This window comes from Bacillus cereus group sp. BfR-BA-01381 (genome assembly GCF_022663555.1).
Classification (GTDB): Bacteria; Bacillota; Bacilli; order Bacillales; family Bacillaceae_G; genus Bacillus_A; species Bacillus_A pacificus.
Genome location: NZ_JAKUFR010000009.1, coordinates 1 through 57,671 on the forward strand (window position 1 = coordinate 1; position 57,671 = coordinate 57,671).

Below are 57,671 nucleotides of genomic sequence, written 5' to 3' on the forward strand. Positions count from 1 at the left end.
AAATATAACATTTTTGCAAGCAGCTAATAAAAATGAACCAGAAGATAATGTTTTAAAGTAACTAATTCAAAAAAGCCTTGTAACATATTACAAGACTTTTTGAATTGGTATATACATTATAGATGGATAATTTTATTTTATTAAAATCAAGACCAAACCCATTGCTCTTCATTTGTATTCTGTTTAATTTTATCGTTAATTTTCTGGATATGGTCATACGTTGTTTTATCGATTCCATGGAAATTAGATCCATCATGAAAATCTACTCGAACCATATCACCTATATTAAAATGTTGACCTTGTGTTAAATCCACATAAACAACATCATTTTTCCCATTTTTAGAAGGGTACTTGACAGCTACATAATCAGTATAATCTTTGTCTAATTTTGTAATTTCTCCGATTACAAAATTAGGTTGACCATCTTCTTTTTCATACATTCCTGGTTTCAATGTTGTACCTTCTTTTTCTAAAGACTTAGTACTAGTACTATAATCATTAATTTGCGTTTTAACTTTTTCTACTTTTGCATTTACAGCTATAGGTGGTATGGATCTCGCCCAAAAATCACTTTCTACTTTCACTAAGTTATTAACTTTAAAGTTATGAGTTTTTTTTAGAGGTACACAAAGATCCTCTGAATTTCCGTTATTATCTATATATGTAACTAATAACTCATTAGAAGAAACTTCACTTACATGCCCTACTGTATATTTCTCATAGTTTCCAGGAGCTAATTCAAAATGCTCAACAGAATTAGCCGTTAAGCTTGTAGTAAATGCGTTTTGAAGTAATAGACCATTACTATTTACTTTTACATATTCACCTGGTTTTGCATTTGCTTGAAAATAAGTATAAATAGTTACACTTTCATTTAATTCTTTACTTTCAATGATAAAATAATTTGACTGTACTTCTATTACTTTCCCCTCAACTGTAGTGTTGAACTCTTGTACAGCTGCACTTGCTGTTAGTGAATCTAATCCTGGTATATTGCTTCCTGTAAATGCTGCAATTCCTAATGCACCAGCTAAAATGACTTTTTTCATATACTAAAAACATCTCCAATCACATCTATTCACCAACTGATTCTCATTATCAATTAGATTGTAATCATTATAGTTACAGATTTTAAAGAACGTCAGCAAAAAGATCATTACACTTTTGTAAGGTAATAAGGTTAATAATATAGCAAGTAACTTTTTCACGAAGTAAATTTTTTTATCTAGAGAGCCCTCTCATTACATAGGATTAAAAACAAGTTTATTATCTTCAATAATTAATTGATAACGACCAACATACATATAATTAAACCTGTTGCACCATTTGGTAAGAGGCCACCGTGACTGTTTAAATTTAAAAACCCCGCAGTATGATGACCAAATAATACAAATAATAATAGAAGTCCAACGAAAATAAAAACCACAATAAATAACTGGTAAATAACGCTAAACATCCCTCTTTATTTAATCTATCCTTATAGTTATTATAATGAGTAATTATTCACCTTATATAATAATTACTTACTATATTATTAACATGGTTATCTTACAAAAATGTAATTCTTTTTTAATTGACACTCATATATATAAGTAACTACACTGGTTACACAAGCTTGGTAAATATATTAAATATTCCCTTACTACAAGTGTATGTCTGTGAATTCTTTTCGAAATAATAGTTTTAATCAACCATATATTATTTACCTGTAATATAGTGAAAATATCAACCCAATCTATTAAACTAGGTCATATTACTTATGAGTTTAACTATAAATGATAGATTTACCAAGCTGTAATAATTTTTAGGAGTGTTACATTTTGAAATACAAATTAATTGCTACAGGAATTCTTGCTGGAAGTCTACTATCCTACTCATCTAGTGCATTTGCAAATACTCATAAATTTCCAGATGTCCCAAATTGGGCAAGCCCTTCTGTAAATTACCTAGTTGAAAAAGGCGCATTACATGGAAAACCCGATGGTACTTTTGCTCCTGCTGAAACAATTGACCGCGGTTCAGCTGCCAAAATAATGGCTATAATGCTTGGATTAGAAATTAATAAGAATGCTAAACCATCTTTCCGAGATGCTCAAAACCACTGGGCAGCACCTTACATTGCAGCTGTTGAAAAAGCAGGTGTTATTAAAGGAGATGGAAATGGTAACTTCCTTCCAACAGGTTTGATTAATCGTGCATCCATGGCTTCAATGGTGGCAAATGCTTATAAATTAGAAAATAAAGTTACTAAAAATAGCGTAACTACATTTGAGGATTTAAAAGGGCATTGGGGAGAAAGATATGCCAATATTTTAATACAAACAGAAATTTCTAAGGGCACTGAAGATGGAGAAAACTGGTCCCCTAATAGACCAATTACCCGTGCAGAGGCTGCACAATTTATTGCAAAGTCTGATCAAATCGACCACCAAACAAAGAAAGAAGAAAATGCTGTAGTTGGTGTAATAAATGATGCAGATTCTTATTATGTGACTGTTGCATATAAAAATGCTAATGGAAATAATCAAGAAGTTACTATAGACTTCCCGAATGGTAGTAACTCTAATTTTAAAAACGGAGACAAAGTTAAAGTTGCTAACAAAGATCAATGGAAACATCAAAAAATCTATGGACAAACTGTATTTTACACTGATGTAAGTTCTATTTCTAAAATAAACGAAGAATCTAACAAACAACAAGAAAACCATGTAATGAGTAAAGATAAAGAACAAAAACTCTTAGCACAACTAAAAAAACGTTCTGGTACAGTGACAAAAAAATCCGAAGATAGCTTAGAAATTTCAAGTGAAAATCAAGCCATTCTTGCCCATGTTAATCCAAAAGTATTACCAAACATTCAGATAGGCGATACAGTAAATGTTTATGCTCAAGCATTTGAAATGGCCCCTATTCTTCTAATGGACTTACCTTTCGATGCAAGAAACGCGATTATTCAAAAAGGAAATGAACAAAATATTTTAGAGAATCAATACAAAAAAATCAAAGGAAATGTTACAGGGAAATCTGATAATTCAATCTTAGTTTCAAGTAACAACATAACTTATGAAGTTGAAACTTCAACTGAAGTATTACAAGATATTATAATCGGTGATACGGTGAACGTTTATGCTGCATCTTTTGAGTTTAGCCCTATTTTACTTGCTGGTGTTCCTGCGAAGGCTATTTCTCCTATTGTTGAAAAAACAAACTAATATTCAACATTCTATAAATTTGTTGACTTCATCCGAAAAGAACTCCTAAGTAACATAGGAGTTCTTTTTATGAAGTTATATATTTTTTATCGTACTCGTAATACCTAGTATATTAATCGTGATTTACTATCTGTCCAACAGTAACTATCTTATTTTTATTTCTATAAGTTTTTATCAAGAGACAGGGCTTTATTTCCCCATCTTTCTTTGAACTCCCCCACTCTCACTTCTAAATAAAGTGAACGTGTGTAATTCAACTGTTTTAAAAAAATCAAATTTTATTGCTCAAGGCACCTTCGAACTTTAGAAGGAACAAAAAAAGAAGAGAGATTTCCTCCCTCTTCACCAATAAAATCAAACATATTTACAATTAAGGAAGGGTATACATTCATCAGGGGATGAATGTAATAATAATATTTCACTTAGTGAATTATAACACAAATCCACTTCCATTAATAGATAATTTTAACATTTATGGATTATATGTGACAGAACTGTTAAACATCTTAATATTAAAAGGTTTTATATGATAGAACTAGAAAATTGCTAGTGTAGGGATAAAATATAAGGGGGATATGTATTATGTTTACAAAAAAACAAAAATTAGTAACAACCGTAACAGCTTTAACATTAGGATGTGGATTTACTTTCGGATTAACACCGGCATTTGCAGATTCTAATAAGGCGTCTGTAAGCACTGCACCTATTTATTCTATTCATAAACAAGAACAAGATCCTTTTACTGGATATGTCATTTCAGTAGAAAACAATTATTTAGTGGTTGCTTCAACATCTACAAAAGATGAAGCTCTCGCTTACCAAAATGATTGGTGGGAGTTAGTAAATCAAAATAAGATTTTAAGGGTTCCTATTTCAGATGGTGAAAATTACACTATAGGTGAACAGTTAAATGTTTATGCTGCTGCATGGACCAAATCTTTACCACCAATTGCTGTAATGCCTAAAATTGAAAAAGTAATTCAATAGATTATGCAAAAATAACAGGGCATCATTCTAATTAAAATGATGCCCTATTATTTAGTAAAAAACCTAATACGTAATATTTATATTCTGTTACGTTGCTCTCTGATTCCATCATATATTAACCTAATACCTATCATTCTGCACCTGACGCAAGATCCTACATCTCACATTACTGTAAAGATATTACTCGCCATCTTTCATCTCTAAAATAGTAGTATCGTTTACAATCCCATGACATACCCTTTAAGAGCATTAAGAAATACCTTATTTCATAACCCTATCTTTTACAACCTTACTGCTATCGCAAACCAATTTAATTCTTCAATTCTATTTTCACAGATTCATATATTCTTCTAAAGTCAATTTTTCCTTATATATACTTTCAGCAATATCCCCTACATAGCGAATATGCCACGGTTCATAAGCGTATCCAGTAATACTCTCTTTACCTTTTGGGTAACGAATGATAAATCCTGCACGATGCGCATTTTCTTTCAGCCATTTTCCTTCTTTCGTATTCGCAAAGACTAGCTCTAGCTCATTATTTGCACTTTTAGAAGAAACATCCATCGTTAATCCTGTTTGATGTTCACTATGTCCAGGCTTTGCCGAGAAGCGATCTGTATGCTCTTGTCCTTTTCTTTTCACGTTTTTTGCATACAGTTTTTTTTGATAATCATAGGAGCGAAACCCTGAAACAGCATTCAACTGGATTCCTTCTTTCTTTGCTAAATCAAATAACCTTTCTAGTGCTTCTGCTGCCTCTTTACGAAGGTAACTCTTTTCTAGCGTTCCACTGAATGAGAATGGTACATTTGGTACAACTAAATCTTCCGGTTTATAGTCTTCAGGCAATCCAGATTCTTTATTAACTACAGCTTGTACACTAGCAAAAGAACTCGCTATGTTATTTGAAGTACCTTTTTTCTCTTTATTTATGGAGTTTTCATGGGTTTCATAGTTTGTTGTTTTTTGTTCTTTACCAATAGATTGATTGGTATAAACGATAAAGATACCAAGTATCACAATCATACAAGTAAAAATCCCTACTAATTTAATTCTCATTATTCATTTCCTTCCTGCCACTCTTAATGTTTCTCGTTCATAATACTACAACCATATCAAATTCATATTAATTTGAAGTGAACTTTTGTTCTTAACATATTTCTTAACAGAAAGACAGTATATCCTCCTATTCGTTTGACACACTAAAGATACTAACACGTAGAAACCAATTCTATTCCTACATATGGAAATTTAATCTAAAAATTTGTATAATAAGATTAGAAGTGTAGCATTCTATTATAGAAAGGTCTTGGTATAATGCTAGGTATTGATGTAAAAAAAACAAAAGAAGAGTTAATAATTTCATGGCAATTGGCGAAGATTACGATTCCATTACGTGATGTAATTGAGGTTACTGAAGATGCTACCTATGCGGGTATTGAAGATACTAGTGCAATCCGTATTGGCACTGCATATGGAACAACGGATCGTATTGTAATCAAAACGGTAAAACAAAATTATGTATTATTTACAACAAATAAAGTTTCAATTTTAAATGCAATAAACGCTTAAAAATGAACATATTAACGGGCTTAAACAAAGTCCAAGTTAAATAAAAAGGTGCGAAGCCATAGAATTTGACTTTACACCTTTTTTAAATACTCTAAATGAATGTAAATCCCCTTTAACACTTCAGTAAGATCTTTATCACTTCTATCACACTTCACTACTCTATATCCCATTTCTCTAAGCAAAGTAGAACGCTACCCCATTCTCGGTATTAGTTACACCATACTTCGCGCCATGTAAGTCAAATATGTTTTTTACAATTGAAAAAACAAAGCCCGTACTGCAGCTTGGCAAATTATTCGAGATATACAAGGTTTTTATGCCTGAATACAGCATAAAAAAAGCCTTGGCGACCAAAACAAGACTTTTTATGACCTTACGACCTATCAATCACCAAGAATCAGAACCACCCGACTTCTTGTTCATTATAATCTAGCATACACCCTCAATTTACTATACATTTTTTATATTCCTAAAAATTTACATTCCTTTTACACAACATTCATACTTTTCAATTCTGAAAGTCCCCTTATTCTACCTCTGCCATATAAATCTCCATTCTAATACAGTTTGTACATCGTTATCATTCTACCTTCATCATAATCAAATACACTATATTAGTAATTTTTGCTGTGTCTATTGATAAATATAATAAGACTGCCAAGTACACTTAATGAAAGCACAAAATATAATAATAAATCAGGTAGAAATTCTAAAGAAATTATTTCTACTGATTGAAAAATAAAAATGGCAATGATACCTACAGATAAGATATTGTACAACACATTATTTGTTTTATATTGAATTTCTCTCCCTCTTTCGTCTTTTGCTTCATCACTGGACTGAAATTGTATTACGTACATCTGACTAATGAATATTACAACTAAAAATAAAATTTTTAACCACAACATATGACTCACTCCTCCTGATAATCAAACACGTCAGTTATCGGCTTTTCAAATACATTTGCGATTTTAAAGGCAAGAATTAGAGAAGGATTATATTTATTCTTTTCAAGAGTAGCGATAGTTTGTCGACTAACACCAACCCTTTTTGCCAATTCTTCTTGAGTCCAACCTTTTTCTGCTCGACAAACTACAATTCTATTATGTAACAATAGGAACACCTCTCAGAAAAATTGTAATTTATTTTTTACAATTCGTAAAGTATTTTTTACAAACCTTTCAACACTTAAAATAAATTTAGATCAAAAGATCATGAGTTATAACCCCAAAAATTCCCCCCTTTATAAAATAAAGCTCTTTACTTTAAAGTATATAAATTTCCCTAACCAAAACTAAGAAAGTATAAAATCATATTTGATTAAGTAAAAGTTTCGTTTGATACATCTGTATACTCTCATTATGATAATTACTTAGCGGAATTATAAACCTACATTTTATGAAAAGTTACGCTTCCTATGATACTTATCAAAAACCTACGCTCCCTCTCATAAGAAGTATTTAATAGAAAACTGTAAAAAAATCAAAAAATACATTAACGAAACTTGTACTACCTTACCTATACTTTTCAAATTTAAAAGTATGGACAACTTATAAATTCAGAATATTCTGTATATTCATTAAAAAAATCGTGATTAAATTTAATTTATCGAATTCCTGTTATTATCAGAATAAGCCTTTACAGAGAAATGGGGGATATTATGACTGTTCAAGAAAAAAGTAATAAACAATTGATGGAATTATTACATGAATGGTATGAAGAAATTCGTTTATATCATGTAGTAGAAGCAAAACAAACATATCTAAAAGTAAAAGAAAGTTTAAAAGGAATAGAAACAGACCAATATGTATTATTCTATTATTCCCTACTGAATTTTAGATATAAAGTTTTGGTAGATGGAATGAGTATTACAAAAGATTCTTTTAATCAAATAGAAAAACTACCTCATATTAAAGAGGAATTTTCATTTTTAGCTTACTATTATTATTTCTTTAAGGCAATCCACTCTACGATTATAGCAAATTATACTGAGGCAAAAGCACACTATGAAAAGGCGGAAGGACTTTTAAAAGATATACCTGACGAAATAGAAAAAGCTGAGTTTGAGTATAGATTTTCAACATACTGTTATCAATCTTATCAACCATTTGAAGCGATTCAACATGCAGTAAAAGCCAAAGAAATATATTTAAATCATGTAGGCTATAAAATTAATATCGCTTTGTGCGACAATGTATATGGACTGGCTTGTATAGATCTAAGAGAATTTGAAAGAGCGGAAGAATGTCTCAATATGGTCATTGATGTTTTTAAGAAGTATGATGAAGAACAATTATTATTACGAGTACGATCCAATTTAGGCTGGTTATATAATATTCAAGATTTATATCCATTAGCGATTAGACAGAGTTCTGAAATTATAAATACCATACCGAACCATTTTAAAGCATTATTTGTCTTAGCAAGAGCATATATCGAGCAAGGAATGAAATATTCAAATGAGTCAGGAAATGAAGAATATAAACACCGTTTCGCAGTTTTAAATGAACTAATCACAGAACTGCCTAGAATTAAACTAGAAAAAGTAGTTACTGATGCCATTTCTTATTTTGAAAAAGAGGAAATGTGGGATTGTGTAAAAGAATATGCAGAGATTTTAGCACTACAATTTTACGAGGCAAATAATCATGTTAAAGCGAGCAAGTATTTCTATATTAGCAATCATGCTGATAAGAAACATTTAAGAAAAGGAGCGTTAAAGTAATGAAAAAAATAAAAAAAGTGTTATTCAGTACGATAATAGTAAGTACATTAGCTTGTAGTATGATTAGTTTAAATGTATCACAACAATCTTCATTTAATGGTGGAGATACGCCAGCACCAACAAAACTGAGTGTCTCTGGTGGAGTATCTATTAAATAAAGTAATCCAGTTTTCTTACCTAGAAAAAACAGAAAATTCTAACTATAAATATAAAAACGTTGAATAAAGTGGATAAAATATTGAACCCTCAGTCCGAAACAGATTTGTTTCGGACTATTCACGTTACTATAATTGTGTGTAGGATGACAGTCTAAAAGTAGACAAGTTTTTCTATACATAAATAGAAAACGAGCACCCTATCGCCATGTATGGGGATAGGGTGCTCGTTTATATATATTTACAATTCCAGTTAAAAATTTAAATCTACTACTTAGAAAAATCACTATTTTATATTTAAATTTTTTTGCACCAGAGTCATTTTTCTTATATTTTTTTCACACTTTTACTAAGTTTTTTGTAAAATTCACCTTTCGTTTTTATATGCTTAAACTGATTTGGATTAATATTTGCTTTTTGTGAGAGTGCTACAATCTCTTCTTTTGTAATTGAATCTTTAGTATTTATAGAGGCTATATTTGTATATTTTCCATCTTCAGTTTTTGGAATTTCTAATATCCCTTTATTCACTAGATCCACTACAGCCTTATGCTCTGAAGAATGTGTATTCACACCAGTAATTTTCCAATTATGCATAACTTTTGGTGTGTAAACACCGTTCTTTACCTCTTTTAAATATGTAATAGCAAGGTTACGAATGGTTCCACCAGTTTCCCCGAATGCATTCTCTTGTTTAGATGACCAAATTTGTTCAAACTTACGCCCCTCTAAAGCTCCACCTTTTGCCTGAAGAGCCTCCATTCTATATGCATTCATTCCCAACGTCATAACATCGTTCGTTTTGATTGGTTTATTTGTACGAATAGAACGTAAATTTGTTATTCTACTTCCATATGGTTTTGTTAAGTCAATTTCGTATTTTACGCCTCCAAAGAAATCGTTCGTACTGTATTTAGATGCACGACGGGTTTTATCAAAACTAACTGTTACATCTCCAGGACGAGATGAGTTAAAGTACCCCGCTGCCCATTCCATATAGTCTTTTAAGTCTTTCCCAGTTACCTTATATACCGTAATTTCACCCAAAGCATATTGATAATTATATGCAATATCTTTTTTCTTAATAGGACCTACATCCAAACGGGCATTATCGTTATCAATTTGATGGGCGACTACATCTGCTTTGCTGTAGTAGAGCATGACTTCATGAAAGAAATCCGATAAAGGTGTCTCTTGAATCTGCACACTTGGAATACCCTTTATTTCATTTTCAGGAACAAGGTTTCTGCCCTTTAATTGAGCGACTACAACATTTGCATCACCCCTCGCATACTCGTGAAAAGGTGTCAGTGTGTCTTCAAGTGTAGGATCAGATACTACTGTTGTTCCATCATTATTTTTTACAGGTATAGCGGTAGCAGTTTTATCTTTTAGAACCAGCTTTCCATCTTGCTTTGTAAAAGTAAGGTCAATACGTGAGATATGTGTTCCATATTTATCTGGTTCTGTAATAATGACACCATTTACAACTTCTTTTTTAACAAGTTTATGCATATGAGCTGCAAAAATAGCGCTTAGTTCCGGACAAGCATTCGCAATATCTTGAACCCCAGTACCAGGGATTCCATTCTCATTTTCTAATCCCATATGCATAACGCCTACCATTACATCTACTTTACCTTCTAACTCTTTAATGGCCTTCTTTGTCTCTTCTACTGGATTTTTCACCACTAAACCATCCAGATGATTTGTCCCTTTTTCAAAATCACTAATCATTGGTGTATTCATACCAATAATCCCGACTTTAATTCCACCTTTTTCAACAATTGTATATGCAGGAAGAAAGCGTTCTCCATTTTCCTTGTAAATATTTCCTGCTAATGTCTTTCCCTTATATTGTTCACTAACTTTTTTCAATGTATCTAGGCCAAAGTTAAATTCATGATTTCCAAATGCCCAAGCATCATATCCCATGGCATTCATCGCTACCATCATTGGCGATTGTGGTTGATCATTGAATAATTCTACTGAGTTTCCTTGAATTGTATCCCCAGCATCTACTAATATGGTATTTGGATTTTCCTGACGTACCTTCTTTATAACTGTATAGAGTTGCGTTAAACTTCCACTCGTATTTGCACCATCAAGCGCATAATCCCAGGGCATAAATCTACCATGAATATCTGCAGTACCTAACAGTGTAATATTAACACCAGATTCCTCAGCTTTTGAAGTAGATGGTTTGACTGTTACCGCTGTTCCAAGAAGTATAAGAATAACAAAATAACATAAATAGTTCTTCCATTTCATTTTTTGCATAATAACAATATTTCTCCCCTTTTGTACTGTCATATAGTTGCTTGAACTTTAAAAATGTAACTTATTATTCGGAAAACTTCAACTGCAAAAAGTAATTTTGCGGGGGATTCTGTATGAAAAACAAAAAAAGATATAGAAAAAGCACTGCCGAATTGTTCAGCAATGCTTTTCTATTAAACGTACTATAACAATGAGTGTCTACTTTCTCTTATTCATGAGTACTATAGGTTCATATATGTTCACTTTAATTTTAAGATACGTTCTATTTCCTCTACACTCAACTTACTTGCTTTTGCAATAGTTTCAAGCGGTACACCTATTTCATGCATCCCTCGGATCATTTGCATCTTACCTTGTTCAATTCCTTTTTCTATGCCCTCTTGTTCAGCATGCGCTAGCTTAGCTTGTTCATCTAAAAGCAATTTCTCGCGAGCTTCATATGCTGTTCTGAAAGAAGAATCATGGCTCATATTTTCCCATTTACTTATTTCCTTTTTTAAAATTGGATCTTGATTCATATCAATCCCCTCCAATACAATGTTTGAGTTAAATGTTCATCTCTATGCGCTGGTAGTAATAACATCCAACAAACAAATGAATTTTCTCAAGGGTTTACTTTTTCTTCACGCCATTGTTTTACTAATTTCGGTATCTCTACAAGATGGATTTCAATATCGTTGCTTAATAGTTGTTGCATTTTTGTATTCCATAATTGTCCGATAGTATGAAATTCATCATCCTGAGAAATTAAACTCCCCCCACTTTCACTTCTTTTATTTTAATAATTAGAGCAATAAAAAAGTAGTGAATTTACACTACTTTTTGGTATAAAAATTATTTGAATTCTTTTTTATATAATTTAATAGCATACATTTCTCTAAAAATAGACAATGATTTTTACTTTCCAACTTCACAAAGTAATTTTATCTCCTTAATTTGTTCTATATGGCGCTGTTCATGCAAATAAATCAGTTCTATCCACTGATCAAGAAGTAATTCTCCAAGAGCTGGATGCATCACTGATTTTTTCTCTAATATAGATTCATCTTCTATTGTACTTAGGAAACGCATTAATTCTTTTCTAGCGTCGTTTAACAAATCGACCATTTGCTGCACTTCAAATGGCTTTATGTTTGGTTGAATCATTTCTGGGGCTATAAATTTTATAGATCTATCTAATAATATAGATTGAATTTCTTTACGCTCATTTTGTGTACTATCCATCTTTTTTAATCCAGATGAAATGACCTTTATAACCCTTTCATCTAATAACACTAAGTGATGACATACTTGTGCTATACTCCATTTATCCTTATCTGGTTTCTTATTAAATTGAGTATCACTTAACAAAGTAATTTCCTCAAATAAATGATTTCGTGTATCATAAAACTTATCATTAACAAGTGTATTCATGAGAATTCCCCTTTCATCTAAAAGCAAAATAGATTAATTCCTACTCTAGCATTATTCTCTATGAAAAAATATTATCCTTCACTACCTATTGGTTATCATATCTGTTGTTGCTTGTGCCAGTTTAACAACAAAACTTGTAACGAAACAAAATGTAAACCAAAACAAGAAACGAATAAAAGCAATCTTTGCAATATAAGTTTGTTTATAATTCCATTCAAAGGCTCAAAATATCGAAGTGTCTATTCATAATTCCATTGTTTTTAATCTCATCTCAAAAAGGAGCTGTATTATATGGATAAAGAAAAGCTAGTAAACAAACAGATGAATCGTGTCCCATCGGATGCTCTGAACACCCCTAGTAAGGAACAAGAACAAATGCTAGAAACATCATCTCAAGTGGAACATAATCCAAACATTAGCAATAAAGTTATTAACCAAGACCTATATGGCACAGACTTACCCATTTCAGATGTAGATAGAACAACAAACAAAAAAATAAATAACTAACAATTCAAAAACACAGACCAAAATAAAAGATTTATTTTACATAATTTCTGAAAGAATTCTCCTTCTTTAAATGTTCGCAGGACAATAATCCGGCGATAACAGTAAGAAGAATTTTCCTTTCCACACACAAATAAAAAAACGAGCACCTTATCACTATGAATAGGATTGCTCGTTTTTATTTTCGTCTATTCCTTTTCTGGCCAAATTTTCGCGTTTGGTTCTAATAACCACTTGTGGTCTTCCTCCATGATACGATCATTCCATGGATTATTCTCAAGATGTCGAATCATCCAACAAAAATACATGGCATATCCAGGCGCCGTTGCTTGTGGATGGTCTAGCTCACCTGGAATTGTAATAAAACTATTATGTACAACGCGATAAGCATCCTCACCAACCATTGCACATCCAAATCCCTGTGGCTTGTTAAAGCGATAATAATATACCTCCGGTTGATCATGGTGATGAGGTGGATAACTGGACCATCGCCCTGGATAAGAAATAACTTCTCCTACTACCATATTAGAATATACTGCATTGTTATAGTCAAAAATCGTACGAATGACACGCTGTGCAGTGCCCTCCCATACTCCTTCTCCAGCCACAACACTTTGACACTCATTTGGAGTATATAACTTAGAAGCAAATTCTTGATCATTATCTGTTTTTTGAACAAGCACTTCACTATCTGAAAGAGCAGTAATGGTAACCTTCACATTTTTAGCCACATGTAAGCACCAAGGGTTTTCTTCAAACACAGACTGTCTTTGAATAACTTGTTCCATTCCTTCCCACTCTAAACGTATTGCCCCTTCTAGTAAAAGAACTGCTGTTTCATTCTTTTTATCAAATAGCAACTCTTCTTTTCCATTAGACATCTTATATATGCCTATATCCATTAACATATCACTGCATTGACCGTTCATTTCTGTTAATACATTATATCCTTCATTTAATTCACCTAATTTTCCTAACATGGCTTTCTCCTCCTTTTAATTAATGGCTTCACTAGCATTCTCCACTTTTGTCAGCTAACTACATTCCGAATTTCTTCTAACTAGTAATGAAGAAATTTTTTCTGATTATGCTCTGTTTTCACTTCCGAATATTTGCATATGACTTTTAACGTTTTCATATGCGGCCTCAATAACATCCTGGTGATACGTAAAATAATCTGAATACGGCGTGTTTAGGACGGTATTGTTAACCGCAGTAATTACATTCTGAAATGTGGCTGTTGCTACATTAATTTTACGAACACCATGTTGAATACATTGCTTGAAATCCTCTGGACTAATGCCAGATCCACCATGTAAAACGAGTGGGATATGGACTACCTCATTAATCTCTTGTAAGCGGTCTAATCGTAAATTAGGATCGCCATTGTACATACCATGCGCATTTCCAATTGCAACAGCTAACGCATCTACCTCTGTTTCTTCTGCAAATCGTTTTGCTTCTGTAGTGCTTGTCAACAACATTTCAATATCTTCTGATCCGTCCTCACTACCACCAACTCTGCCAATCTCAGCCTCTACCGTCGCACCGTACTGTTTCGCAAGTTCTACAATTTCTTTTGTCTTTTGTATATTTTCTTCTAACGGATAGTGAGAGCCATCAAACATAACCGAACTAAAACCAATTTCTAACGTCTCTTTAATCTTTTCAAATGTCATACCGTGATCAAAGTGAACCGCTACTGGAACAATTGCTTTTTTCGCTGCAGCTACCATCAACGGACCAATCATATGAATTGGAGAATGATTCAAACGAACTTCCGCAATTTGTAGAATAAGCGGCGAATTTAACTCTTCAGCTGCTTTGATAGCTCCCATGACCATTTCCATATTCGCAACACTGAAAGCCCCAACCCCATAATTCTCTTGATTTGCTTTTAATAAAATATCTTTCATTTGAACTAATGGCATTACATATTCACCTATTTCAAAATTATTTATTAAATGTAGAATTAACCGTCTCGTCTTTTTACTCCATTTGTAAGAGGAAATGTTGATTGCACAATCATCAACTTAGAGATAGTCTCAAAATGCGGAAATTACAGACCTGCTTTTTCTTGTATAAATTTTCGGGCTTTTAATGCGTATTCAAAAGGATTCGCTAAAGCTGGGTCTTGCTCTGCTTCTACCACAAACCACCCTTGATAATCAGAGTTTGCAAGGATAGTAAACACTTCATCAAATCCAATTACGCCATCCCCAGGGACTGTAAATGCCCCATTCTTCACTGCCTGTAAGAAGCTTAATCCGTTTTCCTTTACAGCTTCTACTACTTCTTGACGAATATCTTTTAAATGTACGTGTTTAATCCGAGGTAAATATTTCTTCAAAATATAAAGAGGCTCTTCTCCTGAAAAAACAAGATGACCTGTATCAAAAAGCAAAGATACAAGCGCTGGATCAGTCATGTCCATTAACTTTTCAATTTCTGCCGTTGTTTGAACACCCGTCCCCATATGGTGATGGTATACAATATGTAGCCCCTTTTCCTGAGCTAATTTACCGAGGTGATGTAATCCATCTGCAAGCTTTTTCCACTCTTCTTCTGTAAAAACAGGCTTATTTTTAAATAGTGGTACATCCATTAACCCCTGAATACTATGCCCTTGCTCTGAAACAACGATGACTTTTGCACCCATGTCATGCAAGAAATCCCTATGCTTAATAAATCCTTCTACCGTCTCTTCAAGCGGCTTCGTTGTTAAAAACGTACTAAACCATGCACTAGCAATCTCCAAGTTTCGTAATTCCAAAGATTTTTTTAATACAACTGTATTTCTCGGATATTTATTCCCTACTTCACTTCCATTAAATCCAGCTAGTGCCATCTCACTAATACATTGTTCAAACGTATTTTCTGCCCCTAGCTCCGGCATATCATCATTTGTCCAAGCAATTGGTGCAATTCCAAGCTTAATCGTATTCTCTTTAAACATCCCCTTGTCTCTCCTCTTTTTAAAATGTGATAGAATTTCGCCCACTTCTCTTATCTATTTGTTAAAAAGAGAGCTTCCTTAACAATATGCATGTAGATAAAAAGCTCTCTTTGTGTCCTACTCTAATAAGATCTTGCCTGTTGCAAGTTACTTACTTTACTGTCGTACGCAGCTTGTACACTTTGACTTTTAGATACTTCTGCAACACCTACATGCCACCATGACTCGTATCCATTTGTCATTGTTTTTGGTAATACTTTAATATCAATTAATGTAGAAACTGTTTGTTTTTTCGCATCTATAAGCGCTTCTTGTAATTGTTCTAGTGATGTAACATGATATGTTTTCACACCATATCCAGCTGCGCTAGCTGCAAAATCAATTTTCATAATTCCCCCGTCTAATTTACGAGTTTCCTGGTTTCGGTAGCGAAACTCTGTTCCAAAGCTTCCCATTCCATTACTCATTTGTAAGTTATTAATGCAGCCAAATCCGGAGTTATCAAACAATAAGACGTTAATTTTTTTGTTTTCTTGAAGACTTGTGACAAGTTCAGAATGAAGCATCTGGTAACTACCATCCCCTACCATTGCATAAACTTCCTTCGATGGTTCAGCTAGCTTTACACCTAGTGCGCCCGCAACCTCATAGCCCATGCAAGAGTATCCATACTCCATGTGATATGTATTTGTTTTTCTTGATGCCCACATTCTTTGTAAATCACCTGGAAGACTTCCTGCCGCTCCAACGATAATTGCATCTTCATCAAGTAATGTATTGATTTGTCCAATGACTGCAGTCTGTGTTAATTGTGTACCAAGTGCGTCTACATACTCATTTAAATTTTCATCAAAATGGCCTTCTACTTCTGGTGTGAAATCTTGACCTGTAAAGCGAATATTATGTAGACGTGATAATTCTGTTTCCCAAGCCTCTTTTGCATCAGCAATTTCTACTGTATAACTAGATCGATAATCAATTTCTTGCAGTTCATCTATTAGAGCAAGAAGCGCTTCTTTCGCGTCTGCTATAACCTTTAATGCATCCAGTTTATTCGCATGGAATTCTGAAATATTAATGTTTAAAAACTCAACTTCCTCATTTTGAAATAATTGTTTCGATGCCGTTGTAAAATCCGTAAACCTCGTCCCGATCCCAATAACAAGATCCGCTTCCTTTGCAATTGTATTAGCTGCTATATTTCCCGTTACCCCAATGCCACCTAGATTATATCGATGACTACTTTCAATTGCACTTTTTCCGGCCTGTGTTTCTCCAAATGGAATGTGGAATGTTTCAGCAAACTGTTTGAGTTCTTCTGCCGCTTCTGCGTATCTTACACCACCACCGCAAATCATAACTGGCTTTTTCTTTCTCTTAATCATTTCCACTGCATCCGCTAAGCTGGCTTTTGTAGGTATACGGCGTTCAATACGATGAACACGCTTTTGGAAGAAGTAACTTGGAAAATCCCATGCTTCTCCTTGGACATCTTGTGGTAAACAAATTGTTACAGCTCCTGTATCTGCTGGATTCGTTAAAACCCGCATCGCTTGAATCATAGCTGTCATCAATTGTTCAGGACGATTCACCCGGTCCCAATACTTACTTACTGCACGAAAAGCATCATTTGTAGAAATAGATAAGTCATGTGTTTGTTCAATTTGTTGAAGAACAGGATCAGGTTGTCTCGTTGCAAATACATCTCCTGGAAGTAATAAAACGGGAATATTATTTGCAGAAGCTGTTGCTGCAGAGGTAATCATGTTTGCTGATCCAGGACCAACGGAAGAAGTACATGCCATAATTTGTTTTCTATGTTTTTGTTTCGCAAAAGCCATCGCAGCATTTGCCATTCCTTGCTCATTTCTCCCTTGATATACTTCTAATTCCCCTGCGTCTTCTTCTAAAGCTTGACCTAGGCCTACTACATTGCCATGACCAAAAATCGTTAAGATTCCCTTAACAAACTTTTGTTGCTTTCCATCAAACTCTACATATTGCTGATTTAAAAACTTTACCAATGCTTGCGCCGTCGTCATTTTAACCGTTTGCATATGATTTGCTCCTTTCTATCTCTAACAGTCATTCTGCATATGAAAAAGGAGTATTAGGAATATGATAGACTCCTAATACTTCCTTCTTATGTTTTACTACTTGCATTACTTTCGCTTCCAAGCAACTAGACAGATTCTACTTCTCTCTTAATGATTACTTTTCCCAACGAGATGTAAGCATTTTCTTTCTTGTATAAAACTCAACGCCGTCAGTACCGTTCGCATGAAGATCACCGTAGAAAGAGTCTTTCCAGCCAGAGAATGGGAAGAATGCCATTGGAGCCGGAACCCCAACATTCACACCTAACATGCCTGATTCAATTGTTTCACGGAATTGACGTACACTTGCCCCGCTATCGGTATAAATGCAAGCTCCATTTGCAAAACGAGACTCATTCGCAATTTCAATTGCTTCATCCAATGATTTCACACGAACAATAGATAAAACAGGAGCAAAAATCTCATCTTGCCAGATTTTCATTTCTTTTGTAACATGGTCAAAAATTGTTGGTCCAACGAAGTAACCAGCTCCTTTTACAGCTGTATCTTCACTTCCATCACGAACTAACGTAGCGCCCTGTTCTACACCTGAATCGATATAACCAATTGTGCGCTCTTTATGGTTATCACGAATAACTGGTCCTAAAAATACATCTTCATCAAGACCATTGCCAATTACAATTTTATTCGCTTCTGCTACTAGTCTTTCAACTAATTGATCTGCAATTTCTTCTTCTACTGTTACAACAGAAGCAGCCATACAACGCTCACCAGCTGAACCGAATGCAGCGCTAATAATTTGCTTTGTAGCTAGTTCTAGATTCGCATCATTTAATACAATGGAATGGTTTTTCGCACCCGCTAGTGCTTGCACGCGTTTTAAGTTTTCTGTTCCTTTTTTGTATACATATTCTGCGACAGGCTGAGAACCTACAAATGAAATTGCCTTCACTAATTTATGTTCCAGAAGACCGTTTACTACATCGTGAGCGCCATTTACGATATTTAATACACCTTTTGGTAAGCCTGCTTCTTCAGCTAATTCTGCTAATCTTGCTGCTAGAAGTGGTGTACGCTCTGAAGGTTTTAATACAAATGTATTACCACAAGCAATTGCAAGTGGAAACATCCAGCATGGAACCATCATTGGGAAGTTAAATGGTGTAATCCCACCAATAACACCAATTGGGTAACGATACATACCAGACTCAATACCTGTTGCAATATCAGGTAGCTGTTTTCCCATCATTAATGTAGGAGCACCCGCTGCAAACTCCACGCACTCAATACCACGAAGAACTTCACCGTAAGCCTCGTTATAGCTTTTTCCGTTTTCAATCGTAATGAGTTTCGCTAACTCTTCCCAGTTATCTACTAGTAGTTGTTGATATTTAAATAGAATACGAGCGCGTTTTGGTACAGCCGTTTTAGACCAAGATTTGAATGCTTCATTTGCTACTAATACAGCTTGGTCAACGTCTACTTTTGTTGAAAGTGGTACTTGAGCGATTACTTCTCCTGTTGCAGGATTATATACAGCTTCCATCTTAGTTGAAATGGATTCTACCCATTCGCCGCCAATGTAGTTTTTTACAATTTGTGCTGTTTGTACTGTCATATTCATTCTCTCCCTTTTATGTAATGTAGAAGCGTCCAATAGGATACGCCCTTACTTGATTATTGATTCATAACGTTTCTATACCAATTCCTCAGCCGTCTCCATGAATGCAGAAATCTCTTCACGTGTTGGCATTGCATCAGAACAGCTATGTTTAGAAATAACGATTGAAGCAGAAGCACCACCTAATCGCATCGCTTGAGGAATCTCAAGCCCTTGCATTAGTCCATAAATAAACGCAGAAGCATACGAGTCGCCAGCGCCAAACGTCTTTAACACCTTTGTTTTAAAGATACCGCCTCGGTGAGATTGACCGTCTCTCGTATAAGCGATTGAACCATCCCCGCCATGTTTAATTACAACGATTTTCGCATGATGAGAAAACCATCTTTCAGCCGTAACTTGGTCATTAGACTGTTCATAGTTTAATAGTTTTTCCATCATATCGAATTCTTCACGCGTTCCAATAATGACATCAGATTTTTCAGCCGCTAGATTATAATACACAGCCGTTTCAGCTTCTGACTGCCATGTATAAGGGCGGTAATCCACATCAAAAAATACAACTACATCATGCTTACGCGCATATTCTAGTGCTAAAAATACCGCCTCGCGAGAAGGACTTTTCGCTAAAGCTGTTCCTGAAATTAAGAGTGCTTTTGATTGTTTAATATAGTCCTCAGATACTTCTGTTGGATCAAGATTTAAATCTGCGACATTGTCTCGGTACATTAAAATACTACAATCCTCAGGGCTTTTAATTTCTGTAAATGCTAGACCTGTCACTGCACCTGTACGGTCGATACATATCTGATTTGTATTAATCTTATTGTCCTTGAGGTACCCTGTAATAAAACGGCCCATTTGATCATCAGACACTTTACCGATAAATCCTGTTTGTAAGCCAAGACGTGCCGCACCAATCGCAATATTCGCAGGAGAACCTCCCACATACTTAGTAAATGTTCTTGTTTCTTCCATAGGACGTTGTGTTTCATTAGCATTTAAATCAACGCATAAACGTCCAACTGCAATTAGGTCTAATGGACAATCTTCTTTAAAAATAAGTGGATTCATTGTTACTACCTCCCATGCTTTATTGATTTAATGCAGGCTGTTTATGTTCAATTTGTACAGGTTTTCCTGTTAGTAAAGATTCCTTCGCAGCCTTCGCAATTCGCTCTGCTTGTAATCCATCATTACCACTGCAAATAACAGCTTGTCCTTCAATAATTGACTTTGTAAATTGTGTTACTTCCTCAATGTAAGCCTGCGTGTAGCGCTCTAGGAAGAAATAAAGCGGTTTATCTTTTACAACACCTTCTGTTTTAGAAACTTGTACTGTTGTCGGACAGCAATTATCCGCAGCAACCGCGCCTTTTTCACCAAACACTTCCACACGCTGGTCATATCCATAAACAGCTTGGCGGCTATTATCAATTACCCCTAAAGCTCCATTCGCAAATTTTAATGTGACAATTGCTGTATCAACATCATTTACTTCCTGAATGGATGGATCAATTAATGTTGTTCCATATGCAAATACTTCAACGACTTCACTATTCATCACATAACGAGCCATATCAAAATCATGAATCATCATATCCATAAACAATCCGCCTGAAGAGCGAACATACTCTATACTTGGCGGTTGTGGATCGCGTGACGTAATTTTTAAAATATGTGGCTGTCCCACTTCTCCTTGTTGAATCAGATCATACACTTTCCTGAAGTTCGGATCAAAACGACGATTAAAACCTACTTGAAGTGATACCCCCTGTTCTTTCACCACTTCTAATGCTTCTAATGTTTCTTCTACCGAGAAACTAACAGGCTTTTCGCAGAAAATATGTTTTTTCGCAAGAGCTGCTTCTTTTATAATTTGCGCATGTGTATTTGTTGGTGAACAAATAAAGACAGCATCAATTTCTGAATCTGATAATAAATCCTGATAGTTTGTAGTCAGAGTGGAAATCCCTTTATCTTGAGCCCACTTTTCTAGATGATTAATTACTACATCTGAAACCGCTTTAATTTTCACTTGTGGCATAAGCTGCAAATTATCAACATGTAGTTTCCCAATTCGTCCAGCACCAATAATCCCAATCTTTAAAACGTTCATATGATTTCTCCCTCTATATTAAAATTTAAGAAACGAAATGAAAGTCTATAGGGTTTAGCGTATTAAATTAAGTTAAGCGCTTTCCCTATTTTTCTTCATTATACACACTTGATTCTAAATTGGAAACATTTTTATTTTTTTGAACACTCCTCTTTTCATCCGAATTTTGCATTCCCTCAATATACGTATTACATAAAAATAAAAATTAATAATTAGAAATAAAAACTCTAAAAAGCTACAAATATACTCTTTTAAAATACTGATATAACAAAGAAAACCAAGCCTTTAAATAGAAATCCCACATCTATGAGGGATTTCTTTCTTTTCATACTCACCATTATTTTATTCTCCAATAAGTAAATAGAATGTTCTATAAAAGAAAGTTGTAAATTGTCAAAAATTTAATTGACGACCTCATAATGTAAGCGTATACTTTTTTTATCAAAAAGAATTAAGCGCTTAACCAAAAATAACTTATCGGTGGTGGGAGAATGAACGCTATTAGTTCAAACAAAACATTTATGGACAGGATTGGGATCCCTTCTAATTTAACTTGGGGATACATAGGGATTATTGTTTTTATGATTGGAGACGGTTTAGAACAGGGATGGTTATCCCCTTATCTCGTTGAAAAAGGATTAACGCTAGAACACGCTGCATTTTTGTTTACTATTTACGGAATTACTGTATCTGCTTCTTCTTGGTTTTCAGGGGTATTTGTACAAATGTGGGGACCAAGAAAAGTCATGACGTTTGGTTTAGTATCATTCATTTTAGGTTCAATTGGGTTCATCGGTATAGGAATTCAGCATATGAATTATCCCGTAATATTAATTTGCTATGCCCTACGCGGGTTTGGTTATCCCTTATTTGCTTATTCGTTCCTAGTTTGGGTATCTTACAGTACGCCTCAACAAATGCTTTCAAGAGCAGTTGGCTGGTTCTGGTTCGTATTCCAGCTAGGTCTTAGTGTTATAGGAGCCTTTTATTCTAGCTATATGGTTCCGAAAATCGGAGAAATCGCTACTTTATGGAGCGCTTTAATTTTTGTTGTCGTCGGAGGATTGTTCTCAATTGTTGTAAATAAGGACAGATTTAAAGCACAAACCGTAAGCGCTAACAAATCAAGTGAATTACTAAAAGGCATTACCATTGCATTTGAAAATCCTAAAGTTGGTATAGGCGGTATTGTAAAAATTATAAACTCGGCCGCTCAGTTTGGATTTGTTGTTTTCCTACCTACCTATATGATGAAATATAATTTTACGATGACTGAATGGCTTCAAATTTGGGGTACTCTATTCTTTGTAAATATGGTGTTTAATATTATTTTTGGTATTGTTGGAGACAAGTTTGGCTGGGTAAATACGATTAAATGGTTCGGAGGAGTCGGTTGCGGCATTGTAACTCTTGCACTCTATTATGTACCACAAATGGTAGGACATAATTATTGGGTAATATTATTTGTTGCCTGTTGCTATGGAGCAACACTTGCTGGTTATGTACCTCTTACAGCATTAGTCCCATCTTTATCTCCTGAAAATAAAGGAGCTGCAATGTCTGTCTTAAATTTAGGTTCAGGATTATCAGCATTCGTTGGACCATTAGTAGTAACTGCCTTCATCGGTCCTTTAGGTGTTGGTGGCGTGATGTGGATCTTTGCTGGTTTGTACTTCTTTGGTGCATTTTTAACTCATTTCCTTACTATTCCAAAGGAAAATGAGATGGAACAGGATTTAAATACGGAAAGCGGTGAGCAATACTCTGTATAAATCCTATATATAAAAGAAGGTCATCCTAACTATACTTAGTTACGATGACCTTCTTTTGTTACACTCAAATAGACTTGAAAAAAGCTATCATGTAATATCCTTTACTGAGGATCGCTCTACTAACTTAGGAATAATTGTAATTTTTTGCTTAGCATGCTCCTTCATTTCCATCGTTTTTAGCAGTTGTTCAAACGTGCAGGCTGCCATTTGTTTAATTGGCTGCTCAATTGTCGTTAACCCCGGATCTGCAATCTCAGCATAGATTGTATTATCAAATCCGATAATTGATAAATCTTCTGGAATTGAAAGCCCTTGTTTTCTTGCTTCATTCATAAGGCATATAGCAATCAAATCTGTACAAGCAAAAACCGCTGTAGGTCTGTTAGGTAAATTAAGTAACTCTTTACTTGCACGTTTGCTATCTTCCACTGTCGAATAGCAACTAATAATAGCATCGTCATCTAACGAAATTCCTGAATCCGTAAGAGCTTGTTTGAAACCAGTCAATCTCCCTAAGCTACTTTTTCTATCCTTCTCCATCATAATCGTTAAAGATGTATGGCCTTTCTGCGTTAGATAACTTCCAGCTAGATAGCCTCCCCTCATATCATCAGTTGTCACAACATGAGTCGTGATAGAAGGATGATCTACAGTGAATAATACTAGTGGCAAATCCCGATTCACGATTTTTTTAACAAGTTTATAATCATTTAGCTCCGTTGCAATAATAATGCCATCTACTTGCTTTTTAAATAGTAAATCAATGTATTCGTGCTCACGTTTGGTTTGATGGTCTGTACTACATAAAATGAGTGTATACCCTGATTCTCGTGCACTATTTTCAAAAGCTCTTGCTACTTCTGCAAAAAAAGGGTTTGAGATGTCTGGGACAAGTACCCCAATTGCATATGTTTTTTTACCTGTTAACGCTGCCGCTACACTACTTGGCTGGTAATCTAGTTCATCCATTACCTGATTTACTTTGTTTATTGTTTTTTCACTAATACGCCCAGTTTGATTAATTACCTTGGATACAGTCGCTATTGATACACCTGCTTTTTCCGCAACATCATAAATTGTTGGTTTCACTTTAATTATCCCTTCTTCATCATCTTTTTTTATATTTTATCATAAAAATATTTTGCTTCTTGGTACACAAAAGGAATTTTTTAATGAATTCTTTCGGGGAATACGTTAAATAAAACAGAAGCACCAACTTTAACGCTAGAGGATATAATCAATAGTGTCTATGTTAGAAGCTGCTCGATCCATTTTAAATAATGAACCGCTTCCTGACATTAAAGCTGTATCAAGCAGTAACTTTTCAGAAATACAACAAACTGTACGTTCAATTATTGAAGAGGCCCAACATACAAATACCCATCATCTCATTTTAGTATCTGGCGAGCCAGGAGCAGGTAAAACATACCTGGGTCTGACCATTGCACATGAGATGAAAAATGCAGTTTATTTATCTGGCAACGGACCATTAGTAGATGTATTACAAGATACGTTGAAAAATAGAACTTTCGTACAAGGTTTATATGGATATAAAATGGACTTTCTCGAAAAGAGAATGATTCCCAAAGAACAGATTATCATTTTTGATGAAACTCAACGGACATGGGATACAAAAGGGTCGATCAATCACTAAAAGAAATCGAAAAGCCCAAAACTTAAGTGAACCTGATATTATAATGAATATTACAACAAACAATAAACCGTGGAGTTTAACAATTGGCTTAATTAGTGAAGGACAAGAGATTTATTCTGGTGAAGAAGGCGGCCTTGCTTTATGGAATACTGCGATCGCTGGAAAAAACGTGACTGTTCACTCTAAACATCCTAATTCTATATTTACAAATACAGCACATTATAGAACACATTCTCAGCTACATTTAAACTCATCTTTCCGTGCTCATGCAGCTTTAAAATACTATGAAATTATTAATACCTTATTAGATACTAATTTTGAACAAACAAAACAGCTTATTCATAGGCTACCAAAAGAACATTATCAACTTTTTATTACGCGTGATTTAGCCAAAGCCCCACTTACTTTACATCAGCTTTATCATGATGATACAAAAACTGTTAGCGTTGTCTGTGCTGGTGGCGCTAATCGTCAAAAGGAAGCCCCTGTTTTACCAAGGGATGAACGGTATGAACGGCCTAGTAAGATCGCTCAATACTTTAACTATCCCGAATCCTAGTACTATTGTAGGGCGCTCAACTATAGCTCAACTGAATTTCAAACACAGGGACTTGAACTAGATATGACGCTTGTTCATTGGGATGATGATCTATATCTACAGAAGGGGACTTGGAAGGAACAGCACTATCAATGGGGTGTTAAAGATCCGTTCCAAATTAAGCTCTATGCATATAGAGTTATTTTAACAAGAGGTCGTGATGGAACAATTATTTACATCCCACCAAAACCGATTCTAGATGAGACTTGGAACTTATTAAAAAACGATTTGCACATTCCTGAATTGATGTTTTAGAGATTCTGAATAAAAGAAGTGTAAAAAACGTTATTCTTTCTAAAAAGATACTAGAAAGAATAACGTTTTTATGAATTTTTCGATTCAACATGAATTACAACTTTTTGCAGAAAAATCACAGCAATATTTGACAATTTCATACATAGACAATTATTCAATGGGATTATCTGTTCCTAAAAAAACTTGTACAGAACCTTTCTTAGATACTAGTAGGTTCAGAGACTAATATTGTTTTAATGGAATTAATCTCTTTTCTTTCATTAGTAGTTGGGTCAAATCCCATTAAGTTACCAATAGCTGTATCAAAATTTTCAAGAGCTACCTTTTCCGTAATTAAATTCGATAATTCTGGAAGATCTATAGCACAGGATAAAGCCTTTTCCATCATATGATGCGCTTCTCCAGTTCCAATAATTGTAATCCCTTTTGATAGTAATTCAAACGGTTTAACCTTAAACTCATAGGTATCATCAAACCCCATCGGAATAAGCCTTCCACCTTTTTCAATTAACGGATATGCCCAGTCTAGTTGATTACCTATGGCATCAAAAATTACATCGAACTTTCTTCCTTGATTAATCCGGTAGATTTCTTCTAAAGTAAGTTTTTGCGGATGATATACATATTTAGTTATTTTTCGTGCAGCTTCTGTTCTAAAGGGACCAATTTCCGTGGCAACTGTAATTCTAGAAAGTTTTCTAGCAATCATCTGAACTAATAGTCCAATCGGCCCAGACCCTAAAACTAGAACAGAGTCATCTGGTTTTATATTAGCTTTTTCTATAACGCTAAGAACACATGAAAGAGGTTCAATTAATGTTGCTCTCTCCCATTCCATTGATTCAGGTAATTTGTAAATAAATCTATCTTCTCCAACGTAATATTCTCCAAAAGTCCCATGAGCACCAATTCCTAGCTGCCATTCATCAAACTCTTCGCAATAGCATGTTAAACCTTTTCTACAGTAATAACATTTCCCACAAAACTGGGTAGGATCAATTACAACACGATCTCCCACGGTTACATTTCTAACCTCTTCTCCTACCTCCACTACGACTCCAACCGATTCATGTCCCATAACCATATTTGGAGCGGCATACATCTTCCCTTTTAATACATTTAGATCGGTCCCACAAATCCCAGTACCATAAATCTTGACTTTTACATCATTATTTTTTTGTATTTGAGGTTCTTCCACTTCTTTATATTCTAACGCTTTATTTTCAGTCCATACCAATGCCTTCATACTTTTTCACGCTCCGTTTCCAATTAATTTTCTCCAATAAATTTTGGTGTAATTCTTTGGTAGAAGCTGCTATACATGACTGCTGGTTAGTATAACTGAGATCTGTTAAAAGAGTTTCATCTAAAGAATTACCATATGCGTCAGTAATAAATACTCCTGCTTTTTTCGCTAGAAATACACTAGCAGCTATATCATATGGAAAGAGGTGTAAGACTTGGCCATTTCCTACCCTTTGAAAATCTGGTAACAAATCTGGATAATCTTTAAGAAGTCTATTCCCGATATCTACATATGCATCCATTTGACCTGTAATAATTCGTGAAATAGAATAAGATGCACTATTAAATATAAATACGCCACCATTATTTGCTGACTCATCAATTAGATGTCCATAAGCTTCAATCATTAAATTAGTAGGATGACCGTTAAATTCAAAACTCCAAAACATATTCTTAATATCTTTACCCTGACTTAAGTTTGGTAATTGGCTATTATAGCCTTCAAATTCAATGGAATTTGAAAAAATATCACTATACATGTAGTTACCTGTTTTCAGTTCCATTAAAAACGCATATTCAATATCTTTAATTTTAGAGTTGTCCTTGTATTTTGCTAAAGCAATAGAAATACAAGACATTTCAAGTCCTGCAGCTGCAGGACGTGTACCATCAATTGGATCTACAATTAAAATATATTGTGGATTTTCTCCAAAAATCTTAAGTCCACCATCTTCAGTATAGAATGCAACCGGTTCTTTCTTATCTGCTATATAATCTAGAACCGCATTTTCTGCTGCAGCATCAATATTAAACTGTGCGTCTCCACCTGGGGAATATCCATTAACCAAACGATTTTTCAAAGTTCCCTTTTGACTTTTCACCTTATCATATACGTATTTTCCTAACTCAATAATATAGGTTTTCATTTGATTTCCTCCAATAGATGAGTTAATTTATAACACAATTCTTCTGCTTCACTTAGAGTAATAGTAAGAGGTGGACGAATTTTAAAAACATTTCCGTAGCCATATCTAGACGTTCTGATAATTATGCCATGATCCATAGCACGTTTTGCAATATGATTTGTAAGCTCAACATCGGGTTCATTATTATCTTTTACTATTTCAACCCCAATCATTAAACCTACACCCCTTACATCTCCAATAAACTTAAATCTATCTTTCATTTTTTCTAAACGTTCCATTATATAATTTCCAACGACAGTCACGTTGTCCAAAAATCCAGGTCTTTGTAATATATCAATTGTGGTACATGCTGCAGCAGACGCCATTACATTGGATCCATAAGTAAAAGAGTGATGATGCCCAGGCATTCCCACATACTTCTCTTCGGTAAGAATAGCTGCAACTTGGAATCCAGTTCCACCTAAACCTTTAGCTACTGTCATCATATTCGGTTGTACATCAAAGTAATCAGCAGCAAACATCTTACCTGTCCTACCAAATCCAGTTTGTATTTCATCAAAAATTAATGCAATATCGTGTTCTTCACATAATTTTTTTAACGCTTTGAAATATCCTTTTGGTGGAACAATATTTCCTCCATTTCCTGAGATCGGCTCGACCATAATAGCTGCAACATTCCCAGTACTTGCATATTCAATAAAATCATTAATCCTCTCCACACATAGCATTCCACAAGAATCAGATTTTTGATTATAAAAACAACGCATGCAATAAGGGTCTGGGACTTGCAATCCAAAGGAAAATTGAGGTGGGAATGGTTCTCTTCGAAAAGCATTTCCTGAAAGAGCTGACATCATATATGTTTGTCCCAAATGGCTGCGGAACAAAGAAATAACATCACGTTTCCCAGTTTTGTATTGTGCCATTTTAATAGCACCTTCATTCGCTGCTGAACCACTGCTAACTTTTGGGTGTGCTCTTGTGAGATTGCTAGGAGCAATTTCAACAAGTTTCTCTGCTAATTTATTTACGGGGTCTGTTTGATAGGATGAAGTAACATGAATAAGATTATCCATTTGATTTTTTACTACGTCGATCACTTCTTTATTACTGTACCCTAAATTCAAATTGAATGTAGCTGATGCGCAGTCAAAATATTTATTTCCATTTTGATCGTAAAGGTAGATGCCTTCCCCTCTCTCCATTACAACATCGTCTACTTTGTAATACAGACTGTCAGGGTTTGTTAAACTTTTAACTTTACCATTCATTTTTACAACACTCCTATTATTTTAGTAATGTTAAAATTTGTTTGTTAGGGGCCCCACCTAACAAATAATGGATTATGACTGTATTTACTTATGCACCAAAATTTGAAAATTGTTATTAAATAACAGTCTCATAATATAATGTGAAATATCCATACTACAAGTTAAATTAAAGTAAATTATGTTGAGAAAGTAAAAAATAATGAATTTTTAGAAAAAACAAAATAAAAGGTAGTATAATTAAAAATTATTAACCTTTAAAAATTTAATTTTAAAATTAAAATTTTTTCTACATAACAATATTGGTAATATCTAGATATTAAATATTTAGTATATGCAATTGATTTAAACAATAATAAATTATTTATAAGGGGGAGAAATAGTTGTTAAAACGTTTACTTTGGATAAGCTTCTTTTCTTACATGTTAATCGCTTTTACCTTAGTCATCATTGGTGCAATGCTACCTGAGATTCTACTTCACTATAACCAAAATTATAGTAATGGTGGTTTACTCATCTTTGGTCAATTTGTTGGTTTTTTATTTGGTGTACTTAGCATGCCTATCCTAGTTAGAAAACTAGGACGTAAAAATGTTGTTCTCCTGGGTTTAATTATGATTAGTTTTGAACTTTTTTCATTTTTCCTACCAACTTGGTATTTTCTTTTTCCATTAGTCGGATTAGCAGGATTCGGGGCTGGATTAGCAGAATCTTGTATTGGCACAATCATCTTAGTTACATTTCAAGAAAAACAAGCCTCAGCAATGGGTAAACTAGAGGTTGCATTTGGATTAGGTGCACTATTCATGCCACTTTTCTCGAGCATACTTATAAGTAAGGGTATTTGGGAGTATGCATTTTTAATATTGGGGTTGAGCTCATTTTTAGTTATGATTGGATGGAAGGTATTGTCTTTTGGTGAAGTAGATGAATTTCTTATAAAGAATACCAATCCCAATACACCTATTAATAAAACAACTGGTTCTTATACTAAAAAGACGTTTTTAATCATTACATTTTCTGCGATATATTTCTTCTGTTATGGTGGGAGCGAAGTATCTATTGTTCATTTTTTACCTTCACTTTTCATGGAAGAGTGGGAAGTCCCTAATTCTCTTGCAACACTGACTGTAACTGTTTACTGGGCGGCAATGGTAATAGGGCGCGCGTTAACAGGTATTATCTCCGAAAAGCTTACCTATAACAAGTTTTTACTTTCAATTAATATCGGCGGCTTAGTTGTACTTATTTTGCTAGCCATTAGCGGTAATGTCTGGTTAGGTTTCTTTCTATGTTTCTTTCTGGGTTTATTTATGGCAGCAATGTTTGCAATTGCCTTAATTATCACAAACCTATATTTTCCTGGTCAAACAGAAAAGACAACTAGTATATTATTAGCTACAAACGGCCTAGGTGGATCATTGATCCCAATTATTATAGGACAAAGTATGGATAAGTACCCTGTCCAAATTACTTTCTGGCTATTTGCCTGTATAATGTTACTAATGCTCATATTGATAATTGGAATTCAAGTTTTAGGAAATACTCATTTATCAGTTATAAGAGAACATAAAAACAATCATGAAATTTAGATTCTAGAGTTTTGATAAAAGTATATAAAGAAGAGCAAGCATAATCGTAGATTTCCGATAAACCATATTTTATAACACCTCCGGGTTAAAAACCGCTTAGTTTTTCATTTTGAGGATATTTGCTGTTCTTAACTTGATAACGATATCGTACCTTCAGCATTTCGGAGAAAATACATGCTAAGTAAAAAAATGAGCCGTCCATATGGACAGCTCATTTACATAATTTTCATTATTGGGAGCTATTGCAAACTAATTCTACTTTGAGTAAGGTCAATCTTTGTTTTGTTTTTCTAACAGTTGAATAACTTTATCTAACTTTTGCTCAACTGAATCTTGCTTTTTGCGATTGCTAGAATATCGAATTATACGTATAATCCCCCCAAGCAAAGCACCGATGATCATTAATATAATAGCAACTCCAATATAATCAATAGAGTTTTCTAAAGGCATTATACAGGACCTCCTTTTCCCTATTTTACCATTTGAAAGAGATGATTTGTTATTTGGTTTTGGTTGTATACTCTATACATGTCAAGTTAGTATAACTTCTTCATTATCGGTACCAAGTACAAAGAGATCCTCTACTCTTAGAAAGAAACCTCCTTTTTCTTTTTGTTATTTGCGTATCCCGACTGTGACCACAAGGGAGTTATGTATCCGCGTTTTGGTATGCTTTATAATAAATATGCATAATTTCATATCTATTCTTTATATAACAATATTGAAATTTACATTTTCACCCTGTAAAATACAGGATGTTAAATAAATACCTAAGGGGTTGTTAATATGAAAAAATTCATGAGCATGTTAGCTATGTGTTTTGCACTAACACTAGCATTTTTACCATCTATTTCAAAAGCGGATTCTTCTCCACTACGAAGTGTAAGCATTAGTGCTATAGGTGATAATAACAAAATGTATAGTGCAAGCTCTTACTTATCTATTCCTGTTCTTAAGGGCGATTACCTTTATGTGAAAGTGAGTGAAGTAGGCACACCGGATTCATATTCAGAAGCTTTAACTGTTAATGGTATTAGATATGCAGGAAGTTCTTTAGACGAAGTCAGTTCTTATACTGGTCCATTCGGATCTGAAAAAACATTTAGATTACGTATCAAAGATTCGTACATCTTCTCAAACACATCAAATTCAACAAACACTATAGCTTTTGAAGCTAGAGTTCCTTTCTCAATGCAAGTATTATCTAAAAGTATATCGGTTCATGTAGAATAATTTATAACATTATTATTAAATAAAAAATACATCCCTATAAGGATGTATTTTTTATTTAATAGAAACATAATTTGAACTTACCGTTATAGAAAAAGGGGCACCATAAAAATGGTGAACTTAATATTGTTCAAAGTTACTTGTACTTATCTCCCAATTAATTGTGCAATGTCCCCTTTTCATCTACTAAGTTCCTTTACAAAAGAATAGAAACTAAAAAAGAAATAGAAATGAACCTTTTTTATTATTTTGTTCATCTTTTTTCGTTTTAGGAGGAATTTTATCTTTTGGCTGGGTAACAATGTAGAGGGATGCTAAATTTAAAAATCCCTGTAGTTACTGCATACTAGCAACACCCTTTTTGAAATTTAGGTTACTGCGATGTATAATTATCAAAAAACATAAGGAATTATATATATGAATAACATAAAAATAACAGCTGAGGTTCTGAGTATAGGGCTACAAATTGGTTTATTTTCAAAAACTGAAGTAATTGATTGGGCTGATCATACAATCGAAACATTAGATAGTCCTTCAATTGAAATTATAGAAGTTTCTCTATCTAGTAATGATAAGTTGATTGACATCGTACCTAAATTAAAAAATATAAAAGGAACGTATGATAAAAAATTACCCATAAAAATAATATTGGGACTGTTATGGGATAAATTTATTCTAAATGAAGAAAATGTATTGAAAATAAAACCATTTATATTTAATTTGATACATAATAATTGCTGTGAGGAATTCAGTTATGTAGATGAACAGCTATATAACTTTAATGAGGAAATTAATTTAGCCGCAGATAATATATATGGGAATCTAGAAGATATTAGTCAAGAATTAAAAAGCTTTTTATCTCCTTATAAAGACTTTAGTAAATACTTTAGTTTTTGGGGATAAAGGGCCAGGAAAGCTGCAAAGCTAGCGTAAAGCGCTAAATTCCCTCAAGGCATCTAAAAAGCTGAACAATTATTTAATATTCCTATACTATTCAACTTACAACAAAATACATCGTAAAATATATTTTACGATGTATTATAAAAGCGAAATCGTCATCAGTTTTCTAATCTATATATTTATGAGGAGCTTTACCATTCACGATAAACTCTTCAATTTTGGTACCGTTCTTTTAATCGAATACTATACGTCTTAAACATACAGTATACAAATCATTACACTTACTTTTCTTCACCGCTTGCTTGCATGGAATTAAACGTCCAATTTAATTTCAATGCATCTCCCTGAAATACATTTTGGTCTTCACCACTATCTACAAATGTGAACATTACATAAAAGGTATCATCATCACCAGGAGCAAGTCCATTTCCTTCTCGATCTACAATACCTTTCTTTACAAGATCAGGAATACTTCCATTTTGCGTAGCTACCTTTAATTCAGATAGTGTAGTAGACCAAATTGGAACCTCATTTTTATCCAAATTCCACAAGAAATCCACACGGATATGATCACCAAAATCAGCATTTCCATTATCCCCTTTCGCATCGATTACATTGTAATCTGTCAGGAGTTTCACATCTCCTATTGCTAAGGTTCCTTTGTTAACTAATTGAAAACCGCGCTCCATTTCATCACCTGGTTTCAGATTGTCGACATTAATAACAACTTCAGGATTCACACTCAAATCTAAAGTACCCGCTGCAAACGTGTTTTGTGATACTTCCTTATCACTAAAATACGCATATGTTCCCCCACCAATTAAAGATAAGCCCAGCGCTGCAGTTATAACACCCATACCAAGTTTTTTCTTCATGCTCATTTCACAAGTCCCCCTATTTTTAAAGTTCAAACTACAATCCTTATTTCCATCCCACAAACAAAAATCATTAAGCAACTACCTTGTTCCATAACGAAAGTAAATACACTTTAAACTAGTTACTTCATGTACCCCAACGACTATTACTTTTAAAATAACCGGTAATGTTACCGTATATCATTACCGGTTATTTGTTAGCCAATCTCATTTCATTTACTATTCATTGTCTGATTACTTTATTTACTCTAGAAGTTTTTCCACTTATTTTTTGGGTTCTAAACCGATAGATCGTAAGATTTTATCTAACGTCACTGGCCCTACATTTTCTTTCGGTTTCTGATTTTCTTTGGCATCTGGACCTTTTTTCAAGAAGTTTTTCTCAATAAAACGAATATCCGTTTCATCTACAACACCATCTTGGTTTATATCTCCATCTTTTACAGATACTTTTCCTTTTCCATATGATAGAGCTACTATTCTAGCATCTTGAATATCCACCATTTTATCTCCATTTACATCACCTGCAAGGTTATCATCCATGTCCGCTCTAAAGTTTTGTCCCACTAATTCTCCATCCTGCATTTTCCCTATTTTTGTTGTTAATTTACTATTTAAATGACCTGGCATTTCTACAAAAATATCATATTCTTTATCACTTACTGGAACACTATGAATTTCAAATTGTCCGTTATCACTAATCGTTCCTGAATATTTCTTTCCATCCTTGCCAACTGTGTACACTTTTGCTCCTAGTTTTGTATAGTCTTTCTTACCTAAATACCCCTCTTCATTCAAGAAAGCTTCCGGACCAATATATCCTGTAACCGTTGAATGTTTCGAAACAATAGCAAAAGATTTATCTTTAAATACAGGAATCTCATTTCCCTCTGTTGCACCAACTTTTGTATAAGAGAACTTATCTACTCCAAATGCAGTTAAATCATTAAAGTATTCATCACTCGTCATCTCGAATGTAACATCTAAAAATGGTGTATCTCCATCTAATCCTTTAAATTCTTTTCCTTCCAATGACGCGCCAACTTTCACCTTGTTTTCCCAAGCTCCTTCTTCACTTACCTTCGAATCTTCTAATTTAAGATTCAGTCCATGTTGTTTTACATATTCCGTAAGTGCTGGATTTGGTTTCACATCCGTAAATTTAAAGAGCTGCTTGTAATAAGGAATTTCAAATGTACCTGACATAAGCTGTTTTACATTATTGAGATTCAAAGTTAACGTAATTTTTTCACCTAATTTTATTTTCTCTTTGTCATAACTTGGAACAGCGTATTCTGTCCCTTCCTTTACAAAGACGTAATCTTTATATCCAGTTGCCATATTCCCTGCAGTTGCAAGATCATATCCAAATAATTTTAAATTTAACGGCTCGTTTATTTCCTCTGGAAGTACCCCAAATTTAAAATCACCATTTGCTTGAATTGTATTCAACCAGCCTGATGGGAAGGCTGAGTTTTGATAATATACAATTTGATTCGCTTTTTGATCATACTTCAAGCCTTTTGCTTTTAATGCATCTACTGTAGAATCATAAATATTACCATGCACCCATAATGCACGCTGGCCGTCTTCTTCTTTAAACATAGAATCATTGACTTCGTGTATACCAGCTTGTACATCCTTAAATTTCATTTCAGGTATTACATTATCAATGATAATGCTATCGCCTTTCGTATAAGATTTTCCTTCTTTATCATATCCAACGAAGTTCAATTCGTAATCTCCATCAGGCAACATAACAGGTTTATCCGCAATTGGATGAGCTGGATCTCCTGTGAATGGAAGTACATAGCCTCCCATTCCAGAAAACATCATATATTCAACATTCGGTGTTAGACTACTTGCATTAAGTGTACCAACGACTCCTAATGCCTTCCCTGTCTTTCTGTCCTTTACAACTGCATCAATGGTTTCAAGAGGGCTATTTAATTTAAATGTCAACGGCGAACTTGGTCTTTCCATAAATGGATGGAATTTCGAAGCATCTGTTGCCATTGCATCTCTCAGTAAATCTACAGACGCAATCCCTTTTTCTGTGAATTTAACTGCAAATGGTACTTGATATACTTCTTTTTCATTGTTTTTATTTGAAATATGAATATAGCCCTCATATCTACCAAATTCAGCGTTTTCTGAAATAATAATTTCAGGGCTAATTTCCTCTGATGCACCAGGAGCTACTTTAATAGAATCTGGTACATTTAGCTTCACACCATTCTTCGCTGCATCTTGCACACCTACACTTGTAGGTGAAAACTCTACTTCTAATTTAAACTCTTTCCCATCAGTTTTACTGCTATTCTTAATTAAGACTTTTCGACTATCTTTAATAGGCCCATTTTCAAGTTGATTTTTATACCCAAATGCAATAGAGCCTGTTTTTTCTTCAATTTCTACTTCTTCATCATCTACAACGTTTGATGTTTTATCGATAACCTCTATAGATGTATCTGCATGAACTGCACGATATGCATCAATTCGCCCTGAGCCCACCTCAAATACAGAACGCTCTTCTTTTAAGTCAACTGCGGTATTCATAAGTGCTTCTTTTACTTCAAATGGACTATAGTTTGGATGTTCTTGTAAAATGAGTGCCGCTACCCCTGCAGTATGAGGAGTTGCCATTGATGTACCTGACATACGTCCATATGCTACCGGATAATTTTCTCCATCTTTTGGATCATTAATATATTCAGGAACAGTTGAAAAAATAGACACACCTGGTGCTACAATATCCGGCTTAATATCATCTGTTTTAGTTGCAGGACCACGGGAGCTGAAATCAGCCAAGTGATCTCCCTCTGTTTTTATACTACTAAGTTCTCCAAATGCTAACGACACATCTCCTTGTACAGCTTTTGCTTGTAATTTCTCACCATCTACTTTTGTTAAGCGGAACGATGGAATAGATGAAGTACTTTCCCCAAGATAACTTGTAATTTCCCCATCTAGATTGTTGTATACGATTACCGCCTTCGCGCCTGCTTCCTTAGCATTTTTAATTTTTTCATCAAATGTAATCTCACCGCGTTGGATAAGAGCTAACTTCCCTTTTACATCTATCCCTGTAAAATCACCTGATTTCCCAAGCCCTCCATATACAACCGATAAGGATTGTCCTTTCAAATCTTCAATCTTATCAGTAAAGCTTTTTCCGAGTAGCATCATCTTATCTACATGTACATCACCTGCATCGGCGGAAAACGTTGGGATATTCATTGCAGCGTCACTGGCTCCAACTGTAATTGGAAGTGCCGCTGCACTAGGTGATCCAATGGTACCTTCTCCCGGACCACTATTACCAGCTGCTACTACTGTAACAACACCAGCTAACATCGCATTGTTCACTGCGACAGAGGTAGGATATAAAGGATCATTAATAGATGCCCCTAGTGATAAATTGATAACATCCATATCGTCTTTCACTGCTTTATCAATCGCAGCAAGAATACCACTTGTTTGTCCACTTCCATATGGACCTAATACGCGATATGAATATAAATCTACATCTGGAGCAACGCCCTTCACTGCATAATCCACACTATTCTGTTTGTCTGCAGCAATTGTCCCAGCTACATGCGTACCATGGGATGTATAATATGCACTTCCCTCATAAATCTCAGGATATCCTCCAGAATTTTGCCAATCCTTATACGTTGTCTCCATTGGATCAGCATCATTATTCACAAAGTCCCATCCTTTTATGGAGTTTGGATCTATTTTACTTGGATCTTCACCTTGTTTTGCACGATACCCTTTATATGCATCTTTTAAATCCGGGTGGTTGTAATCAATACCTGTGTCCAGTACGCCTACCTTAATACCTTTACCTGTTATTTTTTCATCATGTAGCTTGTCCACACCAATTTGTGGTACACTATCTGCCATTTTCGGTTCAACAGCAGTCTTAGCTGTTTCTTTCGGCAAATCAATTTTAACCTCATGATCTTCCCATACGCGCTTAACAATACCGGTACGAACTAAGTCTTCGATCATATTTGCTGGTAAAGAAATCGCTACACCATTAAAAACATTCTTATATTCTCTTGTTATCTTTACAGATTTTACATTTGTCCCTTTCTCTTTATTCTTTTGAAGCTGTTCAAGCTCTGCTTTAAACCCTTTATGTGATGCTTCTACCTTTTGTTCCGCATTTGAAAGAGCTACCTTTTTCCCTTTAGCCGCTTGTTTTAATACTTCAATTTTGCTAGGTGCTTGCTTAAATTCTATAATCACATTCACATTATTAGGACTTGCTGTATTGATACCTGGCGAAATAACAAAACCTGGTTTTGTATCTAACGTTTTTAAGGCATTACGTTGTTCCTTTGTAAGGCCTTTTAAGATAGCATTTGCATCATCAATTCCAGTTAAAGTAGATGTATTTACCTCTTCCGCTAATACGTTATATGGAATTCCTTGAGACAATAACATTCCAACTGTTAACGTTCCAATAAGAATCTTTCCAAATTTCCCTCGTTTCATATTGCATCTCCCCATTATACATATTATTTTTGAAACAAATTGATTCTTACATTCCTACTTAGTATTGGAAAATCTATTAATCTTAATCTTTTGTATCATGAAAGATTTCCAACACTACTACCATCCCCATACCTCATATAGCTAACCACTCACTTTACTCTTTCTATAAGAGCCCCCCATCATTTATTCCCAATAAAAGATTTTCACAAAATGAAATATTAATAAAGTTAAAATGTAATTCTATTTTCATTATTTCACATTTTGATTATTCTGAAAATTGAACAAAAGGAGTATCTTTTCTCTAAGGATTCTATGCCTACATAGTACAAAAGAACTACCTTGTCCTTTATTCTTTGTGATACAGAATAAAGCGACACGATAGTTCTTTGATATATTTCTTATTTAATCTAGCGGAACCAATTGATTTCGTACTGCATAAATCACTGCTTGCGATCGACTTTTTACATTTAGTTTTTTAAAAATTTTATTGATGTGTATTTTAACTGTTTTATCACTAATATATAAAACTTCAGCAATTTCTTTATTACTAAGTCCTTTTACTAGTTCAAAGAGAATTTCCTTTTCACGCTCCGTCAGTTCATTTTCATTTGATTCTACTTTCATTTTTTGCTGATGATATGTAATTAATTTTTTAGTCATACGCGGATGAATAACTGAATCACCTCGGTATAACATTCGAATTGCTGCTACTACCTGATCTGATGATGAATCCTTCAATAAATAACCATCAGCACCGGCCTGGAGTGCATCCATTAAATACTCGTCATGTTCATACATTGTAAACACAAGTACACGGCAACTCGGATATTTTTTTTTCACTAACTCTGTAGCTTCAATCCCATTTTTCCCTGGAAGATTAATATCCATCAAAATACAATCTGGTCGGCACTCTTCTACCTTTCCCAATACTCCATCCCCAGAGCTAGCTTCTCCAACCACTTTCATATCAGATTCATCCTCTAGTATGCTCCTAATTGCATCCCGTAAAAAAGCATGATCATCTACTACTAATATTTTAATCATTTTACGCACCCCTTGTTTGTGAATCTGGAATTAACAGTATAATTTCTGTACCTTTTCCTACAGAACTATCAATCTGTAAAGTAGCTCCTAATTGGTCAGCTTGTTCATTCATATGTAATATACCATAATGTGGCTCATTCTTCGTTTTAACCATAGACTCAAATAGTGAAAAGCCAACTCCATTATCCTTAACCCTTAAAAGCACGTGTTCACTTTGATAGCTGAGTAAAACATCAGCCCTTTTTGCCTGTGCATGTTTTACAATGTTTTGCAAACTCTCTTGTAATGTATCAAATATAACTCTTTCTTTTGAAAAACTAAGTGCACGTGCATAACCTCTTTCATGATAGGTAATGTCTAGTTCATATTCTTGTTTTAAAGATTTTATTTTACTTGCTATTGCCTGCTTAAGGCCTAATTGTTGTGTCGGATATGGTTTTAAAGCATAAATTGAATAGCGAACTTCTCCTAGGCTTCCTCTTAAATCTTTTATGCTTTTCTCTACTACTTGCTGCATATCTTTTGGTTTATCACGGTATTTTTTCTGCGCGGATTCTAGTTGGAATATCACCCCGGCTAATGTTTGCGCAATACCATCATGAATTTCACGGGCGATTCTATTTCTTTCTTCTAAGATCATTCTTTTTTCCTGTTCAGAAATCAATATCCTTGTTTTAACAACGTTAGCTAATTGGTTAGAAAATGTAGCTAACGACTGTACATCCTCCGGAAAGAAACCTGCATTTCTACTTTTCCCTGCAACAAACATTCCGACTAATTCATCATTTACTATAAGAGGAAAATATACAAGTGAACGTATAACACTATCAAATATTTCATCTCCAGGAGCCGTACCAATTTTCCAATCATTAAATACAAGATTTTTAGAAAGTTCCTCAAACGCCCTTAACTTTTCTGAATCATCAGATATATAAGAGCAAACTTTCCCATCTTTTAATAAAATATTCCAGTTCCCATCATCTTTTGTCCATATTACATATGCTTGTATGCCAAAAAATCCTTTAAGTGCTTGTTTAATATGTTTCAAGTTTCCTCCGGTTAATCCTCGACTAATTTCGGTCGTAATAAGAAATAACTCATATAATCGTTCTTTCTCCATCCTTATCTGTACAGAAAAAGAACTAATAACGGAAGTTGCTACAAGTGGAAAAAAGAAAAACAGTACTGTAATCTCGTTTACTTCCACACTATATGTACTAATTAATACGTGCATCAGTGCCGCATAAGAGAAACCAAAAGTTTCGCAAAGAAATACCGTTACAGTTTTTTTATACCACTGATGGATTGAATATGGCTGCGGAAGGAGTACCATTAACAAATCGTAAAAACGATTGTTGAAAAAACAAAAAAACACGCAAAATAATAACAAAGATATTAAATTTTCATACAGAACTGATATATCTATCTTATTAATGAATAAGGACATACATTTGTTTGAAAACCATTCGGCCAAGATCAAACTAAGTGCATGCTGAGTACTATTAAATAACATTCTTTGTATCGGTGAACGACGATACAGGTGAATAATTAGTGTTACGAGTACAATAGCAATAATAGTTATATGGATTCCAAACTGCCAACTCATAGTGTAAATGATCGGAAAGGTAAGCGAGCTAGTTCCTCTCCAAAATCTTACAGGAAAATACTCTGCAATCCCCATAAATAGTAACAACAATATGAGTATTGTTGGATGAGAAGGGATTTTAATTTCAAGTAAAGATATAGTTATAGTAACCAAACCAAGAAAAGAAATAAAATAAAGATAAGAACTAGCAATCTTTTCTCTCATAAAGATAGAATTTAAATCTTTCAAAACAACCCCTTCTTTCTTTATAAAAACTTCATTTTCTCTATTATCCAATAAAAAACCGGCACTGGCAAAATGGAAGGACATCCACTAGCCAATCACCGGCTGTGTACTGCATCTAAAAATGCAAGACACAATACTAGTATATATCAGTTTAGAAAGTTTACCCATTAGTCAAATGGTGTAATTGTACATACTTTTAGACTTAGGACTACTAGTACAAAAGATGTATACAGGATTTAAATTAAATACATTTTTATTTCTTTCCACTCAAAATCATTGCATTTCCTAATACTTTTTTGTTCAATAAAATCCTTGGTATCTTCATTTCTTCAGCAAGCTTGTAGCCATTAACTTCAGATACATCATATTCTTTTAAAATATTTAAGAGTTCTTTTTTCTCCCCAAACATTTTTTCATCCATAAACAAATCTAAGAAGACAAATTCACCGCCAGGCTTTAATACTCTTAATGCTTCCTTAATTACTTCCATTTTATTTTCTGCATCTTTTACTTCATGAAATGTTAAACAACTTACAATTACATCAAATTCCTCATCATTAAAAGGAATTTTGGAAGCACTAGCTTTTATAAAATTAATCCTATTATAGCCCCCCTCTATTTCCGCATTTTGTTGGCATTGGGCTTTCGAATATTCCCAATTTCCTCCCCAATAATCGATTCCAGTTAAAAAGGATTTAGGAAAAGTCTTTGCTAATTTAATAATCAGCGAACCACTGCCTGTTCCGATGTCCAGTATTTTTCCCTTTCCATCCCAATTCACCTTAGAAACAATTAAATCATGTATTTTTGACTGATAATTCCCCCCGAATGCTGTAAATTGGTAAACAGAATAAGAAAGTATAATTGCTATATAAATAAAAGGTAATGCTAAAAACCCCGATAGAATTCGTAGATATAAATTAACAGATAATAATGTCACTAAAAAAGCATGAGTGAAATAACCAAAAAGATCAGTAGTTTGTACATTCGTATCCAAGTTTGATATTTAGCTTTTGTTTTTAAGATATCCACCACCTTTAATTAATCTATCTTTTGTTTCCACTGCCTAAAGACATCAATAATCCTATCCAATAGTTTTAATTCGTGCTTCATAAGACTAATCTATTTTAACATTACTATCTCATTATTCCAGAAAAAATCTCCTGCAATCACGATGATTATAGAATACAATAATTATTATTAAATCAACTTTGATAATTTCACATTCAATATATTGCATACAAAAATGTATTGTTATAAATATAAGCGCTTACTATAATGTGGTTATAAAGATTCACACATCTTAATACAAAAACAGAGGAGAGAATAATATGGAAATCGTAATGGCAGTTTTAAAATTTATTGGTGGAGCAATCCCATTAATTCAAGAACTTCTAAAAGCATTTATGTAATTTCATTCTTTAGCAATTCTTTATAAATATTATTTGCGTGAGCAAGGTCTCTTTAACATTATTAAGGGGATTTTTTCAATTTTAAGAACTTCTTAGTCTCATCGTACCCTGTAACAAACCCTAGAATAGATTGATAAGTTTGCAATGTTACTGCCAAACAATTTGTTCTTTCACCTTTAGGCATCTAGGTGCAGCCCTTTTCGATTCCAACCATGCTTTTTTTCTCAGCCAGTTCCTTGCACTTCATACCTTTCATATAATCTTCTTGAGCTAACACGTGTTTTTGCTTCACTTCATATCACCCACCACTTTCTATACAACTAGGAAGAAATCCGTTTATTTTCCTCTTCGAATAACTTTTTTACAAAGAAAAAAGCCCTGCATTTATGCAGGGCAAATATAAATTAGGGACTTTACTTAGATAAAATTACTGACAAGATTTCATACTACCTATACTTGTGGAGACGGGAATCTTGCAGCTTCAAAATGCGTACTATTTTCTACATTTGAAATAACTCCAGCTACGCTACTTTGTGCAAAAACCTCAACTATATCCCCTGCATTCAATTGAATTATCGATGAAACAGCTACAACATTAGCAAAGTTTATTGGGCCAAAAAAATCGTTATCTATTGCAATTGCCGGATTCCCATTAACACGAATTTCTACCCGCGCTCTATAGTTTACATTTAGATTATTGGGAATGAACGCAATTGTTCCAATAACAGAGTAAACACCTCTTGTCTTAGGTATAAAAATGGATGTTGCAGGGTTATATTCATTTGCTAAATCAAATTGTTCATTTTGGAATAAAACTTTAACAAATGTATTTGCTGGCAAATTCTGATTAACTGTACTCACAGCTCTAAAAGCAGATGCTCTTACAAGATTATATCCGCTATCATCAGAACAACAATTCACTTTTACATTAAACCAAGGCTTTTCCTCATGTTTTTTATCACATTTGTCATAACTCTTACTGCTTTTATGACAGTCATGATATTTCTTTTTGGAATCCTTACAATAATCATCGTAGTAATAAGACATACTAGATTCCTCCTTTAAATTTATTACTACATACTATGTAAGATAGATTAGTTAAGTTTGGACGAGCTGTTACTATTTTTAATAGAATTACAAATCTCACCATAATGGCAGAACACAACTAAAGTAAGCAACTGGAAAGCGATGCTCAGGAGTATAATAACAGTCTTTCTGACATTTTCATTATCTGTATTTTTAGCCATTATTTTGTTTGTGGTATATGCATTAAGTTAAAAAGAAATCCTTTAGGTACCCCTAAATAAAACTCAATATTCCGTCAATAATATAGACAACCCATTTCGAACCATATTCCATGATTAGAGCAGTTAGCTTGTACTAACTGCTCTTTTTTGTAAAAAACGAACTCAATTAACTGCACGCACATATAATATTCAGTGTTCCTTTCTTTATAAAATAGTCTTTACGAAATGAATCTCGTCACGAGAGCACTTTATTACGTGCTCTTTTTTATTTTTAAACTAACACAAAATGAAATTTTTACCACATAGCTAATTGTTAAATATTTTACGCTTATACATTATAATGGAATAGTTATTGTATATTGGCATTAAGAGGAGCGTCCGGATTAAGCGCTTCTCTTTTTTTATACAGTAGGGTTTTGGTTAACATTCACTTATCTACCGTCAAATATATATAGATTTGAAACTTTATAGTAAAAACCTTCACACCCTTCATTTTAATTATATTAATATATTAAATGAAGAGTGTGATAAATTAATGGAACAACTTGACTTTAGTGCTTTAGAACACCCATTATTTTTGTTAGCACTTCAATTAATTGCATTTGTATTGATCATTTATATCGTATACGGAATCTTACACAACACCATATTAAAATTAAATAGCCTAATGGACTGCCCATGCGGTAGCTACGGTATTTTCCCTCGGTAGTGCCTATCAATCTTTTATGAATTTCATTTAAAAACATTTTTCTTTATTTCTCCCTTTTGTAGAGGAATCTATCCTTTACCGTACAAAAACGTCAGGCAACTTAATTGATTGCCTGACGTTTTTGCCGTTATTTATTTTCAAATAACTATTTAGTTAAGTTTTGCTCCATCCATTTTTTATACGTCTTTCTGCTAAGCATATTTGTCCAGAAAATCCTATATTATTGAACAGAATTATCGACTCTTGATTTACAATTTTTCACTTCCGATAATGTAACCATCTATAATGGAACTATACTTTTTCAAGGGAGGAATCTAATGTATATATCAAATAAAATTGGCTTATTTAGCTGGATTTTAACTTGCCTATATTTTTAATTGAACCTTTCTTTATTTTCATTTCTACAGCACCTTATAACTATTTGCATCATGCAATGAGTGACCTAGGTGTAACAACCTGTGGAGAATTCACCTACGAAATAGCGCCTTATGAAATATGCTCCCCTAATCACTTTTGGATGAATTTACTCTTTATCCTTAATGGAATAACATTTTGTATTGGAGTACTATATATTTCACAACATCTAGAAAAAACAAAAATTAATAAAATAGCAACATTTTTTATACTTATAATAGGAGTCTCTACTATAGTTTCAGGATTAATTCCTGCAGATATAAACCTAATTGGACATTCTATTCTAGTTTGGATAGGTATGCTTACTGTATTTCCAGGATTATTTATTTTTGCTAAGAATCTTAAAAAAGCTGGAAAATGGACATATTTCTGTTTACTAAGCTTAATAGTAATAACAATCCTTATCTCACTTGTTTCTCTTTTCCCTTTACCTGCAGGCCTACTACAAAGACTTTTTTACTTGGTTCTTTTCGTTTAGGGAACAGTATCAACCTACAAATTGATAAAATAAAGTTTTTATACAAAAATGCACATTTATCAAGAACATACGTAAAGTAATCATGATCAACTCAGTGGTAGTTATTGAGCACCTTTTATGGTGCTTTTTATTTGCAACTAAATAGGGATTTTATTTAAATTTCATAAAAGTTCTCTTTACACATATAAGTTCAAAATTATCTATTTAGCATATATAATACTTTTAAGCAGTTTAAATTCTATACATAGGTAATGGAGGCATTAAAATGGGGACTATCCCAAATTCACTACCACAACAATCCATCTCAAAAACACAAATTAATCCTAACAAGAATCTACAAACGAATAAAAAGCTAAGACGTCGTCTTTTATTAGCACTTGCTTTTATGCTACCTATGGTTATTTCCATTCAAATCTGCATTTATAAGCAAGAACAAATGATTCAAGAAAAACAAATTACACTAAATAAAGAAAAGAAAAGATTGTCTGAATTAGAAATCATAGGACGTTATTATGAAAACGATATTAAAACTTTAACAGAGAGCGAAGAAGGTATTTTAAAGTTCGCAAGGAAATTGTATGGATTCTCTAGACCTGATGAAACTATATTTCAAATAAATGAATAGTTTTTCAAGACATAAGCGATTGTCATTAATCATAAAGTGATTTAATGATAAAAAATACATACAATAAGTACCCTATACATCATATTAGATTAAATCTTATTAAAACAAAAAGGGATGTCCTAGTAACATATCTAGGGCATCCCTTTATTTTTACTCACCTTAAAACATAACTTGTCTAAATTTCAAGATTCTAGATATCTCTAACAATTAAACATTTATTAGATATATCTTCTACCTAAAACATCGTATTATTATTAGCTGCCTCATTGGGAATCTCTTGAATTACATCCCAATGTTCAACAATCTTCCCATCCTCTATACGAAAAATATCCACTATAGCAACTCCCTTATCTTGAGAATTAGTACGAGAGTGTACATGAAGAGCAACTGTATCTCCTTCAGCTACTACACGTTTAATCTCTGCAGAGGAATTTGGATTTTTTACAAAGTCCTCCTTAAAGAAATCCATGAAGGCTTTTCGTCCATCAGCAACAAAAGGATTATGTTGCTTATAATCTTCACTTACATATTTAGGGATAATATCGATATTATGTTTGTTAAAAACCTCATTATAGAAATCAACTACCATCTTTTTATTCTTTTCTTTTTCTGTCACATTATCTTTCGATACTGGTGCAACATTCTCGCTCTTTATTGAGTGACCTTTGGTATTACCAGTTGAAGCTTGAAATATCAAAGTCGACACAATTCCTAAAATAAACACAGAAATAATTATTACTATTAAATTTTTCTCTATTTTCATATATACCTACCTCTTCTAATTTTATAATTCATCTTCAATAACACGCTTAATAAAGGAAAAATCATTCCCAGAATGTGATGTAAGAAATATTGTTAGGAAAATCCATCTATCCTAACAATACTTCTTATACGAGATATATTAGAAACTAGTAACTCTAACTTAATACCTCATTAACAGTTGCACTATCCACAATTTGAATAAACTTTTTAACCTTATCGTTCTCATCAAACTCATAAAGATGACAAAAATCTGCTATGAATGATTTCCCTGTTACTTTATATGTTCCACTATATTTTCCATACACGATAACAGTATTGTTATTAAAAGCATAAATTTCATCTTTAGCGCTGTAGTTATCCCATTCAGTTCCAAGACGTTCATGTACATTTTTCACTACTTCATCAGGACCTACATAAGTGCCCGCATATGGAAACCCAGCAGCTTCTGTCCAAGATACCTTTTCACTTAAATACGTTTTGAAAGCATCCATTTTTCCCTCGCCAGTTAACACATACGTTTCATGTAATAATTTTTGATATTTATTCATTGCATTAACCCCAAGGCATTTCTTTCGTTACAACTTTTGCACTTAACTCTAATACACCCTTATTAGCATAGCCTGGATATGCTGTTTCAAGTTTTGCTACAAAATCTTTTGAAGTTTTACTTTCCTCAGAAGCTTGAATTGCAGTTCTTAAATAATCCATAGTTGCAGTAATCGCTTGACTATCTAATGATTTTTCAATTGATCCATGGCTCGGTATAATTACGTCAGCATTTAAAGCCTGTAACACTTTCAAGTTCTCAATCCATGCCTCCATTGCTGCTTTTGAACTAGTATCTGCTAAGAATAGATGGATTTCGTTAAATACATCTATTCCCCCAATTAATAATCTCAGTTCTCTGTTAAATAAGCTAGTTCTGTAATCGTCTAAGCCTACTAGTTCAAATGTTAGCCCCTGAAAATCAATAGATTTTCCCTTAAACACTTGAGGTAATACCACATTATTTGGTGCATTCTCTCCAAGCGCATCTTTCCAAACTTTCAATTTCCCTAATACAGAATGAACAATATGTTCAACCGTAGACTCCGTAGCATACGCTATAGCTTCTGGGTATGCAGCTTTAATACTTTCTAACCCGAAATAGTAATCAGGATCCCCATGGATAATAAAGATTTTATCTAGAGATAAGTTATTGTTTTTCAAATAATCCACAATTTCTTTCGAATCAGACTGAGTAAATTTTGAGTTTATTAAAAATGCATGTCCTGCTTTCTCAACTAAGGTTGCAGTGACCATAAAACTTTTTTCATCCGAACGAAAAACCGTTAATTTCACATCTTTTTGATTTGTATCGATTGTTTTAAACATAGAATGTTTCTCTCCTTTTGTTAAAGTTATTAAATAAATCACACATTTTTTCTTGTTCAAATAGAAACTCCCTATTCAATTCACCTGAAAGTGTGACAGCACAAACATTTATTCGGGAGATAAATGTCAGTTGGCGTAAGATAATATGTTTATTACTATGGCCTATAATAAAATTGGACTATTTAAATACAAATTGAAACCAACTATTATAAAAAAGGTTTAGTCCATTTACTTATAGTAGTTTTTCTTAAAACGTTACATGCAATATACTGTAGCTTAAGATTTTTTAATATAAACTTTTAAAACGTGCTTCGATTTTATCTGGCGTCATTACCCCGCCACCAATAGGAATAATTTGATTATCCTTTTGTAAAAGTAATGAAGGATAACTATTAACACCAAGCTGTCGAACTTTATTGAAATCATTTTGGACGTCTATTACTGTTTCTTGAGCGTTTAAGCGTTCTAATACTTGTTCAGGGTCCAAACCATGCTCGATTGCAATCTTACGATATGTCTCAGGATCACTTAGACTTTGTCCCTCATAATAAAACGCTTTTTGCATAGCCGAAGTGAATTCTAACAAACGGCCTGGAGCTAATGAGCGTAATGCCGAAAAACCAATTGCAGCATCTTTCGAATTCATTTTAAAAGTACCTTCTTCCACCAATTTTTGATATGAAGGACCAAATTCTGCACCTGTGAGTTGATTAATTCTTTTATTTCCCTCTTCTATATATGAGAAATTTTTCATTGGTAAATTATCTAAAAATAAACCTCCACATAAAACGGTTAACGGTATTTCAGTGTGGTTTTTGTAAAACCCTTTAATACTTTCTGAAAAGCCATAGCACCATCCACAATAAGCGTCCCATACATAAATAAGGTTATCTTGTTTCGTCTCCATTTAAATCTCCTACCTTTATTTTTATTATCCAGCTCAGCTAAATTTCGGGTTTATATAAGTACATCTTTTTATATCTTGTTCTTTTTTGAGTTACCTTAATATATTTTTCAAAACTAACCCTTTCAAAAAAGATTAAATTTGATTTTTAACAAAAGATAACTGTGCACATAAAAAAAAAACAGACACCGGATGTAACTCACTTGATTACACCTGCATGTAACCATTCTAGTTACAACTAGTATATAAGTCAATTCTTTTTTTACAAAAACATTTAATTTCTATCCTAGCGCTTCCAGAATTCTAGTATCAAATACTTTTCTTCTTGTTCTTAAATTTGTCATAGTCCTTAGTAAATTAATCCCAAAATTTATCAGAAAGAAACGCTCACTTTTCAATCTTTTTTAATTTAAACATAATATTCATCTTTTGTGATGATATTAATATCACATCCAACTAGTAGACTTGCAAATACAACTAAAAGACTAAAAAGTGACATATATTTTTTCATATTGTTCACCTCATTGATTTTTTATAATACTGTAATCTTAATCTGTTTTCGTTTGAAGAAAAATTCAAAAACATGACTTCAACATTACATTTTCGAAAGATAATAAAATTACATACATCAATATTAACAAATGAAATATTTAATTAATCATAGAAAATCATTTAAAAGATTACTAACTGAACTAATACATTATCTTGTAAGAAAAATATAAGTAGCCCGTTAAAGAGCCCTACAGAACAGGATTATTAACATATAAAGTGACAACCATTTTGTTAAAACCACAGAAATTCAACATTTTTGTTATGCCATATGTATAGTAAAAGGTATCGACACCATTCATGTCCCGTACAAAAAAGCGAAGTCTTCAACCAAACTTCGCTTGTCATTGTATTATGAATTACAGGGATTATTGCTAAATGCCAAAAGTTTATTTCTTCAAACATAGATTTTTTTTATTTCAGCTAACTGTGCAAAAGAATTTGATCAAATATAATTAATTATTGATTAACCGCTTTAGCCACAAGGACTGCGTATGCTTCTGCACCTACATTGGTTAAATGCACACCATCAGGTGCAAAGTAGTCTTTCTTTCCAGCACTTGCCGCATACCAATCAACTAGAGTTACATTAGGATATTTAGTTACTGTTACTTTCAGTCTCTCGTTCACAATTGATTCCCACGGACGTGGCACTCTCGTATTAATAAATATTATTTTACGTTCGTTTCCAATTAATTTTATTAATGAAACAAGTTGTTCAGTAGTAAAGGCTCCATTTGTACCTAATCCGACAATGACATAGTTTCCTAAATTCCCTTCATTTTTTAACTGTTCAACTACTGGAATCGCTTTTGACAGCTGACGGCCAATTTGCGCATCAATCCTAATATCAGGAAAAGTATTTTTTAAATATGGAGTAATATCAATCATAACGGAATCGCCTATCGCAGTAACTGTGATTGGATTTTTAGGGTGTGCAGAATTTGCTTCTTTTGATTCCCCTTGATTTAGAGGCGTTTCTTGATTTGGTTTTTCCCAAACAGCAACTGGATGTGGCACGGGTTGTGTTTGTACTGCTTCCACCTTATCTTGTTGATTATTCCCCTTAGCCTTACTAGCATTTAATAAGCCTAAAATTGCTATTGACGTAAAGAATAATGAACAAACTAAAGCTAACTTAACACCTAAAGTGACATTTTGAAGTCTTAAGTTCTTAAACTGAATGTTCTGGAGCGCACCTTGTCGGATTGGTTTTTCGATAAACTTCCATGAAATTTGCGCAATCAATATTATTAGAAGAAATTGAAGGATTGCTCTTATTATTGAAAAATCCCCTACAGTTACTTTTGGAGTCGTTAATGTGAGAATTGGATAATGCCAGAGGTATATGCCATACGATCTTACCCCTACCCAACGTAAAGGTCTAAATCGTAAAAATTGAGCAATGCGACTAGCTGGATGAGCTAGATTTGCCACTAACAATGCTGTTGCAATTGATAAAAGAACCATTCCTCCCTTGTATAGAAATGGATCATATTGATTGGTCTTCCAAAACATAACCAAAATAATAATAAGAGCAATGCCACCCACTACATCAAGAATGAAACGCGCCTTCGGGATAATTTTATTAGCAAGCCTATTGCTTGGCCAAACTAAGGCAAGTACCGCTCCGATAAGTAATGAAAAGGCCCTCGTATCTGTACCATAATATATTCTGCTCGGATCAACTCCAGGTTCATACAAAATTGTCATTGCTAAAGCTGAAGCAAATACTCCTAGACAAATCAATAAAATCATACGGGATTGTTTTTTTATGTAGTAAAGTCCTAAACTAATAATAAACGGCCAGACAACATAGAATTGTTCTTCGACTGCTAACGACCAAAAATGATTTAATGGCGAAATCTGGTTAAAATTATCAAAGTACGATAATTTATGATAAATATACCACCAGTTACTAACATAAAATAATGCCGCTAATGAATCTCCACGCATTTTTTCAAGTAAAGAGCTATGAAAAATCGTAATCCATGCCAATGTTATAACGAGCATGACAATCATTCCTGGAAGTAATCTTCTTGCCCTACTAAGCCAGAACTTTTTCAAATCAATTCTCTTATTTCTCTTCCACTCCATGGCTAGAATATCTGTAATTAAATAACCTGAAAGTACAAAAAATACTGTAACTCCTAAAAACCCTCCAGGCATCCAATTAAAATTAATATGATACAAAATAACACCTAGTATAGCTAGACCCCTTAGACTGTCCAACCCTACCATATAACGACTATTTTTTTTAAAAGGTTTAGTCATCCTACATTCACCTCTATTTCTTGAAAACTAGGTTAATAATAACGTCATAAAATGCTATTGATTTCCTAAAATTGTAAAAACTAAACCAATACAAACATCATTTTGTAAGGCTTTTTTGATATTTACATGCACAGCAATAAATACTTTATCACGTTATCTGGCTCTGTTGTGAAAATTTTTATAGTAGGTGTTTTTACTCTTCCTAAAAAAGAGGAATTTGCCCAATCAAAAATTTATATACCGTGTGTCTTAAAGTAAAATTTTGATACGTTTTTACAGACATATCAAGGCCTGTGACATTTTGAATATAATCGATAATGCATACGTAAAGGATTTTGCATATAAAAACATTATAAAAAAGAAATATGTATAATTACATATTTCTCTTACTGAATAAAGCGCCTCCATAGGAATCTTAACCAGTATAGCTATTGGTAATACTACATATAATATACTTAATTCTTTTGTTAGCTGGATTATAAATGTATTAGAAATACAAAAAAGCGATTCTTTTCACATTAAAAAGAATCGCTTTCCAAGTTCATATTTTCAATTACATTACATAAAGAATTGAGAGACTATCACTTAAAAGCATTAACGACAACTTCAGCCGCCTCTTTAATTAGTTGATTATCATAGGTAGCCTCTTTCTCATCTTTACTAGATAAAATTGCGATAATAATTGGTGCTCTATTTGGTGGCCAAACGATAGCAATATCATTTCGTGTTCCATAACTTCCCGCTCCTGATTTATCTGCAACTACCCAATCAGTTGGCACGCCTGCACGAATAAGTTTGTCTCCTGTAGCATTCCCTTTCATCCAATCTGTAAGAATGTTACGCTTTTGATGCGGAAGCGCATTTCCGACCGTAAGCTCTTTAAGATTCGTAGCAATTGCTTTCGCTGTACTAGTATCACGAATGTCTCCTGGAATAGCTTCGTTTAACTCTGTTTCAAAGCGATCAGACATAGTAACCCGATCCCCCATCTTTCTAAGCGCTTTTTCATATCCTTTCGGTCCGCCTATTTTATGAAATAAAATGTTCCCTGCAGTATTATCACTGTAACGAACAGCAGCCCCCGCAATTTCTCCTAGTGTCATTCCAGTATCTACATGTTTCTCTGTAACAGGTGAATAATCCACTAAGTCTTCTTTCGTATAAGTAATAACTTCATCTAATTTCTTAGTAGAGTTCTGTTGCAGTAATACCCCTGCCGCTAAAGCCTTGTAAGTTGATGCAAAGGCAAACCTTTCGTTAGGTCGATAAGCGATTGTTTGATTTGTACCAGTATCAATCGCATATACACCTAATCGAGCATCAAATTTTTTCTCAAGTTGCGAGAACTCTTTATGCGTCGCCTGATTTTTATGTTTTATTTGCCCATTCTTTTCTTTCGCTTCAACTTGCAGTGATCCTCCTGTAAAAGCTTCTAGGCTTGTAAGACTTAAACCTAATATACCAACGCATATTCCTATTTTTAGCAGCCTCTTGTTTTTCAAAATCATCATTCCTTTCAAGTTCTTAACACTTTTTTTACTTACATATAATAGACAATCACCGAAATAAATTTGTTCCATAATCTAAAAAAATTTTATAACTAATATCGGTGTTATTAACAAAATAAAGAGTAGCAACTATGATCGAGGCTACCCCTTATTTCACACCTCATCTTTTTACTTATAAATGCTTTATATAAAATAGGGTCTCTTCCCCTGAGAAAAGTAATCAAATTTTACTAATTTTGATTAGGACTATCTGTACTAGCACCCTCACCATGTATACGTTGCTGTTTTAAATCAAAGTATGCATCTAAAACTTCCTTTCCAATTATAGAATTAATTCCACTTTTATCATTATGAAGCCACGGAACTACTACTGAGAACGCTACTTCTGGATTATCGTATGGAGCATATCCAACTAACGTTAAGTTGTAGCATTCCATACGTTCTCCTTTTGCATTTCTACCAATTGGATCATCTCCACCATATACAGTTTGAGCTGTTCCTGTCTTTCCTGCTGGTTTATATGGAGCATTTTTGAAATACTTCACGCCAGTTCCATCACCTTCTTGGAATACCCATCTAAAGCCTTCTTTTATCCGATTAATATGTTCTGTCTTCATATCAATTCGATTTAATACGACAGGCTCTATTGAGCGAATAACTTTTCCAACCTCTTCTTTTATTGATTGCTCTCGTATTTCTTGTACAATTTGAGGTTGCATTCTATAACCGCCATTAGCAATTGTTGAAATATATTGTGCTAATTGCAATGGCGTATACGTATCATACTGCCCGATAGAAAAATCTAGTAAAAACCCAGGCTGGCTATCTACTTTTCTAGTTTGTCCAATTATTTCATTCGGTAAATCAATACCCGTAGGAACTCCTAAACCAAATTGCTTAAAATAATAGCGCATCGTATTAAATGCTTCTTGTTTTATATCCAATGAACCATTTGGTACGTAATGAACGCCCGCAATTTTTAAAGCTGTTTGGAACATGTATACATTCGAAGATACTTGTAGAGCTCGTAAATCATTAATATTACCAAATCCGGATACATTCCACGATTTCTTAGCTTGTGTACCTTTAAATTTCATCGGTGCATCATAAAATTGATCTCCTGGTTGTATTGCCCCTGTCTCATATCCAGTTAATAAAGTTGCACCTTTTACAGCTGATCCTAGTTCATACGAAGTTGTCATATTACCTAATGCCAAATCCTCGATTTCCATTTTCCCTTCTTTTTCTACAATCCTTTTGCCTGCCATAGATAAAATTTGTCCGTTATTCGGATTCGTCATAACAACAAAAGCTCGGTCCAATAGCGGCTCTGAACTCTTAAAAGCTCTCAAATTTTTCTCTAAACTTTCTTCCACTTTCTGTTGTAATTCCATATCAATCGTTAATGTTAAACTATTACCACTTTTTCCTTTAGAAATTATTTCTGTGTTTATAATATTTCCTGATTTATCTGTAATATTTTTCACTTCTTCTTTTGTACCATGTAACACATCTTCATATCGTTGTTCAATGTAACTTTTCCCTACACGATCATTACGGTTATATCCGCGTACTAAATAAGAATCTAAATTTTCTTTTGGCAAACCTTCTTCACTACTCGTAATATTACCTAACACGGAACGAAATAAATCACCATTTACATAATTGCGCTCCCAATCAACCGTTGCATCTACCCCTGGAAACTCCGCAAGATTTTCACTGATTTGCGCATACTCTTGATCTGTTACATCTTTTTTTATAATTTGTGGTGTTAGTTGATAACCTGAGCTCATTTTACTTTTAATAGCTAACACCTTTAAATCTTGTGCTGTTAATTCTGCCAATTCACCTTCTGTAACTCGACTTCGTCTTAATTCTTCTATTTTTTTATCTAACTCTTTTCCCTCTATTCCCTTTTCTTTAAACTTTTCTATATCTTTTTTCGTAATCATTGTTTCCGCACGTTTCGTATTCAACTGCATCCAAAAATCCTTTTTATCGATATCGGTTAATTTATTTATATCTTGTTCAGGCATTTCAAGTACTTCCGCCAAGTCTTTTGCTGTTTTTAAAATAGCTTCACTCGTAATCCCCTTTACCCTTGTATACGTAATTGTGCGAAGAGATTTATTATTAACGACTGTTTTCCCTTCTCGATCTAAAATTTGTCCACGTGGAACTGGAATACTCGTTATTGCATTTTGACTACTTTCCACTTGGTTCTTATAAGCCTCTCCCTCAACAATTTGTACTTTCCCTAGCTGCATAATAATAGCTGAGAATAGTAAAAATATACAAAGGAACATGATATTTAATCGAATAGATATATATGTCTTCTTATTTCCTTTTTGCTTTTCCATAAATCCTCCATATATTTGCTTATATATTACGTAACGATGGCCAATTATAAAGTGAAACCTTAATCAACCCTCACCAATCGGGCTTTTACGGACAGTTGATCCCCCATCTAACTTCTTTGCTTCCGCTGAATTTTGAGGTGGGGATCTTACTGCCCGACAAATAGCGGGATAAATATCGTTTCGACTTTTTCACTAAACCATTGTAAGCATCCATTTCTTTTCGTTTTACTACGTAGTTCAAAACTCTCCTGTCTTGTTTTCTCTCTATTTTTTGTCGTTTGCATTAGAAATGCTACACTGTATAACGACTCACCTTAAAAGTAAAATTTCATACTATTTATTCCTTTCTTCATGCTGTAATACTTAATAGACAATCTAAATAATAAATTTGTTCCACATTTACAAAAAAAATAATTAACTATAATATGGAATAGGCTAAAAAGGGAGGGTTTTATGTTACATACAAAAATAAAAAGATGGAGATTTATAGCGATTATTTCTATTGTAGGTGTTATTTTAATCATTTTATTAAAAAGCCATTTCGTTTCAATTACTACCGAAACTTCTTCAGCTGAAAGAGGAGAAATACTTGATCAAAATGGTGTAATACTAGCTACAAATAAGAAAGTTAAGTCTTTATATTGCACTTCTAATGAGGACAAGCTATCGAAACAAGATACAGCAAACACATTAGCTTTTTTTAATCAATTTTCAAACGAGTTTCAACATCATATTTCTACAGAGAATATAAAATCTCAATTACAACAATCTTGTAAAAAGCAAACTATGAATGATATACCGTTATACTCTGACATAACTGAGAACGAACTTGCATTCATAAACAAAAACAAACCCAAAAATGTAATAATTAAAGATGAAGTAATACGTTATTATCCTAAACACGAAATTGGTTCACAGGTAATTGGGTATGTAGAACATGACCTTAATTCAAAGTATATGGTTGTTGGAAAAAGCGGGATTGAGTTGCAATATGAAAATGATTTAAAAGGAAAACCTGGTAAAACTCTTATTTTTAAAATAAATAACAAAAAATTCTTATGGAATATTCAAAAAGTACAAAAGGGAAAAGATGTCCAATTAGCTTTAGACTCTAAGTTACAGCAAAAAACAGAGGAAGCATTAAAATCTCAAATTAAGAAAACACCTGATGCTAAAGCTGGTTATGCTGTAGTGAGCGATGCAAAAACTGGCGCAATTCTAACTATGGCCAACTCGGCAGTTTTTGACCCAAATATATTACATACACATGTATCAACTAAAATAAATAACATAAAATCACTTTCGCAAAATAATGCAATTCAAAAATTAAAGTATGGTGAATCTTATGTAAATATGGCTTCTACTATAAAGCCACTTACTATTTTAATTGGATTAAACGAAAAGCTTTTTCAACCTGAAGATACTTACTTAGATAAGGGTACTTTTCAGTATGATAATCAAAATAATATTACGAATGCACCTGGAACACCAACAGGTGAGATTACACCGAGGCAGGCTATCATTAATTCATCTAACACATTTATGACAGCAAAAGTAGCTTTGCCCTTATTCAACCAAAATAATGGAAATATAGAAAAAGTGGCACATATATGGACAGATTATTTAATGCAATTCGGCCTACGTTCTAAAACCGGGATTGATTTACCCTTTGAAGAAGACGGACAATATGAATTCCATCCCTCTAATAAGTTTGAAAATGGAATTTCCGCTTTATTAAATGCCTCTTGGGGAGGA

At 33.6% G+C, this 57,671-nt stretch carries 43 protein-coding genes and 8 pseudogenes (1 of these 51 running past the window's edge); 17 read left to right on the forward strand and 34 right to left on the reverse strand.

What is annotated here, in order from left to right; all coding sequences use genetic code 11:
- Positions 1-146: 146 nt before the first annotated feature.
- Positions 147-1,049: a hypothetical protein gene (locus MR079_RS04820; protein ID WP_242293638.1), complete on the reverse strand. Its 903-nt coding sequence runs from the start codon at positions 1,047-1,049 to the stop codon at positions 147-149.
- 771 nt (positions 1,050-1,820) lie between these two features.
- Here MR079_RS04820 and MR079_RS04830 point away from each other — a divergent pair.
- Together MR079_RS04830 and MR079_RS04835 are read left to right on the forward strand one after the other, a co-directional pair.
- Positions 1,821-3,212, forward strand: a complete 1,392-nt coding sequence (locus tag MR079_RS04830) for an S-layer homology domain-containing protein (RefSeq protein ID WP_048554434.1) — start codon at positions 1,821-1,823, stop codon at positions 3,210-3,212.
- Positions 3,213-3,794: 582 nt separating this feature from the next.
- Positions 3,795-4,199: a DUF3221 domain-containing protein gene (locus tag MR079_RS04835; protein WP_048554432.1), complete on the forward strand. Its 405-nt coding sequence runs from the start codon at positions 3,795-3,797 to the stop codon at positions 4,197-4,199.
- A 330-nt stretch (positions 4,200-4,529) separates the two neighbouring features.
- Here the strand turns inward: MR079_RS04835 and MR079_RS04840 are convergent, their stop codons facing one another.
- Positions 4,530-5,261 (reverse strand): M15 family metallopeptidase, encoded by a 732-nt coding sequence (locus MR079_RS04840; protein WP_242293639.1) that lies wholly within the window; start codon positions 5,259-5,261, stop codon positions 4,530-4,532.
- A gap of 258 nt (positions 5,262-5,519) precedes the next feature.
- Here MR079_RS04840 and MR079_RS04845 point away from each other — a divergent pair, with 258 nt between their 5' ends.
- The gene (locus MR079_RS04845) at positions 5,520-5,774 is read left to right on the forward strand and encodes a SunI/YnzG family protein (RefSeq protein ID WP_087952290.1); all 255 of its coding nucleotides are present in this window, start codon (positions 5,520-5,522) and stop codon (positions 5,772-5,774) included.
- A gap of 614 nt (positions 5,775-6,388) precedes the next feature.
- Here the strand turns inward: MR079_RS04845 and MR079_RS04850 are convergent.
- Positions 6,389-6,682 (reverse strand): hypothetical protein, encoded by a 294-nt coding sequence (locus tag MR079_RS04850; RefSeq protein WP_000964481.1) that lies wholly within the window; start codon positions 6,680-6,682, stop codon positions 6,389-6,391.
- A 5-nt stretch (positions 6,683-6,687) separates the two neighbouring features.
- Complete coding sequence (locus MR079_RS04855) at positions 6,688-6,888, reverse strand: helix-turn-helix transcriptional regulator (protein ID WP_000903071.1); 201 nt, start codon at positions 6,886-6,888, stop codon at positions 6,688-6,690.
- 546 nt (positions 6,889-7,434) lie between these two features.
- Here MR079_RS04855 and MR079_RS04860 point away from each other — a divergent pair.
- The gene (locus MR079_RS04860; RefSeq protein ID WP_242293640.1) at positions 7,435-8,499 is read left to right on the forward strand and encodes a response regulator aspartate phosphatase; all 1,065 of its coding nucleotides are present in this window, start codon (positions 7,435-7,437) and stop codon (positions 8,497-8,499) included.
- Positions 8,499-8,657, forward strand: coding sequence for a Phr family secreted Rap phosphatase inhibitor (locus MR079_RS04865; RefSeq protein WP_000721405.1), 159 nt, complete (start codon positions 8,499-8,501; stop codon positions 8,655-8,657). The genes MR079_RS04860 and MR079_RS04865 overlap by 1 nt, the downstream gene beginning before the upstream one ends.
- A gap of 324 nt (positions 8,658-8,981) precedes the next feature.
- Here MR079_RS04865 and MR079_RS04870 read toward each other — a convergent pair whose 3' ends face one another.
- The 3 genes and pseudogenes from MR079_RS04870 to MR079_RS04880 all read right to left on the reverse strand — a co-directional run bounded on the left by MR079_RS04870 (position 8,982) and on the right by MR079_RS04880 (position 12,347).
- A complete protein-coding gene (locus MR079_RS04870) occupies positions 8,982-10,934 on the reverse strand; it encodes a bifunctional metallophosphatase/5'-nucleotidase (protein ID WP_242293641.1) in 1,953 nt (650 codons plus the stop codon).
- 239 nt (positions 10,935-11,173) lie between these two features.
- A pseudogene (locus tag MR079_RS04875) lies at positions 11,174-11,685 on the reverse strand (Rpn family recombination-promoting nuclease/putative transposase); the annotation flags it as partial.
- 146 nt (positions 11,686-11,831) lie between these two features.
- A complete protein-coding gene (locus MR079_RS04880; protein ID WP_242293642.1) occupies positions 11,832-12,347 on the reverse strand; it encodes a DinB family protein in 516 nt (171 codons plus the stop codon).
- A 291-nt stretch (positions 12,348-12,638) separates the two neighbouring features.
- Here MR079_RS04880 and MR079_RS04885 point away from each other — a divergent pair, with 291 nt between their 5' ends.
- The gene (locus MR079_RS04885) at positions 12,639-12,854 is read left to right on the forward strand and encodes a hypothetical protein (RefSeq protein WP_139869119.1); all 216 of its coding nucleotides are present in this window, start codon (positions 12,639-12,641) and stop codon (positions 12,852-12,854) included.
- 185 nt (positions 12,855-13,039) lie between these two features.
- On the opposite strand, the gene MR079_RS04890 is transcribed toward MR079_RS04885, so the two are convergent.
- The 7 genes from MR079_RS04890 to iolG form a co-directional block, all read right to left on the reverse strand.
- Positions 13,040-13,831, reverse strand: a complete 792-nt coding sequence (locus tag MR079_RS04890; protein WP_242293643.1) for a 5-deoxy-glucuronate isomerase — start codon at positions 13,829-13,831, stop codon at positions 13,040-13,042.
- 105 nt (positions 13,832-13,936) lie between these two features.
- Positions 13,937-14,782: a class II fructose-bisphosphate aldolase gene (locus MR079_RS04895; RefSeq protein ID WP_242293644.1), complete on the reverse strand. Its 846-nt coding sequence runs from the start codon at positions 14,780-14,782 to the stop codon at positions 13,937-13,939.
- Positions 14,783-14,910: 128 nt separating this feature from the next.
- Positions 14,911-15,807: a myo-inosose-2 dehydratase gene (gene iolE / locus MR079_RS04900; protein ID WP_242293645.1), complete on the reverse strand. Its 897-nt coding sequence runs from the start codon at positions 15,805-15,807 to the stop codon at positions 14,911-14,913.
- 122 nt (positions 15,808-15,929) lie between these two features.
- Positions 15,930-17,864 carry a 3D-(3,5/4)-trihydroxycyclohexane-1,2-dione acylhydrolase (decyclizing) gene (gene iolD, locus MR079_RS04905; protein WP_242293646.1) on the reverse strand — a complete coding sequence of 645 codons (1,935 nt, stop codon included), beginning with the start codon at positions 17,862-17,864 and terminating at the stop codon, positions 15,930-15,932.
- Positions 17,865-18,018: 154 nt separating this feature from the next.
- A complete protein-coding gene (locus tag MR079_RS04910; RefSeq protein ID WP_139869124.1) occupies positions 18,019-19,482 on the reverse strand; it encodes a CoA-acylating methylmalonate-semialdehyde dehydrogenase in 1,464 nt (487 codons plus the stop codon).
- Positions 19,483-19,560: 78 nt separating this feature from the next.
- The gene (iolC, locus tag MR079_RS04915) at positions 19,561-20,559 is read right to left on the reverse strand and encodes a 5-dehydro-2-deoxygluconokinase (RefSeq protein ID WP_139869125.1); all 999 of its coding nucleotides are present in this window, start codon (positions 20,557-20,559) and stop codon (positions 19,561-19,563) included.
- Between the two features lie 19 nt (positions 20,560-20,578).
- Positions 20,579-21,604, reverse strand: a complete 1,026-nt coding sequence (gene iolG, locus MR079_RS04920; RefSeq protein ID WP_242293647.1) for an inositol 2-dehydrogenase — start codon at positions 21,602-21,604, stop codon at positions 20,579-20,581.
- Positions 21,605-22,095: 491 nt separating this feature from the next.
- On the opposite strand from iolG, the gene MR079_RS04925 reads away from it, so the two are divergent.
- On the forward strand, positions 22,096-23,376 hold the full coding sequence (locus MR079_RS04925) for an MFS transporter (protein WP_242293648.1): 1,281 nt from the start codon (positions 22,096-22,098) through the stop codon (positions 23,374-23,376).
- A gap of 87 nt (positions 23,377-23,463) precedes the next feature.
- Here MR079_RS04925 and MR079_RS04930 read toward each other — a convergent pair whose 3' ends face one another.
- Positions 23,464-24,465 carry a LacI family DNA-binding transcriptional regulator gene (locus MR079_RS04930; RefSeq protein ID WP_242293649.1) on the reverse strand — a complete coding sequence of 334 codons (1,002 nt, stop codon included), beginning with the start codon at positions 24,463-24,465 and terminating at the stop codon, positions 23,464-23,466.
- 105 nt (positions 24,466-24,570) lie between these two features.
- Here MR079_RS04930 and MR079_RS04935 point away from each other — a divergent pair.
- A pseudogene (locus tag MR079_RS04935) lies at positions 24,571-25,883 on the forward strand (DNA/RNA helicase domain-containing protein); the annotation flags it as partial.
- Between the two features lie 199 nt (positions 25,884-26,082).
- On the opposite strand, the gene MR079_RS04940 reads toward MR079_RS04935, so the two are convergent.
- The 3 genes from MR079_RS04940 to MR079_RS04950 are packed head-to-tail and all read right to left on the reverse strand — an operon-like array spanning position 26,083 to position 29,325.
- Positions 26,083-27,129, reverse strand: a complete 1,047-nt coding sequence (locus MR079_RS04940; protein WP_242293650.1) for a zinc-dependent alcohol dehydrogenase — start codon at positions 27,127-27,129, stop codon at positions 26,083-26,085.
- Positions 27,107-28,054 carry an inositol monophosphatase family protein gene (locus MR079_RS04945; protein ID WP_242293651.1) on the reverse strand — a complete coding sequence of 316 codons (948 nt, stop codon included), beginning with the start codon at positions 28,052-28,054 and terminating at the stop codon, positions 27,107-27,109. The genes MR079_RS04940 and MR079_RS04945 overlap by 23 nt, the downstream gene beginning before the upstream one ends.
- Positions 28,051-29,325, reverse strand: a complete 1,275-nt coding sequence (locus MR079_RS04950; protein WP_139869133.1) for an aspartate aminotransferase family protein — start codon at positions 29,323-29,325, stop codon at positions 28,051-28,053. The genes MR079_RS04945 and MR079_RS04950 overlap by 4 nt, the downstream gene beginning before the upstream one ends.
- A gap of 380 nt (positions 29,326-29,705) precedes the next feature.
- On the opposite strand from MR079_RS04950, the gene MR079_RS04955 reads away from it, so the two are divergent.
- A complete protein-coding gene (locus MR079_RS04955) occupies positions 29,706-30,914 on the forward strand; it encodes an MFS transporter (protein WP_242293652.1) in 1,209 nt (402 codons plus the stop codon).
- Positions 30,915-31,184: 270 nt separating this feature from the next.
- Here the strand turns inward: MR079_RS04955 and MR079_RS04960 are convergent, their stop codons facing one another.
- Positions 31,185-31,364: a DUF4083 family protein gene (locus tag MR079_RS04960; RefSeq protein WP_242293653.1), complete on the reverse strand. Its 180-nt coding sequence runs from the start codon at positions 31,362-31,364 to the stop codon at positions 31,185-31,187.
- A 336-nt stretch (positions 31,365-31,700) separates the two neighbouring features.
- On the opposite strand from MR079_RS04960, the gene MR079_RS04965 reads away from it, so the two are divergent.
- Both MR079_RS04965 and MR079_RS04970 read left to right on the forward strand, forming a co-directional pair.
- Entirely contained in the window at positions 31,701-32,147 is a 447-nt protein-coding gene (locus MR079_RS04965; protein ID WP_048554419.1) for a hypothetical protein, read from the forward strand.
- A gap of 414 nt (positions 32,148-32,561) precedes the next feature.
- Positions 32,562-33,047, forward strand: coding sequence for a hypothetical protein (locus MR079_RS04970; protein ID WP_048554417.1), 486 nt, complete (start codon positions 32,562-32,564; stop codon positions 33,045-33,047).
- 278 nt (positions 33,048-33,325) lie between these two features.
- On the opposite strand, the gene MR079_RS04975 is transcribed toward MR079_RS04970, so the two are convergent.
- From MR079_RS04975 to MR079_RS04995, 5 genes and pseudogenes are all read right to left on the reverse strand, one after another.
- Positions 33,326-33,925 (reverse strand): TasA family protein, encoded by a 600-nt coding sequence (locus tag MR079_RS04975; protein WP_000061950.1) that lies wholly within the window; start codon positions 33,923-33,925, stop codon positions 33,326-33,328.
- A 258-nt stretch (positions 33,926-34,183) separates the two neighbouring features.
- On the reverse strand, positions 34,184-38,425 hold the full coding sequence (locus tag MR079_RS04980) for a S8 family serine peptidase (RefSeq protein WP_242293654.1): 4,242 nt from the start codon (positions 38,423-38,425) through the stop codon (positions 34,184-34,186).
- A gap of 402 nt (positions 38,426-38,827) precedes the next feature.
- Positions 38,828-39,469 carry a response regulator gene (locus MR079_RS04985; protein WP_016100091.1) on the reverse strand — a complete coding sequence of 214 codons (642 nt, stop codon included), beginning with the start codon at positions 39,467-39,469 and terminating at the stop codon, positions 38,828-38,830.
- A 1-nt stretch (position 39,470) separates the two neighbouring features.
- Positions 39,471-41,303: a GAF domain-containing sensor histidine kinase gene (locus MR079_RS04990; protein ID WP_242293675.1), complete on the reverse strand. Its 1,833-nt coding sequence runs from the start codon at positions 41,301-41,303 to the stop codon at positions 39,471-39,473.
- 250 nt (positions 41,304-41,553) lie between these two features.
- Positions 41,554-42,326: pseudogene (locus tag MR079_RS04995) on the reverse strand (class I SAM-dependent methyltransferase).
- Positions 42,327-42,529: 203 nt separating this feature from the next.
- Between MR079_RS04995 and MR079_RS29325 the strand changes: the two are divergent.
- A pseudogene (locus MR079_RS29325) lies at positions 42,530-42,712 on the forward strand (hypothetical protein).
- Between the two features lie 450 nt (positions 42,713-43,162).
- Here the strand turns inward: MR079_RS29325 and MR079_RS05000 are convergent.
- Entirely contained in the window at positions 43,163-43,759 is a 597-nt protein-coding gene (locus MR079_RS05000; RefSeq protein WP_060630892.1) for an ABC transporter permease, read from the reverse strand.
- Between the two features lie 735 nt (positions 43,760-44,494).
- Between MR079_RS05000 and MR079_RS05005 the strand changes: the two are divergent.
- From MR079_RS05005 to MR079_RS05015, 3 genes and pseudogenes are all read left to right on the forward strand, one after another.
- Positions 44,495-44,699 (forward strand): annotated as a pseudogene (locus tag MR079_RS05005) (hypothetical protein).
- Between the two features lie 286 nt (positions 44,700-44,985).
- Positions 44,986-45,560, forward strand: a pseudogene (locus MR079_RS05010) (DUF998 domain-containing protein).
- Positions 45,561-45,825: 265 nt separating this feature from the next.
- Positions 45,826-46,185 carry an FtsB family cell division protein gene (locus MR079_RS05015; protein ID WP_070806044.1) on the forward strand — a complete coding sequence of 120 codons (360 nt, stop codon included), beginning with the start codon at positions 45,826-45,828 and terminating at the stop codon, positions 46,183-46,185.
- A 235-nt stretch (positions 46,186-46,420) separates the two neighbouring features.
- Here MR079_RS05015 and MR079_RS05020 read toward each other — a convergent pair whose 3' ends face one another.
- The 6 genes and pseudogenes from MR079_RS05020 to MR079_RS05040 all read right to left on the reverse strand — a co-directional run bounded on the left by MR079_RS05020 (position 46,421) and on the right by MR079_RS05040 (position 52,048).
- On the reverse strand, positions 46,421-46,948 hold the full coding sequence (locus tag MR079_RS05020; protein WP_242293655.1) for a nuclear transport factor 2 family protein: 528 nt from the start codon (positions 46,946-46,948) through the stop codon (positions 46,421-46,423).
- A gap of 154 nt (positions 46,949-47,102) precedes the next feature.
- Complete coding sequence (locus MR079_RS05025; protein WP_070806042.1) at positions 47,103-47,495, reverse strand: nuclear transport factor 2 family protein; 393 nt, start codon at positions 47,493-47,495, stop codon at positions 47,103-47,105.
- A 4-nt stretch (positions 47,496-47,499) separates the two neighbouring features.
- Entirely contained in the window at positions 47,500-48,321 is an 822-nt protein-coding gene (locus MR079_RS05030; RefSeq protein WP_098298366.1) for an MBL fold metallo-hydrolase, read from the reverse strand.
- Positions 48,322-48,607: 286 nt separating this feature from the next.
- Positions 48,608-49,228, reverse strand: coding sequence for a DsbA family protein (locus MR079_RS05035; protein ID WP_048554401.1), 621 nt, complete (start codon positions 49,226-49,228; stop codon positions 48,608-48,610).
- A 409-nt stretch (positions 49,229-49,637) separates the two neighbouring features.
- Positions 49,638-49,736, reverse strand: a pseudogene (locus tag MR079_RS29530) (YxeA family protein); the annotation flags it as partial.
- Between the two features lie 497 nt (positions 49,737-50,233).
- Positions 50,234-52,048 carry an acyltransferase family protein gene (locus MR079_RS05040; protein ID WP_242293656.1) on the reverse strand — a complete coding sequence of 605 codons (1,815 nt, stop codon included), beginning with the start codon at positions 52,046-52,048 and terminating at the stop codon, positions 50,234-50,236.
- A gap of 406 nt (positions 52,049-52,454) precedes the next feature.
- Here MR079_RS05040 and MR079_RS05045 point away from each other — a divergent pair.
- Positions 52,455-52,622, forward strand: a pseudogene (locus MR079_RS05045) (undecaprenyl-diphosphatase); the annotation flags it as partial.
- A 7-nt stretch (positions 52,623-52,629) separates the two neighbouring features.
- On the opposite strand, the gene bla reads toward MR079_RS05045, so the two are convergent.
- From bla to MR079_RS05060, 3 genes are all read right to left on the reverse strand, one after another.
- The gene (bla, locus tag MR079_RS05050; protein WP_455551096.1) at positions 52,630-53,556 is read right to left on the reverse strand and encodes a class A beta-lactamase Bla1; all 927 of its coding nucleotides are present in this window, start codon (positions 53,554-53,556) and stop codon (positions 52,630-52,632) included.
- 230 nt (positions 53,557-53,786) lie between these two features.
- The gene (locus tag MR079_RS05055; protein WP_097851744.1) at positions 53,787-55,916 is read right to left on the reverse strand and encodes a peptidoglycan D,D-transpeptidase FtsI family protein; all 2,130 of its coding nucleotides are present in this window, start codon (positions 55,914-55,916) and stop codon (positions 53,787-53,789) included.
- A gap of 146 nt (positions 55,917-56,062) precedes the next feature.
- Positions 56,063-56,200 carry a hypothetical protein gene (locus tag MR079_RS05060; RefSeq protein WP_173601498.1) on the reverse strand — a complete coding sequence of 46 codons (138 nt, stop codon included), beginning with the start codon at positions 56,198-56,200 and terminating at the stop codon, positions 56,063-56,065.
- A gap of 169 nt (positions 56,201-56,369) precedes the next feature.
- Here MR079_RS05060 and MR079_RS05065 point away from each other — a divergent pair, with 169 nt between their 5' ends.
- Positions 56,370-57,671: the 5' portion of a peptidoglycan D,D-transpeptidase FtsI family protein gene (locus MR079_RS05065; RefSeq protein WP_242293658.1), read on the forward strand. 462 nt of this gene lie beyond the right edge of the window; 1,302 of the gene's 1,764 nt are visible here — the first part of the coding sequence; the start codon lies at positions 56,370-56,372; its stop codon lies beyond the right edge, outside the window.

Coding starts and splice junctions, on each gene's coding strand:
- MR079_RS04820 (WP_242293638.1), bottom strand. CDS start 1,049: ATGAAAAAAGTCATTTTAGCTGGTGCATTAGGAATTGCAGCATTTACA.
- MR079_RS04835 (WP_048554432.1), top strand. CDS start 3,795: ATGTTTACAAAAAAACAAAAATTAGTAACAACCGTAACAGCTTTAACA.
- MR079_RS04840 (WP_242293639.1), bottom strand. CDS start 5,261: ATGAGAATTAAATTAGTAGGGATTTTTACTTGTATGATTGTGATACTT.
- MR079_RS04845 (WP_087952290.1), top strand. CDS start 5,520: ATGCTAGGTATTGATGTAAAAAAAACAAAAGAAGAGTTAATAATTTCA.
- MR079_RS04850 (WP_000964481.1), bottom strand. CDS start 6,682: ATGTTGTGGTTAAAAATTTTATTTTTAGTTGTAATATTCATTAGTCAG.
- MR079_RS04860 (WP_242293640.1), top strand. CDS start 7,435: ATGACTGTTCAAGAAAAAAGTAATAAACAATTGATGGAATTATTACAT.
- MR079_RS04865 (WP_000721405.1), top strand. CDS start 8,499: ATGAAAAAAATAAAAAAAGTGTTATTCAGTACGATAATAGTAAGTACA.
- MR079_RS04870 (WP_242293641.1), bottom strand. CDS start 10,934: ATGCAAAAAATGAAATGGAAGAACTATTTATGTTATTTTGTTATTCTT.
- MR079_RS04880 (WP_242293642.1), bottom strand. CDS start 12,347: ATGAATACACTTGTTAATGATAAGTTTTATGATACACGAAATCATTTA.
- MR079_RS04885 (WP_139869119.1), top strand. CDS start 12,639: ATGGATAAAGAAAAGCTAGTAAACAAACAGATGAATCGTGTCCCATCG.
- MR079_RS04890 (WP_242293643.1), bottom strand. CDS start 13,831: ATGTTAGGAAAATTAGGTGAATTAAATGAAGGATATAATGTATTAACA.
- MR079_RS04895 (WP_242293644.1), bottom strand. CDS start 14,782: ATGCCATTAGTTCAAATGAAAGATATTTTATTAAAAGCAAATCAAGAG.
- iolE (WP_242293645.1), bottom strand. CDS start 15,807: ATGTTTAAAGAGAATACGATTAAGCTTGGAATTGCACCAATTGCTTGG.
- iolD (WP_242293646.1), bottom strand. CDS start 17,864: ATGCAAACGGTTAAAATGACGACGGCGCAAGCATTGGTAAAGTTTTTA.
- MR079_RS04910 (WP_139869124.1), bottom strand. CDS start 19,482: ATGACAGTACAAACAGCACAAATTGTAAAAAACTACATTGGCGGCGAA.
- iolC (WP_139869125.1), bottom strand. CDS start 20,559: ATGAATCCACTTATTTTTAAAGAAGATTGTCCATTAGACCTAATTGCA.
- iolG (WP_242293647.1), bottom strand. CDS start 21,604: ATGAACGTTTTAAAGATTGGGATTATTGGTGCTGGACGAATTGGGAAA.
- MR079_RS04925 (WP_242293648.1), top strand. CDS start 22,096: ATGAACGCTATTAGTTCAAACAAAACATTTATGGACAGGATTGGGATC.
- MR079_RS04940 (WP_242293650.1), bottom strand. CDS start 27,129: ATGAAGGCATTGGTATGGACTGAAAATAAAGCGTTAGAATATAAAGAA.
- MR079_RS04945 (WP_242293651.1), bottom strand. CDS start 28,054: ATGAAAACCTATATTATTGAGTTAGGAAAATACGTATATGATAAGGTG.
- MR079_RS04950 (WP_139869133.1), bottom strand. CDS start 29,325: ATGAATGGTAAAGTTAAAAGTTTAACAAACCCTGACAGTCTGTATTAC.
- MR079_RS04960 (WP_242293653.1), bottom strand. CDS start 31,364: ATGCCTTTAGAAAACTCTATTGATTATATTGGAGTTGCTATTATATTA.
- MR079_RS04965 (WP_048554419.1), top strand. CDS start 31,701: ATGAAAAAATTCATGAGCATGTTAGCTATGTGTTTTGCACTAACACTA.
- MR079_RS04970 (WP_048554417.1), top strand. CDS start 32,562: ATGAATAACATAAAAATAACAGCTGAGGTTCTGAGTATAGGGCTACAA.
- MR079_RS04975 (WP_000061950.1), bottom strand. CDS start 33,925: ATGAGCATGAAGAAAAAACTTGGTATGGGTGTTATAACTGCAGCGCTG.
- MR079_RS04980 (WP_242293654.1), bottom strand. CDS start 38,425: ATGAAACGAGGGAAATTTGGAAAGATTCTTATTGGAACGTTAACAGTT.
- MR079_RS04985 (WP_016100091.1), bottom strand. CDS start 39,469: ATGATTAAAATATTAGTAGTAGATGATCATGCTTTTTTACGGGATGCA.
- MR079_RS05000 (WP_060630892.1), bottom strand. CDS start 43,759: ATGTCTTATTACTACGATGATTATTGTAAGGATTCCAAAAAGAAATAT.
- MR079_RS05015 (WP_070806044.1), top strand. CDS start 45,826: ATGGGGACTATCCCAAATTCACTACCACAACAATCCATCTCAAAAACA.
- MR079_RS05020 (WP_242293655.1), bottom strand. CDS start 46,948: ATGAAAATAGAGAAAAATTTAATAGTAATAATTATTTCTGTGTTTATT.
- MR079_RS05025 (WP_070806042.1), bottom strand. CDS start 47,495: ATGAATAAATATCAAAAATTATTACATGAAACGTATGTGTTAACTGGC.
- MR079_RS05030 (WP_098298366.1), bottom strand. CDS start 48,321: ATGTTTAAAACAATCGATACAAATCAAAAAGATGTGAAATTAACGGTT.
- MR079_RS05035 (WP_048554401.1), bottom strand. CDS start 49,228: ATGGAGACGAAACAAGATAACCTTATTTATGTATGGGACGCTTATTGT.
- MR079_RS05040 (WP_242293656.1), bottom strand. CDS start 52,048: ATGACTAAACCTTTTAAAAAAAATAGTCGTTATATGGTAGGGTTGGAC.
- bla (WP_455551096.1), bottom strand. CDS start 53,556: ATGATTTTGAAAAACAAGAGGCTGCTAAAAATAGGAATATGCGTTGGT.
- MR079_RS05055 (WP_097851744.1), bottom strand. CDS start 55,916: ATGGAAAAGCAAAAAGGAAATAAGAAGACATATATATCTATTCGATTA.
- MR079_RS05060 (WP_173601498.1), bottom strand. CDS start 56,200: ATGCAAACGACAAAAAATAGAGAGAAAACAAGACAGGAGAGTTTTGAA.